The sequence below is a fragment of the Paraburkholderia sp. BR10872 genome (genome assembly GCF_040965835.1).
GTDB classification, from domain to species: domain Bacteria; phylum Pseudomonadota; class Gammaproteobacteria; order Burkholderiales; family Burkholderiaceae; genus Paraburkholderia; species Paraburkholderia nodosa_A.
On sequence record NZ_JBFRCN010000004.1, the window covers coordinates 172,364 to 225,021 of the forward strand.

Genomic DNA, 52,658 nt, shown 5'->3' on the forward strand with positions numbered 1-52,658 from the left:
ATCCAGGCCGACTGGGCGAAGATCGGCGTGAAGGCGAAGATCGTGACGTATGAGTGGGGCGAGTACATCAAGCGCGCTCACGCAGGCGAAGACGATTCGATGCTGATCGGCTGGACGGGCGACAACGGCGACCCGGACAACTGGCTCGGCACGCTGCTCGGCTGCGAAGCCGTGAACGGCAACAACTTCGGCAAGTGGTGCTACAAGCCGTTCGACGACCTGATCCAGAAGGGCCGTCAGACCTCGGACGTGGCGCAGCGCACCAAGTTCTACCAGCAGGCGCAGCAGATTTTCGCGCAGCAACTGCCGTTCTCGCCGATCGCTCACTCGACCGTCTACCAGCCGGTCAGCAAGAAGGTGACCGACATGCGCATCGAGCCGCTTGGCTATGCGCGCTTCGACGGCGTGGGCATGCAGTAAGGATAATCGGGTAAGACTTTCCGCTCGGTCCGCATATCAGCCAGGACCGGCGGAAAATGGTCCGGCGACCGGGGTCACGAGCCCCTGTCGCCGGTTGCGTTTCATTTCAAGCTTTTGGGGGAACACCACATGTTCCGCTTCGTATTGCGCCGCATCGGCATGGTCATACCCACGTTCATCGGGATCACCATCCTTGCGTTCGCACTCATCCACCTGATTCCGGGCGACCCCATCGAAGTGATGATGGGCGAGCGCGGCGTCGATCCGCAAATGCACGCCGAGGCGATGCACCGCCTGGGGCTCGACGAGCCTCTGCCGATGCAGTATGTGCACTACGTCTGGCACGCCGTGCACGGCAATCTCGGCACCTCGATCATCACCAACACGAGCGTGATGGGCGAGTTTCTCGCGCGCTTTCCCGCCACCGTCGAGCTGTCGATCTGCGCGCTCGTTTTCGCGCTCGTGATCGGTTTGCCCGCCGGCGTGTTCGCGGCGCTGCGGCGCGGTACTGCCGTCGATCACGGCGTCATGGGCACCGCGCTCACCGGCTACTCCATGCCGATCTTCTGGTGGGGGCTCATCCTCATCATGGTGTTCTCGTCGAAACTCGGCTGGACGCCGGTGTCCGGTCGCATCGCGGTGGAATTCGACATTCCGCACGTGACCGGCTTCATGCTGATCGATTCGCTGCTGCCCGGCACCGACGAAGGCGCGTTCAGGTCGGTGCTGAGCCACCTGATCCTGCCGGCCATCGTGCTCGGCACGATTCCGCTCGCCGTGGTCGCGCGCATGACGCGCTCGTCCATGCTCGAAGTGCTGCGCGAGGACTACATCCGCACCGCGCGCGCCAAAGGTCTTTCGCCTGTGCGCGTGATCGTCGTGCATGCGCTGCGCAACGCGCTCATTCCGGTGGTGACCGTGATCGGCCTGCAGGTCGGCACGCTGCTCGCGGGCGCGGTGCTTACCGAAACGCTATTTTCCTGGCCCGGCATCGGCAAATGGCTGATCGACGCGATCAGCCGGCGCGACTACCCGGTGGTGCAAGGCGGCATTCTCATGATCGCGACACTCGTGATCGTCGTGAACCTGTTCGTCGATCTGCTGTACGGCGTGCTCAACCCGCGCATTCGACATACGAGGTAAGCGAGCCATGAAAATGCGAACCCCACAACACACCATTCAACACCAGGAGGCATGATGGCTGACATTCAGAACACCGTGCCTCGCGCCGTCACGCCGCCTTCGGGCCGCGCGCTCGTGCTGCGCGAATTCTGGGCGAACTTCTCGCGCAACAGGGGCGCCGTGGGCGCGGGCGTGATCGTGCTCGCGCTGATCGTCATCGCGATCTTCGCGCCGCTGATCGCGCCGCACAGCCCTATCGAGCAATACCGCGACTACGTGAAGATTCCGCCCGCCTGGCTCGACGGCGGCAACTGGAAGTTCATCCTCGGCACCGACGAAGCGGGCCGCGACATCCTCTCGCGTCTCATGTACGGCGCGCGGCTTTCGCTGTGGATCGGCTGCGTCTCGGTCGTGCTCGCGCTGATTCCGGGCATCGTGCTCGGGCTCGTCGCCGCGTTCTTCGAGAAGTGGGCCGATACGCCGATCATGCGTCTCATGGACGTGCTGCTCGCGTTGCCTTCGCTGCTGCTCGCGGTGGCCGTGGTCGCGATCATCGGTCCGGGTCTCACGAACACCATGCTCGCGATCGCGATCGTGGCGCTGCCCGGCTACGTGCGTCTCACGCGCGGTTCGGCTCTCGGCGAACTGCACAAGGAGTACGTGACCAGTTCGCGCGTGGCCGGTGCCGGCACGCTGCGCCTGATGTTCTCGCAGGTGCTGCCCAACTGTACGGCTCCGCTCATCGTGCAGGCGACACTCGGCTTTTCCTCGGCGATTCTCGACGCCGCCGCGCTCGGCTTCCTCGGCCTCGGCGTGCAGCCGCCGCGTGCGGAGTGGGGCGCGATGCTCGCTTCGGCGCGCGACTACATCGACAGCGCATGGTGGATCGTCACGATGCCGGGTCTGTCCATCCTCATTTCGGTCCTCGCGATCAACCTGCTCGGCGACGGGCTGCGCGACGCGCTCGATCCCAAGCTCAAGCGGATGGCCTGACATGAAAACGACCCCCACACTCCCTTCGGTCGTTGCCCCCCGAGGGGGCGTCAGTCCTCTTGGGGCGGCCCGGCGAGGACTGACATGAACAACGAACTTTTGACCATCCGTAATCTGGCGGTGAACTTCAACGGCCTGCCCGCCGTCGACCGCGTCAATCTGTCGGTCGCGCCTGGCGAAGTGCTCGGCATCGTCGGCGAATCGGGCTCGGGCAAGAGCGTGACGATGATGGCGCTGATGGGCCTCATCGACGCCCCCGGCAAGGTGAGCGCGGATTCGATCACCTTCGACGGCCGCGATCTGCTAAACGCCACCGGCAAGGAGCGCCGCCGCATCGTCGGCAAGGACATCGCCATGGTGTTCCAGGACGCGCTCACGAGCCTGAACCCGAGCTACACCGTCGGCTATCAGATCAAGGAAGTGCTCAAGCTGCACGAAGGGCTGCGCGGCTCCGCGCTCAACGCGCGCGCGCTGGAACTGCTCGACCAGGTCGGCATTCCCGACGCGAAGAACCGCATCGACAACTTCCCGCACCAGATGTCGGGCGGCATGAACCAGCGCGTGATGATCGCGATGGCCGTGGCCTGCAACCCGAAGCTGCTGATCGCCGACGAGCCCACCACGGCGCTCGACGTGACGATCCAGGCGCAGATCATGGAACTGCTCGTGCGTCTGCAGAAGGAGCGCGGCATGGCGCTCGTGCTGATCTCGCACGATCTGGCCGTGGTTTCGGAAGTCGCGCAACGCGTGGCCGTGATGTACGCGGGCGAGATCATCGAAACGAACCGCGTGCCGGACATCTTTTCGCGTCCGCATCATCCGTACACGGAAGCGCTGCTCGCCGCGATTCCCGAACACAACAAGGGGGCGATGCGGCTTGCCGCGCTGCCCGGCATGGTGCCCGGCCGCGACGACCGGCCGAGCGGCTGTCTGTTCGCGCCGCGCTGCAAGTATGTGGTGGATGACTGCATGAAGGCGCGGCCCGCGCTCGACGCGGTGACCGATGAAAGCGGCTACGCGCAAGTGCGCTGCATCAAGCCGCTGAACGCGGCGGTGACTCAATCCAGTGGAGGCGCGCGATGAACGCAGTCCAGCAACACGCGGCTCGTCAGGACCATCAGGACGACAAGGTTCTCGTCGCCGACGATCTCAAGAAGCATTACACCGTCAAGCGCGGCATGTTCGGCACGGGCACCGTGAAGGCGCTCAACGGCGTGTCGTTCTCGCTCACGCGCGGGCGCACGCTCGCCGTGGTGGGCGAGTCCGGCTGCGGCAAATCGACGCTCGCGCGCCAGCTCACGATGATCGAGCCGCCCACCGCGGGCAAGCTGACCATCGACGGCGAGGACGTTGCGCACGCAAACGCCGCGAAGATCGCCGCGCTGCGCCGCCGCGTGCAGATGGTGTTCCAGAATCCGTTCGCCTCGCTCAATCCGCGCAAGACCGTGGAGCAGACGCTAGGCGAGCCGCTCGCCATCAACACGCGCCTCACGGCGAACGAGCGCGCGGACCGCATCGCGCACATGATGCGCATCGTCGGCCTGCGCCCCGAGCACGCCAAGCGCTATCCGCACATGTTCTCGGGCGGCCAGCGCCAGCGCGTGGCGATCGCGCGGGCCATGATTCTCGACCCGCAGATCGTCGTGGCCGACGAGCCGGTTTCCGCGCTCGACGTCTCGATCCAGGCGCAGATTCTCAATCTGTTCATGGACTTGCAGGAGCAGTTCCGCACGAGCTACGTGTTCATCTCGCACAACCTGGCCGTGGTCGAGCACATCGCCGACGACGTGATGGTGATGTACCTGGGCGGCGTGGCGGAACTGGGCGACAAGGACACGGTGATCTCGCGGCCGCGCCATCCGTACACGCGCTCGCTGCTTTCGGCCACGCCCGCGATCTTCGAAGCGGACCGCCGCGTGAAGATCAAGCTCGAGGGCGAATTGCCTTCGCCGCTCAACCCGCCGTCTGGTTGCACGTTCCATCAACGTTGTCCATACGCAGTCGAGCGGTGTCGTAAGGAAGTGCCTGTTCTTCGCGAAGTGGACGGCCGTCAGGTATCCTGCCATCGTGCAGAGGAGGTGGGGGAAGAGGATGGGCGGCCCATGCCGGCCTGAAGCGACGGCGGCGCGTCGTTTTATTGCTACGCGCCGCCAGTTGATGGGCGGCCGTCGTGCCGCCTTTTTCACTGGTTTTCCCACCGTTTTCTCCGCCGCTCTTTCAATCGTTCCGGCTGCCGCCGTTATCGTGGCGGCCGGGCTGGGTACGGCTGTTCGGGTGACATTCGGTGTGGCTTTTGGTGTGGCATTCGCGGTGGCGTTGCGTGCGGCGTTGAAGCAGGCGTCGAGCGCTGCGGCGCGCGCGGCGCTCACGCTGGTCCTGGCGATCGGCGTTCTCGCGGGCGCCTCGGGCCCGGTGTTCGCTGGCGGCGCCGTCGCCAACACGCCCGGTGTGCATCCGGCCGTGCCCATGCCGCCCGGCACCTCACGCGGCGCGAACGGCGGCATTCCCGGCTTTCACGCCGCGCCCGCCGTGCCGAGCTACGCATCGGGCACGACGGCTGGCGGCCCGGTGCGCACCCAGCCTGCGCGCATGCCGTTCTATGTCGCCACGCGCGGCAACCTCACGATCTATCTGCTCGGCACGCTCCATGTGGGCGACCCCGCCGACTACCCGCCCGCCCAGCCGTTTCGCCCGCAGATTCTCGCGGCGCTCGCCGCGTCGCCCATTCTCGCGCTCGAGCTTTCCCCCGACGATCTGCTGGTTTCCCAGGACGACGTCTCGAAATACGGGGTGTGCAAACGGCCCTGCCTGCCGGGCCTGTTGCCCGATCCGCTCTGGCAGAAACTCGAGGCGCGCATGCGCGGCAATCCCGAGGCGCTCGCCGAGATCCGCAAGATGCGGCCGTGGCTCGCCTCGCTGCTGGTGGAAACCTACGATTCACTGAGCGCCGGCCTGCAGACCGAGTTCGGCACCGAGGCGCAGTTGCAGAACGTGTTCCTGCGCTGGAAGGGTCGCCGCATCGTCGGCCTGGAGACGCTCGGCGAGCAAATGCGCGCCTTTACGAACCTGAGCCTCGCGCAGCAGCGCGAGATGCTCGCCCAGGACCTCGCGCAGACGCCGGCGCAAAACGTGTCCGACGTGCAGACGCTGCTGCACCTCTGGCGCGTGGGCGACGCCGATGCGATCGCCGCATGGGAATCGGCGCGCACCGAAAAGCTCTCGCACGACGCGCGGGTGGCAGCGTCGGTCGACAACCGCATCGTCTACGAGCGCAACCGGCGCTTCGTTTCGCGCATGCAGCAGTACGTGGCGCCCAACAAGCCGCTCTTCGTCGCCGTCGGCGCGTTGCATCTGGGCGGACCTAAAGGCGTGCTCCAGCTGTTGCGCCAGCGTGGGTTCAACGTCGACCCGGGTTGAGCCAGGCCGGGCCTTTGCGCTCGCATCTTGTGCTCGCGCGCGGCCTGAATGCGGAAAAGCCGGCTTTCGCCGGCTCTTCTTGCGAGCGCATGCGTACGCGGGTCAAAACCCGAACACGTTCAGCAGCACGATATTCGCCGCGAGGATGCCGAGCGCCGTGGGCACCTGCACGCGTATCACCGCGTTCTTGTCGGGCAGTTCCAGCAGCGCGGCGGGCACCATGTTGAAGTTCGCGGCCATCGGCGTCATGAGCGTGCCGCAGTAGCCCGAGAACATGCCGATGGCGGCCATCATCGCCGGATTGACGTGGAACACGCCCACCAGCACCGGCACGCCCACGCCGCCCGTCATCACCGGAAACGCGGCGAAGCCGTTGCCCATGATGATCGTGAAGAGCGCCATGCCCACGCAATAGACCACCACGGCCACGAAGCGCACGTCCATGTTGATGTACGACGTCGTCACGTGCGCGACGGCCTTGCCGACGCCCGCGTCCGAGAACACGAGGCCGAGCATGCCGAGCATCTGCGGCAGGACGGCGGCCCACGAAAGCGCGTCGACGAGGCGGCGCGTTTCCTTCATCGACTGGCCGACGCTGTCGCGCGTGATGATGCAGGCAATCGCGAGCGCGATCACGCAGCCGATGCCGAAGCCAATCAGCGTGACGTTCTTCGGGTCGAAGAGCGGCTTGCCGCCGAAGACGAGATGGCTGGCCGCGAGCGTGAGCACGACGGTAATGACGGGAATGGTGAGTGCGGGCACGAAGAGCTTGTTGCCCAGTCGCTTCGCGCTGGCGATACGCGTTTCGAGCGCGAGCACCTTGGGCTTCGCGGCCGTCACGCCGCCGAGACCCGCGATCAGCGCCATGGCGAGCACGAGCACGCCGACGACTTCGGCGGGCAGCAGGTCGCCGACGAGAAAGATGAGCGCGTAGAGCAGCCAGAAGCCGCCTGCCGTGAAGCGGCGCGGATGCTCGCGGTCCATCACGATCATGCCGCCGACGATCAGCAGCACGACGCCGAGCAGCCAGAAGAGCCAGTTGAGGGTGAGTGTCATGCTTCGTCTCCTTGTGCGCGGTTTGCAGCCTTGGCGTCGCTCGCGTTGCGCATGGCGCCCAGTTCGCGTTCGAGCTTGCGGTCGAGCAGCCAGAGCCGGAAGCCGTGAATCAGGAACGCGCAGATCGCCGTCGGAATGCCCCAGAACGCCACGTGGATCGGCTCGACCGAAACGCCCGCTTCCTTGAGCAGCGTGACCATCAGCACGATCGCGCCGAACGCGACGAAGATGTCCTCGCCAAAGAAGAGGCCCACGTTGTCGGTCGCGGCCGAGTAGGCGCGCAGCTTGTAGCGCACGGCGTCGGAGAGCTTGCCGAAGCGGTTTTCGGTGGCGCCTTCGGCCATCGGCGCGATGAGCGGGCGCACCATCTGCGGATGGCCGCCGAGGCCCGTCAAGCCGACCGCGGCGGTCAGCTCGCGCACGAGCAGATAGACAATGAGCAGACGCCCGGCGGTGGCCGCCTTGATGCTGCCGATCCAGATCTGTGCGCGCTCACGCAGGCCGTGGCGCTCGAGCAGCCCGATCACGGCGAGCGGCAACAGGATGATGAGGGGAATGTTGCGGGTCTTGATGAAGCCGGTGCCGATGGCGGCGAGAATCTTCGCGACCGGAAAACCCCCGGCGAAACCGGTGACGACGGCCGCCGCGGCGACGATCAGCATCGGATTGAAGCGTAGCAAGAAGCCGGCGATGATGACGGCCACGCCGATCAGCGGCCATAAGTTGACGGTGCTCTGCATGTAGATCTCCAAACGTATTGGCTTGTCGTTGATTGCCGCGGATAGCGGCGTTGACTTCACGGCTCTGACGGCCGTTCGCACAACTACGAACCTGCTCGGTACAACTACGCCTGGCAAGCTTGCGCTGCCGGGGGTTTGCCTTGTGAAAACCTTCGGTGATACGTCTCTAGCGGCGCGCGGCGCATGCCGCGCGCTTTGCTGCGTTCGAACGCGCGTGGGTCAAACTTCGCCGGCCCCCGCCGCGCGCACGCCGATGCCTGCGTCGTCCAGCGCCGTGCGGATGCGCCGTGCGAACGCGAGCGCGTGCGGGCCGTCGCCGTGCAGGCAAATGGTCTGCGCGTTCAGCGGCACCCAGGCGCCGTTCACGGCCTGCACGCGCTGCTCGCGGATCATCGCGAGCGTGCGCGCGAGCACAGTGTCTTCGTCGTCGAGCAACGCGCCCGGCTCGCTGCGCGGCACGAGCGAGCCGTCCGCGCGATAGCCGCGGTCGGCGAACACTTCCTCGATCGCGACGAGCCCCGCCTCGCGCGCCGCCGTCACGAGGCCGCTGCCCGCGAGCGCGAACACCGTCACGGACGGATCGAAGTCGTGCACGGCCGAGACGATGGCCTCGGCGATCTGCGGGTCACGCGCGGCCTGGTTGTAGAGGGCGCCGTGCGGCTTCACGTGGGCGATGCGGCCGCCTTCGGCCTGGGCGATGGCGGAGAGGGCGCCGAGCTGATACAGCACGCCCGCGTAGATTTCCTCGGGCGGCAGGTTCATCTCCTTGCGGCCGAAGTTCTCGGGGTCGTTGAAGCTCGGATGCGCGCCGATCGACACGCCTTTCTCCACGGCCCAGCGCACGCATTCGCGCATGGCGTTGGCGCCGCCCGCGTGCCAGCCGCACGCGATGTTGGCGGAGCTCACGAGGTCGAGCAGCGCCTCGTCGGAGCCGCAGCCTTCGCCGAGATCGGCGTTCAGATCGATGGTGGTCATGATGGGTTCCTCTTACTGCCTGTCTTACCGATGGTGCTTGAAAATCACGCGCTCGCGGCCGCGTTCGCGCGGCGGTTCGCAAGGCGTTCGTCGTGCATGGCGATCGCGGTGTCGATCTGCCGCAAATACGCCCGTTCCTCTTCCAGCGCCGCGCGCGCGGCGGCCGGCGTCGCTTCCACGAAACGCACGCCACCGGTGAGCCGCACCTGGGCGAGCTTCCACCAGTCGGCGCGAATCACGGAGCCGATCTTCGGGTAGCCGCCCGTGGTCTGCGCGTCGGCCATCAGAACGATGGGCTGGCCGCTCGGCGGCACCTGGATCGTGCCGGGCAGCACCGCGTGCGACAGCAGATCCACGCCGTTCGCGCGCACGAGCGGCGTGCCCGTGAGCCGAAAGCCCATGCGATTGCTGTTGGGCGTGATCTGCCATTCGTCGGACCAGAGCGCGCGCTGCGCCTCGGGTGTGAAGCTGTCGTACTCGGGGCCGCGCAGCACGCGCACGGGCACGGCCCACGCCATGCCGTCCGGATGGCGTCCGCGCCGGTGATGCGGCTCGTCCGCGAGCGCGAAGTTGCACCACACGGGCGCCTTCACGCCGAAGGCCGGCGCGCCCGGGTCGAGCGCAGCGCGCTCGCGGCCCGGCGCGAACGAGGCGCCCGTGGCGAGACGGTCGCCGTCCTTGAGCGCGCGACCTGCGAGGCCGCCGAAGCCCGCCGCGAGGTCGGTGCTGCGCGAGCCGAGCATGGGCAGCACGTCGACGCCGCCGGCCACGCACACATAGGCGCGCATGCCGCGCTTCGCGCCGTTCAGCACGAGTTCCTCGCCGGCGGCCACGGGCAGGCTCCACCACGACCAGACCGGGCGGCCGCCGAGCGTCGCGCCGAAGTCGGTGCCGGTAATGGCGATGCGGGTGGCGCGCGCGAAGCGCAGCGCGACGGGGCCGAAGGTGATTTCCACGCCGGCGGCGTCGGGCCGGTTGCCGACGAGACGGTTGCCCACTTCGAGCGCGAGCGTATCGAGCGCGCCGCCGGTGGCGACGCCCAGATGCCGGTAGCCGGGGCGGCCGAGATCCTGGACCGTGGTGAGCAGGCCCGCGCGCAATACTTCGATCATGCGTGGAGCTCCGCGATGGTGAAACGCACGCGGTCGCCAGGCATGAGCAGCGAAGGCGGATTGCGCGAAGGGTCGAACAACTTCGCGGCGGTGCGGCCGATCAGTTGCCAGCCGCCTGGCGAGGCGGCCGGATAAATGCCCGTCTGCTCGCCGCCGATGCCCACCGATCCGGCGGGGACGGCCAGGCGCGGCTCGCGGCGGCGCGGCGTGTGCAGCGCGGGTTCGAGACCGCCGAGATAGGCGAAACCGGGCTGAAAGCCGAGGAAGAACACCGTGTAGACACCCGCGGCATGGCGCGCGGCGACGTCGGCGGCGGCGAGCGCGCAATGCTGCGCGACCGCTTCGAGATCGGGGCCGTCTTCGCCGCCGTAGACCACGGGTATCTCGACTTCACGGCCTGCCGCGCTCGCGTCTTCGGCCTCGCGCCATGCGTCGCGCAGCGCGAGCGCGAGCGCCGCGGCGTCGGCCGAGAGCGGATCGAAGGTGATCGTCAGGTTGTTCATGCCGGGCACCACTTCGCGCACCGGCGCCCAGCCGCGCGCGAGCGCGGCGACGGCCCAGACGCGGCGCTGGACCTCGAGCGTGGCGGGCGGCGGCGCTTCGCAGACGAGCGCTTCGTCACCGAGAGGAAAAATGCGAGGGTCAGAATTCGGCATGTTGGATCGATCAGGGGACGGTTCGACCGGTCGGAAATAAGCGCACGAAAGATGCACAGGCGGTGCCGGTGCCATTCCTTCCTAGCGTACATTGTCGATAAATTATCTACAAATTATCAATAAGCGTTTTCGCCAGGCGCACGGCAGTCGCGCTGCAATTACACTCACGCCACGCCGCTTTGCCTTTTCGAACACCGACTACCGGGTTATCTGCCATGTCGCGCCAGCCGACCAAGATCGTTTCGTCCGAACATCTCGTCTCCGAGTCGAGCGCCGAGCTTTCCGAATTCGAGTACGCGCTCATCATGGCGAGCAATGCGTTCAACCGCTGGATGGTGCGCTGCATGTCGGCGGCGGGCGTGAAGGACATGACGCCGATCGAGGTGTCGCTGCTCCATCACGTCGGCCATCGCGAGCGGCGCAAGAAGCTCGCGGATATCTGCTTCGTGCTCAACATCGAGGACACGCACGTGGCCACGTATGCGTTGAAGAAGCTCGTCTCAAGAGGGTATGTAAAAAGCGAAAAGACCGGCAAGGAAGTCTTCTTTTCGGTCACGCCGGAAGGCCAGGCGCTGTGCCTGCGCTATCGCGACGTGCGCGAGAGCTGCCTCATCGCGACGCTCAAGGAAAGCGGCCTCACGAATCAGCAGATCGGCGATGCCGCGCAACTCATACGCAATGCGTCGGGGCTCTATGACACGGCCGCGCGCGCGGCGGCTTCGCTCTGAGCGATCAAGGCGCGTTCAGCGTTCAACGTTCACGTGAACGTTGGCAAAGGTGCGTGGCGGCTTCCGTCACCACGGCGTCGAGCGGCAGGTCGTGCGCCTCGCGCGCAAGCACGCCGTCGTCGATGCGGCATGCTTCATACGCAATGCCAACCGTGACGGGCAACGCAACGCCCGGCCAGGCGGCCAGCGTGCGGTCGTAGTAGCCGCCGCCGTAACCGAGGCGATAGCCGTCGCGATCGAAACCCACGCAGGGCACGAAAAGAAGATCAGGCACGATCACTTCCTGCGATTGCGGCTCAAGGATCCCGTGATGGCCTTCGCACATCGGAGCATCGGGCGTCCAGGCGTGAAAGACGAGTGGCGTATGGCGCTCGGGAATGGCGGGGAGGGCGGCGCGGCGTGACGCATCGGCGGCGAGCCAGGCGGTAATCCAGGCGCGCGCATCGAACTCGCCGCGCAAGGGCCAGTAGAACCCGATCGAACGCGGCGAAAATTGCGCGACGAGCACATCGAGACGAGCCGCGAGTGCCGCACCGATTGCCACGTCGGAAGCCGCCTCAATTCGCCGAGGAAGCAGCCTTGCACGCCAGTCCTTTTTGGATTCCGTGTGAGGGTTGCGTGCTATGCTTGGGTTCACCTCGCGCTCCAGAAATAACGATGTCCAAACGCCTTGTCCGAGTATATCGCGTGGTCGGTCTCGCACTGACTGCCGCGGCACTCGTAGCATGCAGCACGGCGGACGCCGTGCGCCCCGTCGCACTGCCCATAGGCGCAGTCCTTTCCAACGACGATCAGACTTTCATCCAGCTTCGCGAAGCCGCGCGCAACAACGATCCCGCGCGCGCCGCGCAACTCGCTGCGATGATTCCCGACTACCCGGCGCCGTCATACCTCGAATACTTCCAGCTCAAGCCGCAGCTGTTCGATTCGCAGGGCCATGCGCGCATCGACGCGCCCGACGCGCCGGTGCTGTCGTTCCTGCAGCGCTACGACGGTCAGGCGATCGCCGACCGCATGCGCAACGACTATCTGACCGTGCTCGGCGCGCGCCACGACTGGACGAATTTCGACCAGCAATATTCGCGCTTCGTGCTCAACGACGACACGCAGGTGAAGTGCTACGCGCTGGAGTCGCGTGCGGCGCGCGGCGAGAACGTCGCGAACGACGCGCGTGCGCTGCTCACCGAGCCGCGCTATTACGGCGACGGCTGCGTCGATCTCATCACCGCGCTTGCCATCAAAGGCCAGTTCTCGAGCGACGACGTGTGGCAGCAGATCCGCCTCGCCTACGAGCAGAACCAGACCTCGACCGGCGCGAAGCTGCTCGACGGCCTTTCGCAGCGCCCCGACCCGAGCGCGTTCAGCCAGGCCGTGAGCACGCCGCCGCTCACGCTCGCGCAAGGCGTCACCGCCGACCCGCAATCGCACCAGCTCGCGCTGCTCGCCGTCACCGTGATGGCGGCCAACGATCCGGCCATGGCAGCGGCCACCTTCGCCACTGTCGCACCGCAGCTCAGTTCGCCGGAGCGCGCGACAGGCTGGGGCACGATCGGCTATCAAGGGGCGTTGAAGCGCCTGCCCGCTTCGCTCGGCTGGTACCGCCTCTCGGCCAATGCGCCTCTCTCGAACCCGGCTTACGAATGGCGTACGCGCGCCGCGCTGCTGGGCGGCGACTGGACCATGGTGCGCTGGTCGATCGAACAGATGCCGGCCGCGCTGCGCGCGCAGCCGTCGTGGGTGTACTGGCACGCACGCGCGCTCAAACAGGCCGGCGAAACGGGCGCAGCGAACCAGGAATTCGCGTCGATTTCGCAGGGCTATCACTTCTACGGCCAGCTCGCCACCGAAGAACTCGGCCAGAAGATCACCATCCCGCCGAAGACCACGGTGAGCGACGCCGAAATCGCCCAGGCTGCGCAAACGCCGGGCTTCGCGCTCGCGCAGCGCTTCTACGCGCTGAACCTGCGGCTCGAAGGCAATCGCGAATGGAACTGGCCGCTGCGCGGCATGAGCGATCGGCAACTGCTCGCCGTCGCCGAATACGCGAAACGCATCCAGTTGCTCGACCGCACCGTCAACACGGCCGACCGCACGCAAACGGAGCACGACTTCTCGCTGCGCTATCTCGCGCCGTTCCGCGACGTCGTGGAGCGCGACGCGCAAACGAGCGGCCTCGACGTCGAATGGGCCTACGGCCTGATTCGCCAGGAATCGCGTTTCATTCTCAATGCGAAATCGGGCGTGGGCGCGAGCGGCCTCATGCAGATCATGCCGGCCACGGCGCAGATGGTGGCGAAGAAGATCGGCCTCGGGCCCCTGTCGCGCGACCAGCTCAACGATCTCGACACCAATATCCTGCTCGGAACGAATTATTTGTCGATGATCTACAATCAGTTCGACGGCTCCGCCGTGCTCGCCACCGCGGGCTACAACGCCGGGCCGGGCCGCCCGCGCGCATGGCGCCAGACTTTGCAGGGCGGCGTCGAGGGCGCCATCTTCGCGGAAACCATTCCGTTCCAGGAAACCCGCGATTACGTGAAAAACGTGTTGTCGAACACGGTCTACTATGCGGCGCTGTTCGAGGGCCGTCCGCAATCGCTGAAGGCGCGTCTCGGCTATATCTCGCCGTAAGCGCCGGGCCGTTGGACCGCGCCGCTTCCCTTCATACGGAAACGCGCACGGCAGACGGCACGCTGCGTGCTCCGTCTTCTGACTGGCGCGCCGCGGGACGAACCGGACCTCGTACGCGGCGGCGCCGCCTGCCCGAGGAGGTCGAAGATGCGACATCAAGCCATTGCGGTCATCGGCGGTTCGGGATTCATCGGCAGCCATCTCGTCAACGCGCTCGTCGAGGCGGGCAAGGACGTGCGCGTCGCCACCCGACGTCGCTACAACGCCCGCCATCTCACCCTGCTGCCCGTCGACGTGATCGAGGCCGATGTGTCCGATCCGGTCGCGCTCGCGGCGTTCGTCGAAAATGCGGACGCGGTCATCAATCTTGTCGGCACGCTCAACGGCGGGCGCGGCGATCCCTACGGCCCGGGCTTCGCGAAGCTGCACGTCGACTTGCCCACGAAGGTCGTCGCCGCCTGCGAGGGCAAGGGCGTGCATCGCCTGATCCATGTGAGCGCCCTCGGCGCCGACCCGCGCGGGCCGAGCATGTACCTGCGCTCCAAGGGCGACGGCGAGAAAGCCGTGCACGCGGCCCCGGCGCTCGCCACGACCATCTTCCGGCCTTCCGTCGTGTTCGGTCCCGAGGACACCTTCCTCAACCGTTTCGCGCTCCTGCAGCGGCTCTTCCCGATGATTCCGCTCGCTATGCCCGACGCGAAGTTCCAGCCGGTGTTCGTGGGCGATGTGTCGAAGGCGATCGTCAACGTGCTCGATCTCGACGCCGCGAGCGGGCACACTTACGAACTCGGCGGCCCGACGGTCTACACGCTCGAACAGTTGCTGCAGTATTGCGGCGAAGTGGTGGGTCGGCACGCGCGCATCGTGCGGCTGCCCGACGCGTTCGGCCGCCTGCAGGCGCTCTCGTTCGAAATGGCGCCGGGCGTGCCGGTGCTCACGCGCGATAATCTCGATTCGATGAAGGTGGACAGCGTGCTGACCGGTCCGCTCGCCCCCGAGCTCGATATCGAGCCCGCGAGCATCGAGACGATCGCGCCGCTCTATCTCGCCGACGCCTCGCTGCGTTCGCGGCTGAACATCTTTCGCGCCAGTGCCGGCCGATAGCCCAACGCGGACTCTCAGGCGGCGCTTATTCAACTCACAACGGTCATTGGAACAATGAAGCTCGTAATCGGAGACAAGAACTATTCGTCGTGGTCGATGCGTCCGTGGGTGCTGCTCAAGCACTTCGGCATTGCGTTCGAGGAGGTGTTGATCGAGCTCGACGAGCCGGCCACCAGGTCGTCGATCCTCGCGTTCTCGGCCTCGGGCAAGGTGCCGTGCCTCGTTGGCGACGACGGCTTTGCCGTGTGGGATTCGCTCGCGATTGCCGAGACGCTCGCCGAGCGCTTCCCGCAGCACGCGCTGTGGCCGCGCGACGCGAACGCGCGCGCCCGCGCGCGCAGTGTGAGCGCGGAGATGCATTCGGGCTTCGGCGAAGTGCGCAACCACATGCCGATGAACATCCGCAAGGTGAAGCCGGGCGCCGGCGCGACGCCGGGTGCGCTCGCCGACGTCGCGCGCATCGACGCGCTCTGGCGCGAGTGTCTCGCCGCGAGCGGCGGGCCGTTCCTGTTCGGCGAGTTCAGCATTGCCGACGCGATGTACGCGCCGGTCGTCATGCGCTTCAACAGCTACCAGCCGAAGCTCTCGCCCGAAGCGGCGGCGTACGCGCAGCGCGTGAGCGCACTGCCCGCGGTGACCGAGTGGGTCGAGGCGGCGCGCCGCGAAACGCACATCGTCCAGGACGACGAGCGCGACGACGAATGAAGATCTATGTCGTAGGCGGCGCGATCCGCGACGAGATGCTCGGGCTGCCCGTGCGCGACCGCGACTATGTCGTGGTGGGCGCGACGCCCGAGCAGATGGCCGCGCAGGGCTATCGTCCGGTGGGCAAGGACTTCCCGGTCTTTCTGCATCCCGAAACGCACGCGGAGTACGCGCTTGCGCGCACCGAGCGCAAGACGGCGGCCGGCTATCACGGCTTCCAGTTTTTCTACGCGCCTGACGTGACACTCGAGGAAGATCTCGCGCGGCGCGATCTCACCATCAACGCGATGGCGCGCGAAGTGCAGCCGGGCGGCGTGCTCACGGGGGAGGTCGTCGATCCGTTCGGCGGCGCGCGCGATCTCGAGGCGCGCGTGTTCCGCCACGTGAGCGACGCGTTTCTCGAAGACCCCGTGCGCATTCTTCGCATCGCGCGCTTCGCCGCGCGATTCGCCGATTTCACCGTCGCGCCCGAAACGCTCGAACTCATGCGCGAGATGGTCGCATCAGGCGAAGTCGATTCACTCGTGCCCGAGCGCGTGTGGCAGGAAATCGCCCGCGGTCTCATGGAAGCGAAGCCGTCGCGCATGTTCGAGGTGCTGCGCGATTGCGGCGCACTCGCGCGCGTGCTGCCCGAGGTCGACGCGCTGTGGGGCGTACCGCAGCGCGCCGACTATCACCCGGAAATCGACACGGGCGTGCACGTGATGATGGTGATCGACCATGCGGCCGCGCAGGGCTACACGCTGCCGGTGCGCTTCGCGGCGCTCACGCACGATCTCGGCAAGGGCACGACGCCCGAGGACGTGCTGCCGCGTCACATCGGCCACGAAGGGCGCAGCGTCGATCTGCTCAAACCGCTGTGCGACCGTCTGCGCGTGCCCAACGACTGCCGCGAGCTGGCGGTGCTGGTCGCGCGCGAGCACGGCAACGTGCATCGCGTGATGGAGATGGGCGCGGCGGCGCTCGTGCGCATGCTCGAACGTTGCGACGCGCTGCGCAAACCCGCGCGTTTCGCCGAGGCGTTGCAGGCCTGCGAGGCCGATTTGCGCGGGCGGCTGAACTGGGAGAACGCGCCTTATCCGCGGGCGGAGCGCCTGCGGATCGCGCTCGTGGCTGCGCGCGGCGTCGATGCGGGGGCGATTGCGCGCTCGATCGAACGCGGCGGCGCCGAGAAGATCAAGGAAGCGGTGCACGAGGCGCGCGTGGCGGCGGTGGAAGCCGCGCTCGCTACGGCTTGACCGGTCGAGCGCGCTCGTTCAGAGCACGCGCACGAGAAACGAAAGCGCCATCGAAAGCACGAGCGTCGACATGAACGGCAGCGGATATTCGCGGCCGAAAATGCGCAGCGTGATGTCGCCCGGCAGCCGCCCGATGCCGAGCTTTCTGAGCCAGGGCTGGGCGCTCGAGAGAATCGCCACGGCGATGAAAGTGGTGAGAAACCAGCGGATCATGGTCGCGCGGCGTGAGCCTCAGAGTGTGTGGCTGCGGTCGCCGCGCGCAAACGCCGCGATGGTCTCGTCGATGCCGCGCGAAAACGCGATCACCTTGAACAGCTCGCCCATCTCGCTTTCCGATACGAGTTTCTGCACCGCGTTCGCGGCCGGCAGAAAGCGCTGCGCGTCGTGCGGATCGATCTCGCTCAGCACGTCGGTAATGCCCGCGTTCATCAGAAAGCGCGCCTGTGTCGTATAGCCGAGCAGGTCCGCGCCCGCTTCGACGCCCGCTTCGGCAATGCCCGTGAATTCCACGTGCGCGGTGATGTCCTGCAAACCGGGATAGAGGAACGGGTCGCCATGCGCGCGGTGCCGGTAGTGGCACATCAGCGTGCCTTGCGCGCGCTGCGCATGGTAGTACTCGTGGCGCGGAAAGCCATAGTCGATGAAGAACGCCGCGCCGCGCTGGAGCATCGCGCAAACCGTGCGCGTGAAGGCGAGTGCGGCTTCGTGCGTTTCGGTCACGTAGTCTTCGCTGCCTTCCACGCCTGCGAGCGCGCTCTCGGGCCAGTTGGCATCGCGCCCGGAGTTCGCCGGCTGATCGGAAAAGACGAAGGCGCCTTCTGCGTTTGCGCTCACGCCGCGCTCGTGCCAGACGGCGTCCTTGCGCGAGAAGAGGCGCACCGGCATGGCGTCGAGCACCTCGTTGCCGATCACCACGCCTTCGAACTGCGCGGGCAGCGCATCGAGCCACGTCACGCGACTCAGCAGTGCCGGCGCGAGCTGCACGATGGTCTTGCGCTGGCGCTCGCGCAACTCGCCCGACAGATCGACGATGGCGTAGGAGTCGAACGCCACGCCTGCTGCGTCGAGTGCGAGCATCAGACCCGCCGCGAGGCGGCCCGTGCCCGCACCGAATTCCATCAGACGGTGCGTGCCGCTGGCGGCGAGCGCTTCGCCCACGGCGCGCGCGAGCGTCGCGGCAAAGAGCGGCGAAAGCTCGGGCGCGGTCACGAAGTCGCTGCCGTCGTCGGCAAAGAGGCCGAATTTGCGTGCGCCGCCGCCGTAGTAGCCGAGTCCCGGCGCATAGAGTGCGCGCTCCATGTAGCGGTCGAACGGGAGCCACCCGCCCGCCGCGGCGATCTCGGCGCGCAACGTGGCCGCGAGCGCCTCGGACTGCGCGAGCGCGATCGGCTCGGGAACAGGTAAACTATCGGGTTCGTGAGCTTTCGGATTCATCCCGGCATTGTAAATGAGCGCAACTCCCGGCATCCGCCCGGCTGACGCCGACAGGAGTGCATCCGACAACGGATCGCGCCCCGATTTTGGCGTAGCGGCGCCCGTCGTGCTGGTCACGGGCGGAGCACGCCGTATTGGCCGCGAGTTCTCGCTCGGCTTTGCGCAGCGCGGCTGGGACGTCGCGGTTCATTACGGCGAGTCGCGCGAGGCCGCCGACGAAGTCGTCGCGCAGATCGCGGCGCTGGGCCGCCGGGCTGTGGCGCTGCACGCCGACCTCGGCGACGAAGCCCAGGTGGCCCGGCTCGTGCCGGATTGTGTCGCGGCGCTCGGTCGTCCGGCGTGCGTGCTCAACAATGCCTCGCGCTTCGACGAGGACACCGCGCAGGATGTGGGCTACGCGAAGCTGCTGCAGCTGATGGCGATCAACGTGGGCGCGCCGCTCGTGCTCTCGCGCATGCTGTACGAGGCAACGCCCGAAGCGGCGGCGGACGACGAGACGCTGCGCCCGTGTGTGATCAACGTGCTCGACCAGAAGCTGTACAACATGAATCCCGACTATCTGTCGTACACGCTGACGAAGGCCGCGCTGCAGAACGCCACCGTCGCGCTCGCTCAGGCGCTCGCGCCGAAGGTGAGGGTGGTCGGGCTCGCGCCCGGCCTCACGCTGCAGTCGGGCGACCAGACGCCGGCGAGCTTTGCCGCCGCGCACCAGGTTACGCCGCTCAAGCGCGCGTCGCGGCCCGCCGATCTCGTGGAAGCCGCGCTGTATCTGGCGCGGGCAACCGGCGTGACCGGCACGACGCTCGTCGTGGACGGCGGCCAGCATCTCCTGCCGCTGCCCCGCGACGTGATGTTTTTGACGGGCGGCTGACGCCCGAACGTGGATTGCATTTATTTTTGCAACTAAATGCACAGCCCGCTGCCAGCAGAACGGCGAGCCAGCGGTGCTGACGAAGACAAAGGAATGCAAGCCGCCGCGCACGAGCGGTTTTGCAGACCGGCTGAACGACCCGCCGGGCGCGCCGCGCCGGCATACGTGCGAGAGAACGCACGCTTTTATCGACTGGAACCCGTATGTCCACCGTTTTGCTTCACCCCCGGCTCGCCGATTGCCGCCGGCTCTTCCTGCGCGACTACGAAGTGCACATCAACATCGGCGTGCATGAGTTCGAGAAGCGCGGCGAACAGCGCGTCATCATCAATGTCGACCTGTTCGTGCCGCTTGCTTCGACCACGCCGCAAGAGGACAAGCTGCGCGAAGTCGTCGACTACGACTTCATGCGCTCGACCGTCGCCGAACGCGTGGGCAAAGGCCATATCCATCTGCAGGAGACGCTCTGCGACGATCTCGCCGCGGCGCTGCTTTCGCACGAACTCGTGCGCGCGGTGCGCGTTTCGACCGAGAAGCCCGACGTTTATCCGGACTGCGACGCGGTGGGCGTCGAGGTCTTTCGCATCAAAGAGGACTGATTCATGAACGCCCCCGAAACGCTACCCGTTGGCGAGGACGCCGCGACCGAAGAGACGGGCCGCCAGGTGCTCACGCGCCGCGAGCAGAAGGAAGCCTACGAGAACAACAAGCTGTTCAAGCGCATCGTGCGTCAGGTCGGCCAGGCGATCGGCGACTACAACATGATCGAGAACGGCGACAAGGTCATGGTTTGCCTGTCGGGCGGCAAGGACAGTTACGCGATGCTCGACGTGCTGCTGCGCCTGCGCGAGCGCGCGCCGATCGACTTCGACATCGTGGCCGTGAACCTCGACCAGAAGCAACCGGGCTTTCCGGAGCACGTGCTGCCCGAATATCTCGACCGCGTGGGCGTGCCGTATCACATCGAGAACCAGGACACGTACAGCATCGTCAAGCGCCTCGTACCCGAGGGCAAGACGACCTGCTCGCTGTGCTCGCGCCTGCGCCGGGGCATTCTGTACCGCGTGGCGGGCGAACTGGGCGCGACCAAGATCGCGCTCGGCCATCATCGCGATGACATTCTCCAGACGCTGCTGCTGAACCTGTTCTACGGCGGCAAGCTCAAGGGCATGCCGCCCAAGCTGCAGTCCGACGACGGCAAGAACGTCGTGATCCGGCCGCTTGCCTATGTGAAGGAAACCGATCTCGAGAAGTACGCGGTGCTGCGCGAATTCCCGATCATTCCATGCAACCTGTGCGGCAGTCAGCCGAACCTGAAGCGCGCGGAGATGAAGGCGCTGATCCGCGAGTGGGACAAGCGCTTCCCGGGCCGCGTGGAGAACATGTTCAACGCGCTAGGCAACGTCGTGCCTTCGCACCTCATGGACGCGAACCTGTTCAACTTCGCGGACCTGCGCGCGACGGGCGTGGCCGATCCGGCCGGCGACATCGCGTTCGACGAAGAGCCGTGTTCCACCGACCCGGTGCCAGCGGAAGGCACGGCGATCAAGTTCACGCCGTTCGACGATCTTTGAGCCTTACCTCAGATCGTCTCTGTGGTTCTGAAACGCTCCGACCCCGCATCGGAGCGTTTTTACTTCCGCCTGTCGATCCGAAGAAAAGCAGTTGTAAAACAATGTTTTTCGGGGCACGAGAGCCCGGCCGGCCGGCGTGTCGGGGATATCCCGCATGCTAAAATCGGCCGCTTCATCCTCATTCAGTCACTGATGCAATGAACATCGTGATCCTCGCGGCAGGCATGGGCAAACGCATGCACTCCGCGCTGCCGAAAGTGCTCCATCCGCTCGCCGGCAAGCCGCTCCTCTCGCACGTCATCGATACTGCCCGCACGCTGTCGCCCACGCGCCTCGTCGTCGTGGTCGGCCATGGCGGCGAAGCCGTGCGCGAAGCCGTCGGCGCGCCCGACGTCCAGTTCGCGCTGCAGGCGCAGCAGCTCGGCACGGGCCACGCGCTCGCGCAGGCGCTGCCGCTGCTCGACGCGAACGTGCCCACGCTCGTGCTCTACGGCGACGTGCCGCTCACGCGCGCTTCCACGCTCAAGCGTCTCGTCGACACCGCTGGCGAGAACGGCTACGGCATCCTCACCGTCACGCTCGACGACCCGACCGGTTACGGCCGCATCGTGCGCGACGCGGCAGGCAAGGTCGAGCGCATCGTCGAGCAGAAGGACGCGAACGAGGCGCAGCGCAAGATTGCCGAGATCAACACGGGCATCGTCGTGACGCCGACCGCGCCGCTCGCGGGCTGGCTCGCCGCGCTGAAGAACGACAACGCGCAGGGCGAGTACTACCTCACCGACGTCGTGGAAGCCGCGATCGCCGCCGGTCACCCGGCCGTGACCGCGCAGCCCCACGACGAATGGGAAACGCTCGGCGTGAACAGCAAGCAGCAGCTCGCCGAACTCGAGCGCGTGCATCAGCGCAACGTGGCCGAGGCGCTGCTCGTGGCGGGCGTGACGCTCGCGGACCCGGCGCGCATCGACGTGCGCGGCTCGCTTCGCTGCGGGCGCGACGTGTTCATCGACGTGAACTGCGTATTCGAAGGCGAGGTGACGCTGGCGGACAACGTGAGCGTGGGCCCGAACTGCGTGATTCGCAGCGCGTCGATCGGCGCGGGCACGCGCGTGGACGCCTACACGCATATCGAAAACGCGGCTGTCGGCGCGAACGCGGTGCTCGGGCCGTATGCGCGTCTGCGTCCCGGCGCGAAGCTCGCCGATGAAGTTCACGTGGGCAACTTCGTCGAGGTGAAGAACGCGAACATCGGCGTGGGCTCGAAGGCGAATCACCTGAGCTACGTGGGCGACGCCGATGTCGGCGCGGGCGTGAACATCGGCGCGGGCACCATCACCTGCAATTACGACGGCGCGAACAAGCACCGCACGATCATCGAGGACAACGTGTTCGTGGGCTCGGATACGCAGCTCGTCGCGCCCGTGCGCGTGGGCCGCGGCGTAACGATCGCGGCGGGCACGACGGTGTGGAAGGACGTGCCGGAAGCCACGCTCGTGCTCAACGAAAAAACGCAGATCGCGAAAACCGGGTACGTTCGGCCGGTGAAGAAAAAGAACTGAACGGTTGAAACCCGGCGCCGCTGTGCGAAGACGCGCGGCGCCCACGCCTCTCATTGCAAAGGATCGAATCCATGTGCGGCATCGTCGGCGCGGTTGCGCTTCGTAACATCGTTCCCGTCCTGATCGAAGGACTGCGGCGGCTCGAATATCGCGGCTACGACTCGTGCGGCGTGGCCGTCGTGACGGCCGACGGCCCGCAGCGCGTGCGCAGCGTGGCGCGCGTGGCCGAGCTCGACGAGCAGGTGCGCGAGTCGCACTTCGAAGGCGTGACCGGTATCGCGCACACGCGCTGGGCCACCCACGGTGCGCCCACGGTGAACAATGCGCACCCGATCTTCTCGCGCGACACGCTCGCGATCGTGCACAACGGCATCATCGAGAACTACGAGTCGCTGCGCGAAATGCTGCGCGCGAAGGGCTACGAATTCGTTTCGCAGACCGACACCGAAGTCATCGCGCATCTGATCCACAGCCTGTATCAGGGCGACCTGTTCGCTGCCGTGCGCGCGGCCGTGCAGCAACTCGCGGGCGCGTATGCGATCGGCGTGGTGCACAAGAGCCAGCCGCATACGGTGGTCGGCGCGCGCGCCGGGTCGCCGCTCGTGGTGGGCTATGGCAAGGGCGAGAATTTCATCGCGTCGGACGGGCTCGCCATCGCGGGCAGCGCCGAGCACATCAGCTATCTGGAAGAGGGCGATGTGTGCGAGATCACGCTGGAAGGCGTGCGCATCGCCGATCGCGCGGGCAATATCGTGACGCGCGAAGTGCGCGACGTGCAGGCCTATGGCGCGTATGGCGGCGCGGTCGATCTCGGCCCGTATCGCCACTACATGCAGAAGGAAATCTTCGAGCAGCCGCGTGCGATCTCCGACACCATTCCCGCCACCGACGCCTTCACGCCCGAACTCTTCGGCGAGAACGCGGGCGAGGTGTTCAAGGGCATCGACAGCATTCTGATTCTCGCGTGCGGCACGAGCTATTACGCGGGCCTCACGGCGAAGTACTGGCTCGAGTCGATCGCGAAGATCCGCACCGATGTCGAGATCGCGAGCGAATACCGCTATCGCGAGTCGGTGCCGAATCCGCGCGCGCTCGTCGTGACGATCTCGCAGTCGGGCGAAACCGCGGACACGCTCGCCGCGCTCAAGCACGCGCAGTCGCTCGGCATGGCGCACACGCTCGCGGTTTGCAACGTGGCGACGAGCGCGATGGTGCGACTCACCGCGCTCAAGTTCCTCACGCACGCAGGGCGCGAGATCGGCGTTGCGTCGACGAAGGCGTTCACCACGCAGCTCGTCGGCCTCTTCATTCTCGCCGTCACGCTCGGCAAGCTGCGCGGCCATGTGAATGCCGAACAGGAAAGCGCGCACCTGAAACTGCTGCGCCATCTGCCGGCCGCGCTCAACGGCGTGCTCGCGCTGGAGCCGCAGATCATCGCGTGGTCCGAAGAATTCGCGCGCAAGGAAAACGCGTTGTTCCTCGGGCGCGGGCTGCATTACCCGATCGCGCTCGAAGGCGCGCTCAAGCTCAAGGAAATCTCGTACATCCACGCCGAGGCGTATCCGGCCGGCGAGCTCAAGCACGGGCCGCTTGCGCTCGTGACCGAGGCGATGCCCGTGGTGACCGTGGCGCCCAACGACGCGCTGCTCGAGAAGCTCAAGTCGAACATGCAGGAAGTGCGTGCTCGCGGCGGCCAGCTGTACGTGTTCGCCGACGCCGATACGCACATCACGAGCGAAGACGGCATCCACGTGATCCGCATGCCGGAGCACTACGGGCTGCTGTCACCGATCCTGCACGTCGTGCCGCTGCAACTGCTCGCGTATCACACGGCGTGCGTGCGCGGCACCGATGTGGACAAGCCGCGTAACCTCGCGAAGTCGGTGACGGTGGAGTGAGGTTGTTCGCGCACTGATCGCGCCTGTTGAAAAAAGGGATGCCATAGCGGCATCCCTTTTTTATTGGCCGATCGCGGCAGAAGGCGTTGAGAGGCCTCTCAAGCGGCTGCCGCGACCCGGCGCGTGGTCAGGGGTGATCAGACGCCCTGCGCCGGTTCTGGGGGCGCACAGCGCGCTCGTCGGGACCATGCGCCTGTCCGCCATGGCGAACCTCTGCCGAAACGCCGCTGGACGGTCATAATGTCGCCGTTCGATCAAGGAGGCGAAAGTGGCAAACGTGGCGCAATCCCGGCAACCGGGGCAGTCCGGCAGACTCCCCCGCCTGTTCGTGTTTTCCGGTGCGGGACTGTCTGCGGAAAGCGGCATTTCGACGTTCCGCACCGGCGACGGCATCTGGTCCCATGCGAGCATCGACGAGGTCTGCAATTACCTCACGTGGCGCCGCAACCGGCCCGCGGTGTTCCGTTTCTACAACCAGCGCATCGCCGAATGCGGCGACGCGCGCCCGAACGCCGCCCACGAACGGCTCGCGAAGTGGCAGGACGCCTGGGGCACGGAGCGCGTGCATCTCGTCACGCAGAACATCGACGACATGCTCGAACAGGCCGGCGCGCGCCAGGTGACGCATCTGCACGGCGACATGATTTCGCTGCTGTGCACCGATTGCGACTATCGGTTTCCCGTGTCCGGCCGCGCGCTCGATCCGCAAGCGGCCTGTCCGTCCTGCGGGCAGGTGGAGGGCGTGAAGCCCGGTGTAGTGTTTTTCAACGAGGCCGCGCCCGAGTACGAGACGCTCTGGCGCATTCAGAGCGACATGACGCCGGACGATCTCTTCATCGCCGTGGGGACGGCGTTCGAGGTGATCCCGCCCGAGCGGCTTCTGCCGCCTGCGCGTTGCGGGCATTACGCGCGCAATTTCCTCGTCGATCCGGCGCCACAGCGCACGGAATGCTTTGGCGTCGTCGAGGCCAAGCCCGCGACCATCGGTTTGCTCGACCTCGAGCCGACGATCGAGCGGATGATGGCGGGCGTTTAGCCCCAAGGTGTTCCTCACGCGATGCATTCAGCAAGGGCGTGCCTCCTCGGGGCACGCCTTTTTTCATTGCGCATGCGTGGGACACTTGAACACAGCGTGGAATGACTTTGCGCGAATGCGCAGCACGCGAGCGCAGCGAGCGTCGCGTATATCGCCATAGTCTTTTCAGTATTTATATTTATAAGTAGTAGCAGTTAACAAGTCCTGGCATTAACTGTGGACAACACGAAAATTGCCTGTCGGCTCATACCGATGCAAAACGGATAGCCATGCGGACAAAGCTTGTACGCGTTGCGAGCTGCTGGGATAACTTTTCAGGCCGCAACGCCAGGCGCGTGGTTATCAAGAAGTGGTCCACAGGTCGTTCGCCAGGTCGTCCCCAGGTTGTCCAGAGGTGGGCGTGGATAACCTGGTTCGGCGCGACGCAATTACGCGTTATCCACACGAAAAAAATGGCGCCACTCGAAAGCGACGCCATTTGTCGAAATAGTGCGGAGCGCGAGATCAACGCCAGAAAATCATGGCGCGTTTTTACGCCGTTTCGGCAGGTTGCGCAGCGGCGCGCTGCTTCGCGAGCATGCGCGCTTGCCAGGCCGGCAGGAGCTGGCAGGCGAGCAGGCCGGCGAGCATGAGCGCGCAGCCGGCGAGTGCGCGCGGCGTGAGCGTTTCGCCGAGTGCGGCCCAGCCCGCGAGCGCGGCGAACACGCCTTCCATGCTGAAGATCACGGCGGCGTGCGCGGGCGCGGCGTCGCGCTGCGCGACGACCTGCAGCGTATAACCGATGCCCACCGAAAGCGCGCCGCCATAGAGGATGGTGGGCGCGGCGCGCACGATGTCGGCCGCGCGCAGCGGTTCGCACGCGAGCCCGATCGCGAGGCACACCACGCCGCAGGCGACGAACTGCACGATCGAAAGCGCGAGCGGATCGTGGCGCGGCGCGTAGTGGCCCACGAGCATGACCTGGATCGAGATCACGAGCGCGCAGCCGAGCTGGTACCAGTCGCCGTACATCACGGAGAAGTGCTCGTTGATGCTGAGGAAGTAGAGCCCAACCGCGGCGAGCGCGGCGCCGAGCCATGTGCCGACGCCGGTGCGGTGGCGCAGCAGCACGCCGAGCATCGGCACGATCACGACATAGAGCGAACTGATGAAGCCGGCGTTGGCGATCTTCGTGTAGCCGAGTCCGATCTGCTGAAGCGAGATGGCGACGGCCAGCACGAGGCCGAGCACGGTGCCCGAGCGCAGCAGCGCGCCGTTGAACAGCGCCGGCGCCGCCGTGTTGCCGCGTTCCGCAGCGCCGCGCCCGCTGGTGCGGCGGCGTGCGAGCAGAAAGACCGAAACGACGCCGGCGCCCAGCAGGAAGCGCAGGCCGGTGAACAGGAACGGGCCGATGGCGTCGAGGCTCAGGCGCTGGGCGACGAACGCCGAGCCCCAGATCAGGGCGGCGGTCAGCATCAGGAGATTGGCGCGCAGGTGGCGGCGGGAGGCGGATTGCAAGCGGAGATCTCTTTTCGCGGGGAACTGTCAATGTGGCCCGAATTCACTTGGAGCAGGCCAATTCAGCGTATTACGTGAAAAAACAACGAACATCCGGAAAACGGACGCGTAAAGGCCGATCGTATCCGAATTGAAAGGGAATTGTCTCCCGGAAAATACACCCGGCCATTAGCGGATGACAAACGCCCTACGCTGCGTAATACTGCTTCGCGCGAAACGCCCGCCCAGATCGGCAAGCGGATCGTTTTGCGGTTTCACGCTGTTCTAATTCACAACGTGCCGGTCATTATTTGTCAGGTTTTGGGGAACAACAGATGAAAAAGATTCTCGCCTCGCTCATCGCAGCATCGTTCGCACTGGTCACGGCTTCGGCATTCGCACAAGACGCTTCGGCTCCCGCTGCGACCGCACCGGCAGCCAGCGCGCCCGCAAAGGCCAAGAAGCAGCACAAGCAACTCAAGCACCACGGCAAGCGTGCCGCTGTGTCGGAAGGCGCATCGGCCGCCGGTACGGCAGACAAGGGCCAGGCAAACTAAAGCGCCCTTCAGTCGTAAAAAAGCCAGAGCAACTGCTCTGGCTTTTTTTTGCGCGTTCGCCGCGGGTGCGAACTCAGGACGCTTCGCGTGCGAGCCCGGCCTCCAGCAATTCCGTCAGCAGGCCGTTCACGCCGCCGGGATGACCCTCGGCGCGCGCCTTCAGCTTCTCGACGAGATCGGCGTTGAGCTTGCACGCGAAGGGCACGAGCCCTTGCGCCTGGTCCAGCTTGCGCTGTTCGCGGCGGTCCAGCGCCGGTTGCGCCGCACCCTTGCCGAAGCGGTCGGGCCCGCTCTTGTGCGTCGCTTGCATCAGTTTCAGCGCCTTGTTCTTCTCAAGGTCGGTTTTCTTCATGGCCATATGTCGTGCTCCGGTGTTGGGCGGTGGCGCGCATTGTACGCAAACGCCCGCGTGCGTCCATCGCGGCGACTGGTCTCGTGAGCGCCATTCAGCCGCATCGAGTACCCGTGAATACCACTACGCGTCGCCACCGCGATCCGGTCCCTCATGGCCGTTGTGGCGCTCGAGCCGGTCATGTGCCGCGTGCGCCTCGTTCACGGGGCGCGTGAGGCCGTCGATCAGCGTGCGCATGCGCTGCCAGTGCGAGCCTTCCCAGAACACCCGCCGGCAGACGTCGCAGGTCACGAAGCGCGTCTGCCGGTCGTAGACGCCGGCGGGCACGCGCTCGCGCACCGCGGCTCGCTCGATCGGCCGCAGCGGCGAGTTGCACATGAGGCAGAGGCGGAACGGCCGCGCGCTCGCGGCGAGGTCGAGCCGCTCGAAAATCTCGTGGACCTGGGCGCGCGGCTTGAGCGCGCGCACGTAGCAGCCGTGCGTGATGCTGCGCCGCTTGAGCAGCTCGCGGTCGCGCGTGAGGACGATGCGGTGTTCGGCGGCGGCGAGCGCCTCGATCTCGTCGTCGGGGAAGTGGTTATCGTAGAGCGTATCGAAACCGGCCAGCCGCAGCAGTTGCGCGAGGCCGCCCAGATGCGCGTCGGCGACGAAGCGCAGTTCGCGCAGCGGCGCGTCGCGCACGCGCAGCAGCGGCCGGATGTCCAGCGCCTCGAACTTCGGGTAGACGGCCACGCGGTCGCCGTCCGCGAGCGCATGGTCGAAACCCACCGATTCGCCGTTCACGAGGATCAGTTCGACCTCCGTGTGCGGCACGCCGAGCGCTTCGATCATGTGTTTCGCCGTCGCGTTGCGCGCGCAGGCGCAACTGAACGCACGCCGGCGCAGCGGCCGCGCAAGAAAGTCGTTCAGCTCCTCGTAAAAACGGAAGGTGGCGGTGACCATGCCAAGCAGTATCGCACCGCCTGCCACAGCGCGCGTGCGTTCGCGCGGCGTGAGGGTCCGCCTGCAGCGTGGCCCGTCTTGTGCTGTACTGCACCTTTCCTCCGGGTTTCCCCTCGTTTTTCATGGAAGGAGCAGGCGATGGACATCGGATTTATCGGTCTTGGCGAAATGGGCGGTGCGATGGTCGGCAATCTGCTGAAGGCGGGCCACACGGTGCGCGTGTGGAACCGCACGGCCGCGAAGGCGCAGGCGCTTGCCGACGCGGGCGCGCGCATCGTCGGCACGCCGGGCGAGGCCTTCGCCGGCGACGCCGTGTTCTCGATGCTCGCCGACGACGCCGCGCTACGCGAGGTCATCGACGCGACGCTGCTCGACCATGCGCCACAAGGGCTCGTGCACGTGAACATGGCGACCATCTCTGTCGCACTGGCCGAAGCGCTAGCACAGGCCCATGCCGGGCGTGGCCTGCACTACGTGGCGGCGCCGGTGCTCGGGCGCCCGGACGCCGCGCAGGCGGCGAAGCTCACGATCATGGCGGCAGGCGCGACCGAGGCGATCGACCGCGTGCAGCCGCTGTTCGACGTGATCGGCCAGAAAACGTGGCGCGTGGGTGCTGTGCCGCAGCAGGCGAACGTGATGAAACTCGCCGCGAACTTCATGCTGGCTGCGGCAGTCGAGTCGCTCGGGGAGGCCGCGGCGCTGCTCGACGGCTACGGCGTCGCCATGCGCGACTTCCTCGACGTCGTGACGGGCGGCCCGTTCCCGGGCCCGGTGTATGCGGGCTACGGCGGCATGATCGCCCAGCGGCGCTACGAGCCCGCACTCTTCAAGGCGCGCCTCGGCCTGAAGGACGTGCGGCTCGCGCTGGCCGCGGCCGACGCCACCGCAACGCCGATGCCGCTCGCGAGCGTGCTGCGCGACAGCCTGCTCGAAGCCGTGGCGCACGGCGACGGCGACGCCGATTTCGCCGTGCTCGGCAAGGTGGCCGCGCGGCGCGCGGGCCGCGGCTAACGAGTCTGCTTGAAATGAAGGGCGCAATGAGGCGCGGCGAACGTCCGGGGGTGGTTTGCGATCAAAATCTTCAGACGACCGCGCGGTGACGCACAAAGACCCGGCGTGCGGCTGAGCACAATGTGACGCATCTCGATGGATGGCGACCGGTTTGACGGCGCCGCCCGCGATGTGGGGACGGGGAACCGATGACGACGACAGGGCACGCACCGGATCCAGCGGGAGATGCGGCTGCGAGGCCATTTTCAGGGTAGGAGAACGGCGGATGGAGACGCGCATCCTGATCGCCGATAACGACGAGAAGTCGCTGGGCGGGCTCAGCACCTTGCTGACCGATCTCGGCTACGGCGTATCTGTGGCACGCACGCTCGACGAGGCGCTCGACCTGGCTGCGCGCGGCGCGCCCGACGTGGCGATCGTGGCGCTTTCGCTCGCGCAGGACGAGCCCGGCGCGATCGTGCGGGCTTTGCGCGCGATCAGCGGCGAGCGCGTACCGCTGATGATCGCGCTCGCCGGCTGGGGCGAATCGCGCCACCGCGACGAGGCGCTTGCGGCGGGCTTCGACGTGCATCTGGTGCGGCCGGTGGGGCTCGATCAGCTGATGTTTATTTTGTCGATGACAGGACAATGATGGCTGTGTTGTTTTGAAGCAACATTCAGGGTGCGCACTACTTTACATGTTGCATCGCATCACGCTAGTCGATATACTGCTTCTTGTCTCCTCCATGTCTCCTCTGATATGGATTCAGCCCGCCAACCATTGGCGGGCTTTTTTTCGTCTGCAGGTTTTGCCTTGGCGCAAGACGAGGGCGTGGGGCAAAAAAAACCGGCTCAGCGAGCCGGTTTTTTGTTTGCGCTGCGAGTCCCGCTGCTTCAGGCATGCAGGCCGGTATTTTCAGCCGCGCCAATTGCGAGATTCATGCACTGGATCGCTGCGCCCGAAGCGCCCTTGCCCAGGTTGTCGAGGCGGGCAACGGTGACGAATTGCTCGTCGTTGCCGAACACGAACAGGTCGACACGGTTCGTGTCGTTGTTCGCCTGAACGTCGAACATGCCGGCGTCGAGGTTCTCATCGGCGTTGAACGGCGCCACGCGCACGAACGGCTCGCCTGCGTAGTACTCGGCGAACAGCGCCTGCACGTCCTGCGGCTTGGCGCCGCGCGTGAGCTGCTTCGGCGAAAAATAGGTGGTGACCGAGAGGCCCTTGTAGAACGGCCCGACGATCGGCGTGAACACCGGTGCCGACTTCAGGCCGCCGTGCACCGCCATTTCCGGCAAATGCTTGTGCGTGAGGCCGAGCGCGTACGGGCGCGGGCTCGCGAGCTTCGCGTTGCCGCCTGCTTCGTACTCCGCAATCATCTTCTTGCCGCCGCCGCTGTAGCCGGTGAGCGAGTAGCTGTGCGCGGCGAAATCCGGCGCAACGAGGCCGGCTTCGACGAGCGGACGCATGGCGAGAATGAACGCCGAAGCGTGGCAACCGGGCACGGCGATGCGCTTCGATTTGCGCACCTTGTCGCGTTGGGCTTTGGTCAGCTCGGGCAGGCCGTAGGCCCAGTCGGCCTGGGTGCGGAACGCCGTGCTCGCGTCGATCAGCACGGTGCGATCGTTTTCGACGAGCGAGGCCGACTCGCGCGAGGCGACGTCGGGCAGGCACAGGAACGTCACGTCCGAAGCGTTGATGAGACGGCGGCGTTCTTCGACATCCTTGCGCTTCGCATCGTCGATACGCAGGATCTCGACGTCGGCGCGCGGCGACAGGTATTCAAAAATCTTCAGGCCGGTCGTGCCTTCCTGTCCGTCGACAAAAACTTTCGTGCTCATCTCAGTCTCTCTGAACGCGGGGATTGGGGGTGCCATCACCCAGGGCGATGCTGGAACGGTATTTTAAGACGTCATGCGGACGCGCGTGTGAACGCGTCCGGAAAAAATCGGGGCTTACCCGTAAGCGCTCAGACGCTCGCCGCGCGCAACCGCCCCCGCTCAGCGGCCGTACGTGACGGTGATTTGTGCGCTTCCGAGCGTCGAGCCACTGATCTCGCGATCGAACAGCGCTGCCGGGCGGCCTTGTGCGAGCGGCAGCGCTTCGACGTTCAGCGCATAGACGGTGACGACGTAGCGGTGGGGATTGCCCGGCGGCGGGCACGGTCCACCATAGCCGTCGATGTTGAAATCGTTGCGCGCCTCGATCGCACCAAGCTTGCGCAACGCGCCCGTGGCGCTGGCGTTCTCCGGCAGGCTCGTTACGCGCGCCGGAATATTCGCGACGGCCCAGTGCCACCAGCCGCGTCCTGGCGCGTCGCGATCGAAGATCGTGATGGCAAAGCTCCGTGTGGCTGCGGGAGCATTGCGCCAGGTCAAACTGGGTGACTCGTTGGGTCCGTTGCAGCCCGCATCGTTGAAGACCTGGCGCGGGCCGATTTTTCCGCCGTCGCTGAAATCGGCGCTCGATACTGTGAATGTTTCGCCTGCATAGGCTAAATTGGCTGTCGCCACAACGCTCGCCATCGCGAGCCACGCGCATAGGCGCGCACGGCGCGCGCAACCTGGCTGAAAGTCATATGGAGTACGCATCAGCGAGCTCTCCTGCATGTTTGTGAAATTCCGGCCACGTTTTTCTGAAGGAAACATTTGAATTGTTCGATGGTCCGAATCTGATCCAATATAGCGGTATAAGCGAGCGAGCTTTCGCTTGCGCGCGTACCAGGTGCGCGGGAGGATTTCGTTATAGTCGTATATTCTCCCGCTTAGGCACGTGGAGCTGTCGGACGCCGGAACAACAAGCGAAATGTGGACTGGCCGAGCGCCAAAGCAACAAGCAGGTTTGCCTACACGGAGGGCTAATGCAGCAACCAATCAGGGTCGTAGTCGCCGACGATCATCCGGTGATCTTGTTTGGTGCGGAACATGCACTGCTCAACTTTCCCGGCATCAAGGTCGTAGGGCGCGCCCGTCAGTCCACCGAACTCGTCAAGGCGTTGCAAGCCGGTCCCTGCGACGTGCTGGTGACCGACCTTGCCATGCCGGGCGGCCAGTACGGCGACGGTTTGCCGCTCATCGGCTACCTGCGGCGCAACTTCCCGAACGTTCCCATCGTCGTCCTCACGATGCTCGAAAATCCCGCGCTGCTCAAACGCCTCGGTGAACTCGGCGTGTTCGCGGTGGTGCACAAATCCGACGACCTGAGCCACATCGGCCTCGCGGTGCAGCATGTGAGCCGCAATCTCGAATACATGAGCCCACAGGTCAAGACCGCGCTCGATCAACTGCGCATCAACAGCGGCGGGAAAACCGATGAAGTGATTCTCTCAAAGCGAGAACTCGAGGTCGTGCGACTCTTTGTTTCGGGCATGACGATTAAAGAAATATCCGAGAAGCTGAACCGCAGTATTAAGACTATTAGTACTCAAAAGAACACGGCGATGCGCAAGCTCGGACTCGATCGAGACTCCGAACTGTTCCAGTACGCACAGAGCAATGGCTTGCTCAATCTCTCCTCGTACGCGCCCAATGTGCCCGAAGCGGGCGGCGAGGCAGAAACGGCGCATTGATCCTGCCGCGCGACCCCCGCTCGACGTTCGCATTACACCGCTGCACCAGCCAGAAAAAAGGCCATCTGCCCAGAGGCAGATGGCCCTTTTGCCACGCGCTCACGCTTGTGCGAGCGCGATTCGAGCGCTTACTGCGGCGCCGACGTCGCGCCGCCGTGCGCAGCCGACCACTCGGCCGGTGCGTGCAGGAATTTCTCGACTTCGTCGAGCGTCTTCGTTTCGAAGTAGCCCGACTCCTTGGCGACGCGCAGCACGTCCCACCACGTGGCGAGCGCGTGCAGGTCGACGTCGATGTCCTTCAGGACCGAGACGCTTTCCTTGAAGATGTTGTAGTGGAACAGCACGAAGCAGTGGTTCACCTGCGCGCCGGCCGTGCGCAGCGCGTTGATGAAGTTGATCTTGCTGCGGCTGTCGGTGGTCAGGTCTTCGACGAGCAGCACGCGCTGGCCTTCGGTGAGCAGACCCTCGATCTGCGCGTTGCGGCCGAAACCCTTCGGCTTCTTGCGCACGTACTGCATGGGCACCATCAGGCGGTCGGAGAGCCAGGCCGCGAACGGAATGCCCGCAGTTTCGCCGCCGGCCACGGCGTCGATCTGTTCGTAGCCGACGTCGCGCAGGATCGTGGCTTCGGCCATTTCCATCAGGCCGCGGCGCACGCGCGGATACGAGATCAGCTTGCGGCAGTCGATGTAGACCGGGCTCGCCCAGCCGGAAGTGAAGATGAAGGGCTTTTCGGCGTTGAAGTGCACGGCCTTCACTTCGAGCAGCATTTTCGCGGTTGCGTCCGAGATCGTCTGGCGATCGTAGCCTGTCATGGGCGAATCCTTGGATATGAGTGCGAGAGGAGGGTGGGCGCGTGGCCCGGTGGCGCTGGCACGGCGGGCGCGAAGCGTGGCTTCGGCGTCTGCGGTGCGCGGCCCGGGGGCGTGGATCGCCTGACCTTTTTCACTGCATGGGGTCAAGGCGACTCGCCCGGTCCGGACGGCTTCTCTTGCGCGCGTAGGCCGGTATTTTACCCGACTTGACGACTGCCGACGAGTCGCGCGGGCAAGCGCCGGCAGCGATGTGGGGCGCGAACGCCGGCGGCGCTGTGCTATGTGCGCCTGGCGTCGCGGTTGTGACGGCCCGGCCACGCCTTTACACTCACGCCGGTTTGCGCTCCCCGTGCACGTACGTTTCTCAGGATTGCCCACATGACCGCCGTTTCTACCAACCCTGCCGCCGCCACGCGCAGCCACGCCCTGCGTGCGCTGGTCGCCGCCGTGCTCGGCTACGCCATGGACGGCTTCGATCTGCTGATGCTCGGCTTCATGCTGCCGGCGATCAGCGTCGATTTGCATCTGTCCGGCGCGCAGGCGGGCGCGCTCGTCACCTGGACGCTCGTCGGCGCGGTGATGGGCGGTATCGTGTTCGGGCTGTTGAGCGACCGCTACGGCCGCGTGCGCGTGCTCACGTGGACCATTCTGCTGTTCGCCGTCTTCACCGGCATGTGCGCGCTGGCGCGCGGCTACGGCGACTTGCTCGTCTACCGCACGATCGCGGGCATCGGGCTGGGTGGCGAGTTCGGCATTGGCATGGCGCTCGTCGCCGAGGCATGGCCCGCGCAACTGCGCGCGCGGGCGTCGTCGTATGTCGGGCTCGGCTGGCAGCTGGGCGTGCTTGCCGCGGCGCTGCTCACGCCGCTGCTGCTCCCGCTGATCGGCTGGCGCGGCATGTTCGCCATCGGGCTGCTGCCGGCGGTCGTCTCGTTCGTGGTGCGGCGGCGCGTGGAGGAGCCGAGCTTTTCATCGCACATGCGCAGCGCATGGCCGCTGCCGCCAGGGCCGAGCGCCCCCGCGCCCTGCGCATGCTCGTGGCCGATGCGCGCACCGCGCGCGCGAGCCTCGGGGTAGCCGTGCTCTGTTCGGTGCAGAACTTCGGCTACTACGGGCTCATGATCTGGTTGCCCGCGTACCTTTCGAAGTCTTTCGGCTATTCGCTCACGAAGTCGGGGTTGTGGACCGCCGCGACGGTTGCCGGCATGGCGCTCGGCATCTGGCTTTTCGGCATCGCCGCCGACCGGTTCGGGCGCCGGCCCGCGTTCCTGTTCTATCAGGCGGGCGCCGTGGTCATGGTATTCGTCTATGCGCAGCTTTCCACGCCGTTCGCGCTGCTGATCGGCGGCGCAGCAATGGGCGTGTTCGTCAACGGCATGATCGGCGGCTATGGCGCGCTCATCTCCGAGTTGTATCCGACCGCCGCACGCGCCACCGCGCAAAACGTGCTGTTCAACATCGGCCGCGCCGTAGGCGGCTTCGGGCCGCTCGCCGTGGGCGCGCTGGCCGCGCGCTATTCCTTCACGGCGGCGCTCGGCATGCTCGCCGCCATCTACGTGCTCGACATCCTCGCCACCCTCTTCCTGATTCCCGAACGCCGCGGCGCCATGCTCGAATGAGCAGCGCGCAACCGTAAGACAAAAGCGCGGAAGTATCCCGCAATATCGGCCGCGCGAATTCCCGGTATCAGTCTTTGACCCACGTGGACGCGAACGGCGCCAGGTGTACACTATTCGGCCCTGCTGGAACGCTCGTGCCGTGCGGGCCGGCGGGCCTACGACCATAAAAGATTCTCTCTCACGTCTCTCACCTCTCACGTCCAGGCAGGCCTGAAAATGGATGAACAACTGAAGCAAAGCGCGCTCGCGTATCACCAGAATCCGAGGCCAGGCAAGATCTCGGTCACACCGACCAAACCGCTCTCGAACCAGCTCGATCTTTCGCTTGCTTATTCGCCCGGCGTTGCGGCCGCGTGCATGGCGATTCACGAAGAACCGCTCGATGCGCAGAAATACACCTCGCGCGCCAACCTCGTCGGCGTCGTGACGAACGGCACGGCCGTGCTCGGCCTCGGCAATATCGGCCCGCTCGCGGCCAAGCCGGTGATGGAAGGCAAGGGCTGCCTTTTCAAGAAGTTCGCCGGCATCGACGTGTTCGACATCGAACTCGACGAAACCGACCCGGACAAGCTCGTCGAAGCCATCGCGATGCTCGAGCCCACGCTCGGCGGCATCAACCTCGAAGACATCAAGGCGCCCGAGTGCTTCTACATCGAGAAGAAGCTGCGCGAGCGCATGAAGATACCGGTCTTCCACGATGATCAGCACGGCACGGCCATCATCGCTTCGGCGGCGATTCTCAACGGCCTGAAAGTGGTCGAGAAGAAACTCGATGAAGTGAAGCTCGTGTGCTCGGGCGCGGGCGCAGCGGCGATCGCGTGTCTGGACCTGCTCGTGAATCTCGGTCTGAAGAAAGAGAACATTCTCGTCACCGACTCGAAGGGTGTGATCTACGAAGGCCGCGGCAATCTCGATCCGTCGAAGGCGCGTTACGCCGCCAACACCGAAGCGCGCACGCTCGGCGACGCAATCAAGGCCGCCGACGTGTTCCTCGGCTGCTCGAGCGCAGGCGTGCTCAAGCCCGAGATGGTCAAGGAGATGGGCGACAAACCGCTGATCCTCGCACTCGCGAACCCGGAGCCGGAAATTCGCCCGGAAGACGCGAAGAAGGTGCGCCCGGACGCGATCATCGCCACGGGCCGTTCGGACTATCCGAACCAGGTCAACAACGTGCTGTGCTTCCCGTTCATCTTCCGTGGCGCGCTGGACGTGGGCGCGACGACCATCACCGAAGAGATGAAGCTCGCGTGCGTGCGCGCGATCGCGGAACTCGCCGAGGAAACCGATCAGGGCGACGAAGTGGCGAAGGCCTATGAAGGCCACACGCTCGAGTTCGGCCCGGAATACCTGATTCCGAAGCCTTTCGACCCGCGCCTCATCATCAAGATCGCGCCGGCCGTGGCGCAGGCCGCGATGGATTCGGGCGTGGCCACGCGCCCGATCCAGGACATGGAAGCCTACCGCGAGCAACTGGGCGCGACCGTGTATCGCTCGGGCATGGTGATGCGTCCGGTGTTCGCGGCGGCGAAGGCCAACTGCGCGCGCATCGTGTTCGCCGAAGGTGAGGACGAGCGCGTGCTGCGTGCCGCGCAGTTCGTGCTCAACGAGAAGATCGCCAGGCCCATCATCGTGGGCCGTCCGTCGGTCGTGGAAATGCGCCTGAAGAAGATGGGCTCGAAGCTGCGTCCGGGCGCCGACTTCGAGATCGTCGATCCCGAAGACGATCCGCGCTTCCAGAAGAGCTGGCAGGCGTACCACGAACTCGGTGCGCGTCAGGGCATCACGCCTGAAGTAGCGAAGGCTTCGGTGCGCAAGTTCAACACGCTGATCGGCGCGATTCTCGTGCACCTCGGCGACGCCGACGGCATGGTCTGCGGCCTGCTCAACAGCTTCGACTATCACCTCAAGTTCATCGATCAGGTGTTCGGCAAGGCGAAGGAAGCCGAGAACTACGCCGCGATGAACCTGCTGATGCTGCCGGGCCGCAACATCTTCATCAGCGACACCTACGTGAACGAAGTGCCGAGCGCCGAGCAGCTCGCCGACATGACGATCCTCGCCGCGCGCGAAATCGAGAAGTTCGGCATCACGCCGAAGGTCGCGCTGCTTTCGTCGTCGAACTTCGGCAGCGTGCGTTCGTCGACCGCGCAGCGCATGCAGGCCGCACGCGAGCTGATCGCCGCGCGCGATCCGCAGCTCGAAGTGGACGGCGAAATGCACGGCGACGCGGCGCTCTCCGAGCTGATCCGCAAGCAGTCGTTCCCGGGCACGACGCTCACGGGCGAAGCGAACCTGCTGATCATGCCGAACGTGGAAGCGGCCAACATCGCCTACAACCTGCTGAAGGTGATCGGCGGCGAAGGCGTGACGGTCGGCCCGTTCCTGCTGGGCGCGTCGAAGCCGGTGCACATCCTCACGCCGGCGGCCACCGTGCGACGCATCATCAACATGACGGCGGTGGCTTCGGCGAACGCGAGCGTGGCGAAGGCTGCAGCGAAGTAAATCGCTTTGGCGTGAATCGCCTGATGTGAAAAGGGCGCTCCGTATTGCACGGAGCGCCCTTTGCTTTTACCGCCTCGAATCAGGTGAGCGTCAAGCCGCGTGCCGCGCCGCGCCGTTTTCCGGCGAGCGCCATTTCGCGAGCAACGTGGCCCACTTCGCGCGCGCGGCCTTGAGGTTGTTCTCCTTGATATGGCCGTAACCGCGAATCGCGTCGGGCAGGTTCGCGAGTTCCAGCGCGAGCGGCAGATTCGCCTCGCTCAGACCGCCGATCACTTCGCGCATCAGCGTTTCGTACTCGCCGATCAATGCGCGTTCGTGACGGCGTTCCTCAGTGCGGCCGAATGGGTCGAGCGCCGTGCCGCGCAGGAACCTGAACTTCGCGAGCACGCGCATGGCCGTGAGCATGCGCGGGCCATACTGCTTCTTCACGAGCTGGCCTTTGTCGTCATGCTTCGCGAGCGAGGGCGGCGCGAGATGGAAATTCACCTTCCAGTCGCCTTCGAAGCTCGCCTTGATCTTCTCGATGAACGCCGGGTCCGCGTAGAGGCGCGCGACTTCGTACTCGTCCTTGTACGCCATCAGCTTGTGCAGGTTCTTCGCTACAGCCTCGGTGAGCGGAGACTGGCCGTCGACGTGCTCGAGCTTCGCTTCGGCCTCGCGCACGCTTTCGACGAACGCGCGATAGCGCCGCGCGTATGCCGCGCTCTGATACGCGGCGAGATACTGCGCGCGCTTTTCGATGAGCGTGTCGAGCGCCTTTGGCGTGTGCAGCGAGACGATCTTCGCGCCGGCCGCTTCGGCGTTCTGCTCGGCCATCGGCTTCTTCACGAGCTGATCCACGGCGGCGCGATCGTGCGCCACGCGGCGGCCCCATTCGAACGCCGCGAGATTCTTCTCGACCTGCACCGCGTTCAACTCGATCGCGCGCACGAGCGACTCGTGCGTGAGCGGCAGCCAGCCCTTTTGCCACGCGTAGCCGAGCACGAACGGGTTCGTGTAGATCGCGTCACCGAGCAGCGCGAGCGCGTAGCGGTTCGCATCGACGGTCGCGACGTGGTCCGTGCCCGCCGCGGCGCGCACGTCGGCTTCGGTGTTGGAGCCCGGGAACTGCCACTGCGGATTCTTGATGAACTCGGCGGTCGGCGTGGGCGCGCTGTTGAGCACCACGTGCGTCATGCCTTCCTGCATGCGCGAGACGCAGTCGTCGCCGGCCGTCACGATGGCGTCGCAGCCGATCACGAGGTTCGCCTCGCCCATGGCGATGCGCGTCGCGTGGATGTCGCCGGGGCGGTTGGCGATCTGCACGTGGCTCATCACCGCGCCGCCCTTTTGCGCGAGGCCGGTCACGTCGAGCACGGTCACGCCCTTGGATTCGAGGTGCGCGGCCATGCCGAGCAACGCCCCAATCGTCACCACGCCGGTGCCGCCCACGCCCGTCACGAGCACGCCGTAGGGGCGGTCGATAGCGGGCACGTCGGGCGTCGGGACGGTCGGCATCGCTTCGTTCGCGACGCTGCTCGTCTTCGGCTTGCGCAGCTGGCCGCCTTCCACCGTCACGAAGCTCGGGCAGAAGCCCTTCAGGCACGAGAAGTCCTTGTTGCAGGTGGACTGGTTGATCTGGCGCTTCGTGCCGTATTCCGTATCGAGCGGCTCGACGCTCAGGCAATTCGACTGCACCGAGCAATCGCCGCAGCCTTCGCACACGGCCTCGTTGATGACCACGCGCTTCGCCGGGTCCGGATACGTGCCGCGCTTGCGGCGGCGGCGCTTTTCGGTGGCGCAGGTCTGGTCGTAGATCAGGATCGTCGTGCCGGGAACCTCGCGCAGTTCGCGCTGGATCGCATCGAGCTGGTCGCGGTGGTGGATCGTCACCCCCGGCGCGAGCTTCGTGGCGGGTTCGCCTTCGTACTTTTCGGGTTCGTCGGTGACGATCACGATCTTTGCTGCACCTTCGGCGGCGACCTGATGCGTGATCTGCGGCACCGTGAGCGTGCCGTCGACCGGCTGGCCGCCCGTCATCGCGACCGCATCGTTATAGAGGATCTTGTAGGTGATGTTCGCCTTCGAGGCGATCGCGGCGCGGATGGCGAGCAGGCCCGAGTGGAAGTAGGTGCCATCGCCCAGATTGGCGAACACGTGCTTGTCGTTCGTGAAAGGCGCCTGACCGACCCACGCCACGCCTTCGCCGCCCATCTGGCTGAAGGTGCTCGTACCGCGGTCCATCCACACCGTCATGTAGTGGCAGCCGATGCCGGCCATCGCGCGCGAGCCCTCGGGCACGTTCGTCGATGTGTTGTGCGGGCAGCCCGAGCAGAACCACGGCTTGCGCTCCGCCTGGACGCGCGGCTTCGCGAGCGCCTTTTCCTTGGCCTCGATCACGCTCATGCGCGCCGCGATACGCGCGCGCACGTCCGAGGGCAATTCGAACTTGTCGAGCCGCGTGGAGATCGCTTTGGCGATGATCGCCGGCGACAGCTCGTAGTGCGCGGGCAGGAGCCAGTTGCCCATCGGCACCGACCATTCGCCACCCGCACCGTCCTTTTCGTCGAACTTGCCGTACACGCGCGGACGCTGGGCGTCGGGCCAGTTGTACAGCTCTTCCTTGATCGCGTATTCGAGAATCTGGCGCTTTTCCTCGACCACGAGAATCTCTTCGAGGCCGCGCGCGAAGGCGTGCGCGCCCTGCGCTTCGAGCGGCCACACGCAGCCGACCTTGTAGAGCCGGATACCGATGCGCGAGCAGGTTTCGTCGTCGAGGCCGAGGTCGGTGAGCGCCTGGCGCACATCCAGATACGCCTTGCCGCCCGTGATGATGCCGAAGCGCGCGTGCGGCGAATCGATCTCGATGCGGTCGAGCTTGTTGGCGCGCACATAGGCGAGGCCCGCGTACCACTTGTAGTCGAGCAGACGCGCTTCCTGTACGAGCGGAGGATCGGGCCAGCGGATGTTAAGGCCGCCCTCGGGCATCGCGAAGTCTTCGGGGAGGATGATGTTCGTGCGATGCGGATCGAGCTCGACCGACGCCGACGATTCCACCACGTCGGTCACGCATTTCATTGCGACCCAGAGGCCCGAGTAGCGGCTCATCGCCCAGCCATGCAGGCCGAAGTCGAGATATTCCTGCACGTTCGAGGGGAACAGCACAGGCAGGCCGCAGGCCTTGAAGACGTGCTCCGACTGGTGCGCGAGCGTGGACGATTTGGCCGCATGGTCGTCGCCGGCGAGCACGAGCACACCGCCGTGCGGCGACGAGCCGGCGGAGTTGCCGTGCTTGAACACATCGCCGCTGCGGTCGACGCCCGGGCCCTTGCCGTACCACATCGAAAACACGCCGTCGTATTTCGCGGACGGGTACAGGTTCACCTGCTGCGAGCCCCACACGGCGGTCGCGGCGAGGTCTTCGTTCACGCCTGGCTGAAAGACGATCTGATGCGCGGCGAGGTGCTGCTTCGCCTTCCAGAGGGACTGATCGAGACCGCCGAGTGGCGAACCGCGATAGCCTGAGATGAACCCCGCGGTATTGAGACCGGCGGCCTTGTCGCGCTCCTGCTGCAGCATCGGCAGGCGGACCAGCGCCTGGATGCCGCTCATGTACGCGCGGCCGCGTTCGAGGGTGTATTTATCGTCGAGCGTGACGGAAGCGAGTGCGGCTTCGAGCGAAGCGCGCTGACCTGCGTCTAGCGGGGCATTCATTATGTGTCTTCCTCCATCCAACCAATCCGTTGTGGGATCGCCAGAACTTCAGGGCCTCGGCATCTTGTGAATGCTCTGGCCGGGGTCGCCATATTGGCTTCTTTCTTTCGATAGTAGCACTCGGATAAACCCGCCGCTTCGAGCCTCGGAGCGAAGCGCCGCACTCCGCTGCATGTTTCGGGCCCGCGGCGCCTTGTCGCGCAAGCGGCCTGAAACCCCTGTGTAATAACGGATGTATCGAATTCCTCAGAGGAGTAACAACGTGTAAAACTTGCACTACCTGGGAACCGGACTTGAATATCCTGTCTAACTCCCTCACCTGTGCGAACCGCGCAGCTTCCCTGGCTGTTAACAGTTATTAAAAGGGGCACTACTGCAACAGGCAGTCTAAAAAAGGAGTCCAGCATGAATAATCGACATATCCAGACCTTCCTGACGGTCTCGGCTGCGTTCTTTGCCATGAGCGCGCCGCTGCATTCGAACGCCAGCACAAAGAGCGGCGAGAATGCGACGACCCGATGCGCCCAGTACACGCTGAGCATGAAGGCTGATACGAACGCCATGCCGGCCGCGAAGGCTGAACGAAAATCCTGATGCCGCGCTGATCCGCGCAGTATTCCATTCACCCGAATCCGGCGCCGGGGTGTGCGGCGACGGATTCAAAAGTCAAAAAGGGCGAAGATCGTGCGATCTTTCGCCCTTTTTGTTTGGCTTTGGCCGAAATTACTGATGCGAATGCGTCATGCCTTGTCCTGCACCACGCCCCGGCGGATCTGATCGAGTTCGATCGATTCGAACAGCGCCTTGAAGTTGCCCTCGCCGAAGCCCTGGTTGCCCTTGCGCTGGATGATCTCGAAGAAGATCGGTCCGATCTGGTTTTCCGTGAAGATCTGCAGCAGCAAGTCTTCGGGCATGCCGTCGATCAGGATCTTGCGCTTCTTGAGTTCTTCGAGCGGCTCGGCGTGGCCCGGAATGCGGCGGTTTACGAGCTCGTAGTACGTGTCGATCGTGTCGAGCAGCGCGATTTCGCTGGCGCGCAGGCCGTCCACGGTGCGGTAGATGTCGTTCGTGCCGAGCGCGATGTGCTGGATGCCTTCGCCGTGATAGGCGTCGAGATATTCCTGGATCTGGCCTGCCGTCTCGCCGCCTTCCTCGTTGATCGGGATGCGGATCTTGCCGCAGGGCGAGGTCATCGCCTTCGACTTCACGCCGGTGACCTTGCCTTCGATGTCGAAGTAGCGGATTTCGCGGAAGTTGAAGAGGCGCTCGTAGAACTCGGCCCATTCGTTCATGCGGCCGCGATGGACGTTGTGCGTGAGGTGGTCGATATAGGTGAGGCCGTGGCCGACCGGGTTCTGCTCGGCGCCCGCGATCGGCTCGAAGTCGACGTCATAGATGCTGATGTCGCCAATGCTGCCCGGCGCCGCGCCGTTCTTGCCGCGCCAGCGGTCGACGAAATAGATCAGCGAGTCGCCAATGCCCTTGATGGCCGGAATGTTCAGCTCCATCGGGCCGGTCTTGTTGTCGAAGCCCCACGCGCCAAGTTCGAGCGCGTGCTTGTAGGCCTTGGCGGCGTCCTGCACGCGGAAGGCGATCGCGCAGATCGACGGGCCGTGCAAACGCGCAAAGCGCTGGGCGAACGAGTCGGGTTCGCCGTTGACGATGAAGTTGATATCGCCCTGACGATAGAGCGTCACGTCCTTGTGGCGATGGCGCGCGATGGCCGTGAAACCCATGCGTTCGAACAGTTTGCCGAGCGCCTTGGGGTCCGGCGCGGTGTATTCGATGAATTCGAAGCCGTCGGTGCCGACGGGGTTCTCCCAGTTGGGGACCTGCATGGTTGTCTCCTGGCTGATGTAGATCAGATTTCGTGCTGCACAGTGTAGTCCGCCGTATTGGGAGAAAACTTGCGAGTTGGGTCGCATTGCTATCGATCTACGCTATAAACTGCCTTAAATGAGTGTTGAGAAGGCAGAAAATGGCAAGTATCGAATTGGACGCGATCGACAGGCGCATTCTGGCAATCCTTCAGGAGAATGGCCGTCTCTCGAACCAGGAGATCGCCGAGCGCGTGAATCTCTCGCCCAGCCCGTGTTTGCGGCGCATCCGGCGGCTGGAGGAAAGCGGCGTGATCCGCAGCTACGTGGCGCTGCTCGATGCGCAGAAGCTGGGGCTCGACCTGCTCGCCTACGTGAACGTGCGGCTGGAAAAGCGCGGGCCGACGGCGGCGGGGCGCGAAGGCGTGACGCACGCCGAGCTGTTTCGTGCGGCGGTGCAGACCTGGCCGGAGGTGGTGGCCTGCCACGCGATGACGGGCGACATGGATTTTCTGCTGCGCGTGCAGGTGGAGGATATGGCGCACTTCTCGCGCTTCGTGCAGGACCAGTTGCTGCACCATCCTTCGGTGATCGACGTGAAGTCCAGCTTTTCGCTCGACACGTTCAAGGAAACGACGGCTTTGCCGATCCGCTGACTGCGCGGTGCCGTGCAGCAGACGCAAAAAAAGCGGCCGAGGCCGCTTTTTCAATGCATCAGTCTGTCCCGAAGGGCAGGAGTCACGCGGCGACAGCCTGCGGCAGGATCGTTTCCATCAGCTTGCTGGCCTGGCGCGCCTGACGCTTGAGCGCGTAGTCGAACACGGCGGCTTGTTCCTGGAGCATTTCGGCGATGATGCTGCTCTGGTCGGCCGGTTCGAGCGAGAGATAAGCGTCGGCTTCGCCATACGCGTACTCGATCTTCATGCCCGACTTCTTCGCGATGTGCATCATCGTCGAGTTGCGCGACAGGCAGTGCATGTAGAGCGTGGTGACGTGCGTGTTGCGGCTGCGGATGGCGGCGCGCTCGAACAGCTTCGAGCCGATGCCCTGGCCGCGCGCGCTTTCCTGCACGGACACGCCGAACTCGGCCGTGCGGCCGTTGCCGTCCGCCGGCAGGTAGGCCAGATGGCCGACGCCAACGAGTTGCAACTGGTGGTCGAACACGCCGAACACGGTGTCGCGCGTGAAATCCATCGAGCGCACGTACTTTTCGATCACGTGGTCCGGCGCGGCCTGGCCGAAGCGCAGCAGGCGGTCGTCGCTGTCGAGCGAGAGAAAGTGCGCGAGCAGGCGTTCGCGGTCTGCCGAGGTGAGCACTCGCACCATGACGGGCGCATGACCGGACGTCAGCGGACGAGCGGACGACATGATCGGCACGTTGGCGTGGGTCGAAAGCGGGTTCATGATGGGTTCTCCTTGGAATGCATGCCGCATGATGCAGCGCAAAACGCATTCTAGCGGAAACCCTGGGTGCGCTCTAGGGAAAACCCGGAGTGCAAATTTGAGTGTTGCGCCTAATTAATAAAAATATGAGCGCAAGCGACTGATTATTAACGTTTATTCTGAATGAGTCGTTTGACTGGTCAACTGTTGTCCTGACGCATCATGTCGCGTTGCAGCAATCTGGCCCGAAAAGTTCTATCGCCCGGAGCACCGTCCCAAGCCACCTTCAGGCGCCCTTCAGACCGTGATCGACCATGGCGATCACCTGCTCGGCGAAGTCGCGATATCCCATGCGGCCGCCGGGTTTGAGCCACGTAAACGTCCAGTTGATCATGCCGAACACCATCATCGTCAGCGCAGTCTGGTTTTCGATCGTGACGTGGCCCGGATACGCGCGCGCGAGTTGGCGCGTAAATGCGGCGACCACGTCGCGCTGGCGGTTCAGGATGATCTCGCGCTGGGCGTCCACGAGGTATTTGACGTCGTTCAGGAGCGCCACGTGGCGGCTGTGCGAGGTTTCGTACTCGGCGAGAAACGCGCGAATCAGCTCCGCGAAGCTCTCGCGCTCGTCGTGACCGCGCCGCTGGCTCGCGCCTTCGACCTCCGCGATGATCAGCATGAGCCGCTTGGTGTAGCGATCGAGCAGGTCGAAGAGGATCGCTTCCTTGCTCTCGTAATAGTGATAGAGCCGCGCCTTCGAGGTGCCGCTGGCGGCCGCGAGATCCGACATCGAGGTGCTCGGGTAGCTCGTCTGCGCAAATTTGGCGGCGGCGAGCTCGAGGATCTGGTCGCGTTGGGTTTCGTGGTCGGGCGCTCGGGTGCGTGCCATGGGAATTCAGCGGGGGAGGGAAAGGTGCGCGGCGGTTTGCGGCAGCGGCGGACGCGCGGCGCGCGCGGCAGCGGCGAGCGGGGCGCAGGCGGCGCACATATCGTCGCGCAGGCGCAGTTCTTCGGCCGCGCACAACTCGCGCAGGCGCCACAGCACGACGGGCTCGCCAACCGTGAAGCCGGCGCCGCCACGCGTGAGCGCTGCGCCGAGCACGTCGCTGGCGAGCCAGGAAGCGTCCGCCGGACGGTCTTCCAGGGCGTCGAGCACGTCGAGGATCATGGCGTCGAGGTCGCTCCACGTGCCGCTCGTAAAGGTGTTGTCGCGCCAGCGGCGCGTCTCGCCATTGGCGAACTTGGCTTCCTGCCACTCCAGCGCGAGACGCGTGATGCGCAGGACCGAGATCGGCGCGGCGTCCGGCAAGCGCGCCTCGATGCGGGCTGCGGCGTTCGGGCCCGAAATTTCGTCGGCAGTCAGACGCACTTCATTCAGGCGCTGCGGGACGTCGCGCAAGCGGTAGCAGACCCGCCGCAACGCGAGCTGGTGGGCGGCGTCGTGCGTGTGCCAGAACACCACGTGGGAATCGTCGGCTTCGAGCTCACCCAGCGCCGCACAGTCGTCGTGGGCGAGGGTTGGCGGCGCATCGCTCAGGCGCTCCCAGAAGGCGGCGCGTTGCGCGACGCCTGGGTCGCCCGCCACGTCGATGTCGCGCAACGGACCGACCGTCAGGTCGTCGCGCAGGGCGATCACGCGGTCCGGACGGCCTGCCGCTTCGAGAGCCTGTCGTAGCGCCGTCACGGCCGGCTCGCCGTAAATGAGGTGAATCGTGGTCATCGACAACTCGTTGCGTTCACGCTGAACGCCCTGTAAGCCCGAAAGCACGCAAATAACAAAAGGAGCCGCCCGCGGGTGTTGCAGCGCTGCGCTGCAACACCCGCGGGCGGCCCCTAGTGTAAGCGGATCGCCTGCGGGCCGAAAGCGTGCTGTTGCTCTAACGCCTTAACGTTCGTCGAAACTCACGACCACACGCTCGCTCACCGGATGGCACTGGCAGGTGAGCACGAAGCCGTCCTTCACCTCCTGCTCCTCGAGCGTGTAGTTCTTGTCCATCTTCACTTCGCCTTCGAGCACCTTGGCGCGGCAGGTGCAGCACACGCCGCCCTTGCACGCGTAAGGCAGCGCCAGACCCGCCTTCAGGCCGACGTCGAGCAGGCTTACGCCCTCGTATGGCAGGCGCATCTTGCGCTTCTTGCCGTCGATGACGATTTCGAGGTCGGCCGCCGGCGTGTTTTCGGTGATCTCGACGTTCGGCACGCCCGCCTGCGGCAGCGGCGAGCCGAAGCGCTCCACGTGCACCTTCTGCGGCGGTACGCCCGCGTCCTTGAACGCGGCTTCGGCGGCGTCCATCATCGGGCCGGGGCCGCAGATGAAGGCTTCGTCGATCTCGTCGGCGGGCAAGAGCGTTTCGAGGAACGCCGCGCACTTGGCCTGATCGAGCACGCCGTTGAAGAGCTCGACGTCCTGCAGGTCGTCCGAGAGCACGTGATAGAGGCGGAAGCGGCTCATGAAGCGGTTCTTCAGGTCTTCCAGTTCCTCGGCGAACATGATCGAGTCGACGCTGCGGTTGCCGTACACGAGCGTGAACGCGCTGCGCGGCTCCGTTTCTAGCGTCGTCTTGATGATCGCGAGCACGGGCGTGATGCCCGAACCGCCCGAGAACGCCACGTAGTGCTTGCCGTGCTCGGCATTCAGGTGCGTGAAAAAGCGGCCATCGGGCGTCATCACGTCGATCTCGTGGCCGGGCGCGAGCTGATCGAACGCGAAGTTCGAAAAACGCCCGCCGCGCACGCGCTTGATGCCGATGCGCAGCTCCCCATCGCGGTCGTAGTCGGTGACGCCCACGCAGATCGAGTACGAACGACGCGTTTCTTCGCCATCGATGTGCGTCTTGAGCGTCACGAACTGCCCCTGGGTGAAGCGAAACGCCTCGCGCAGCTCGGGCGGGACTTCGAAAGCGACAGAGACCGCGTCCGCGGTTTCGGGCCGCACTTCGCGGATGCGCAGCGAATGGAATTGCGGAGTGGCCATATCAGTACGGTTTGAAGTAGTCGAAGGGTTCGCGGCAGTCGATGCAGCGGTAGAGCGCCTTGCACGCAGTCGAGCCGAACTGCGCGAGGCGTTCGGTGTGCTGCGAGCCGCAGTGCGGGCAGGCGGGCGCGGGCAACGGCTTCGGTTTCGCGATGAAGGTGATCGGCTGTTCGGCCGATCGAGGCGCGGAGCCGCAGTTGCCCGTGGGCGGCGCGATGCCATAGGCGCGCAGCTTCTCGCGCGCTTCGTCGGTGATCCAGTCGGTGGTCCACGCGGGCGTGAGGGTCATCGCGATGCGGTAGGGCGCGAGCGCGGCGGCGTCGAGCGCGTGCGCGACGTCCTCCGCGATCTGCGACATCGCCGGGCAGCCGGAGTAGGTGGGCGTGATGACCACTTCGATCTGGCCGTCGTCGGCGCGGCGCACGTCGCGCAGAATGCCCAGTTCGCGGATCGACACGACCGGAATCTCCGGATCGGGCACCGATTCCAGCACTTCCCAGGCGCGTTCGAGCGCGTGATCTGCCGTTGCTTGCATCGTGACTTCCTCTGTTCCTGCGGGGGTGCTTACCAGCGCGCGTCGGGGTGCTGGCGCGCGAGGCTCTGCATCTCGGCCAGCACGAAACCCATGTGCTCCGAGTGCTCGCCGTGCTTGCCGGTCGTGACGTGCAACACCGGCGCGGGCATGGCGAGCGTGGCTTCTTCGAGCGCGGCTTCCACGTCGGTGCGCCACGCCGCTTCGAACTGTGCGGCGAGCGGCGCGATGCCGGCTTCGGCCACGGCCGTTTCCACGGCATCGGTGCTGAAGAATTCCCGCGTGTACGGCATCAGCCAGTCGATGGCGGCCTGGGCGCGGCGGTGCGATTCGTCGGTGCCGTCGCCGAAACGGATCAGCCACTCGCGCGCATGGTGCACGTGGTAGCGCGTTTCCTTGATCGAGCGCTCGGCGATCGCGGCCAGTTGCGGGTCGGCGGAGCGCAGCAGCGCGGTCCACAGATGCCCCATCAGCGTGGCGTAGAGGAAATTGCGCACGATCGTCACGGCGTAGTCGTTGGCCGAATGCGTCGTGCCGGCGAGCGGGCCGAAGTGCGGCAGTTCTGCGAGCGTGTAGTTCGCGAACTCGCGCTCGGCGCGGAAGTAGGCGTAGTCGTCCTCCGTGCGCTCGCGGCCGGTGAGGGCCTTTTCGAGCGTGGCGGCATGCGTGTAGAGCAGGCGCGCCTGACCGATCAGGTCGAGGCTCATGTTGGCGAGCGCGATGTCTTCTTCGAGGATCGGGCCGTGGCCGCACCATTCCGTGTTGCGCTGACCGAGGATCAGCGCTGTATCGGCGAGGCGCAGCACGTACGCGAGTTGTTCAGGCGTGGGCGTCGTCATGTTGCGCTCTTACATGTGGTTGACTTCGTCGGGCAGCGTGTAGAACGTCGGGTGGCGATAGATCTTGTCGCCGGCCGGCTCGAAGAGCTCGGCCTTTTCGTTCGGATCCGATGCCGTAATTGCCGACGACGGCACCACCCAGATGCTCACGCCTTCCTGGCGGCGCGTGTAGACGTCGCGCGCCATGCGCAGCGCCATCGAGGCGTCGGAGGCGTGCAGGCTGCCACAGTGCTTGTGGTCGAGGCCCTGCTTGCTACGCACGAACACTTCCCAGATCGGCCATTCCTTGTTCATCGTGGATCTCCTTCCTTCCTGATTCATGTATGAGGTGTGCTCAAGCTGCGTGCTTTTCGGCGCGCTGACGTTGCTTTTCGGCGTGGGCGAGGGCGGCTTCGCGCACCCAAGCGCCTTCGTTGTGTGCCTTCACGCGCGTGCCGAGACGCTCGCGGTTGCACGGGCCGTCGCCGTTCACGACGCGCCAGAATTCTTCCCAGTCGATCGTGCCGTAGTCGTAGTGGCCGCGCGCTTCGTTCCATTTCAGATCGGGATCGGGCAGCGTGACGCCCAGCACCTTGGCCTGCTCGACCGTCGCATCGACGAACTTCTGGCGCAGATCGTCGTTCGAAATGCGCTTGATACCCCATTTGGCGGACTGGTTGCTGTGGACCGAGTCGGCGTCGCTCGGGCCGAACATCATCAGCACCGGCCACCACCAGCGGTTCACGGACTGCTGAACGAGTTCGCGCTGCGCTTCGGTGCCGCTCATCATGGCGAGCAGCGCATCGAAGCCCTGACGCTGGTGGAACGACTCTTCCTTGCAGATGCGGATCATGGCGCGCGCGTACGGGCCATACGTGCAGCGGCACAGCGGGATCTGGTTCATGATCGCCGCGCCGTCCACGAGCCAGCCGATCACGCCGACATCGGCCCACGTGGGCGTCGGGTAATTGAAAATGCTCGAATACTTGGCCTTGCCGGCGTGCAGGGCGTCGACGAGCTGGTCGCGCGAAACGCCGAGCGTTTCCGCCGCGCTATACAGATAGAGGCCGTGGCCTGCTTCGTCCTGCACCTTGGCGAGCAGGATCGCCTTGCGCTTGAGGCTAGGCGCGCGCGAGATCCAGTTGCCTTCCGGCAGCATGCCGACGACTTCCGAGTGCGCATGCTGCGAGATCTGGCGCACGAGCGTCTTGCGATAGGCTTCGGGCATCCAGTTCTGCGGCTCGATCTTGCCGTCGGCGGCCATGATGGCGTCGAACTGCGCCTGCTCCGGCGAGGTTGCGTCCGCGTCGAGCAGAGCAACGTTGCCGGGGATGTCGAGGGATTGCGTGTACATGGAGACGCTCTCGTCGAAGTTGGGTATGTCGCGCAGTATAAACCAACCGACCGGTCGGTAAATGAATTTTTTGAGGTAGGGCAAAGAAATTCAGGCCTACCGCTGAGTTTTAGTGGGGTAGCAGCAGGAATGCCTGGGATTTGTTGGTGCGGGCGGCTTGTGCATGGGTTTTCGCGTGGTTTCGTGCGCTGGATTGTCAGGTGGATGGAAGGCTGCGCAACGGGCCATGGGGCACAATGGCCCTTTGCCTGCGCACTCGTTCACGGATGAAGATTTCTTTTGCTCCCCTCGCGGCCGCGGCCGCTTTGTTCATTTCGCTGGGCGCCACGTCTCCGGCATTCGCGGATCAAGCCCCGAGCCCCTGGGTCACGAGCTGGGCGACGGCGCTGCAGTCGATTCCCGAGCGCGACGCGCTCCCTGCGCTGTACCGTGCGCCCGAGGTGGCCGGACGTACCGTTCGCCAGATCGTGTATCCGACGCTGGGCGGCACGGTCGCGCGGGTGCATGTGAGCAACCTCTATGGGCGCACGCCGCTCGTGATCGAGGCGATGGCGATTGCACCGTCGGCCGGCGGCGCGGCGGCGAGCGAGGCGGGCACGGTGCACGTGACCTTCGGCGGGCGGGCGTCGGTGTCGGTGCCGCCCGGGGCGGCGCTCGATAGCGATCCGGTCCAGATCGATCTGAAGGCGCACGCGCCATACGCGATCAGCTCCTATATGGGAGCCGAGCAAAAGATGGTTGCGTGGCACCGCGTGGCGAGCCAGGTGAATTACGTCTCTCGTCCGGGCAATCACGTCGCCGATCCGTCGATTGGCGCGTTCACCCAGCGCTTTACGCAGTACGCGTGGGTGACGGGGCTGGCGGTCGAGGCGCCGGGGGCGTCGACAGTCGCGGCGATCGGCGATTCCATTACCGATGGCATGCGTTCCTCGCTCAACCAGAACCGTCGCTGGCCGGACGCGTTGGCGCGCCGCATCGCCCAGTCGCAGCGCACGGATCTCGCCGTGATCGATCTCGGGATCAGCGGCAACCGGCTGCTGAGCGATTCGCCTTGCTATGGCGAGGCGCTCGAGCGGCGCTTTGGCCGCGACGCGCTCGGCCATCCGGGCGTGAAGACCGTGGTGCTGCTCATCGGCATCAACGACATCAACTTCCAGGCGATGCCGGCGCGATCGGGCCTCGACTGCGACTTTCCTCATACGCACGTGGACGCGAACGACCTGATCGCGGGCTACCGCCGCGTGATCGCGCAGGCACATGGGCGCGGCGTGCGCATTTTCGGCGCGACGCTCACGCCGGCTTCACTGCCGCCGGAGCGCGAGGCGATCCGCACGGCGGCGAACCAGTGGATTCGGACGAGCGGGGCGTTCGACGGCGTGGTCGACTTCGATGCCGCGCTGCGGGACCCGGCAGATCCGGCGCGACTGCGTTACGGCTATGACAGTGGCGACCACATCCACCCAAGCGATGCGGGCTACGCGGCGATGGCGAATGCGGTGCCGCTGGAGGTCCTTACCCGGAAGTGAGGAATATTTTCGCCACCCCCTTGCACAGTGCCGGCGGGGGCGATAAGATTCGCCCCCTTCGCAGTTCGATGTCTCCGACGTCAGGGCAGCGAAGGCCGCCGCGGAAACCGGCGGACGCAGGAGTCAGCAAGCTTTTTCAAGCGGTGAGCGAAAAAAAGGGGTTGACGAAGCGGAAAAGATTCTTCATAATCTCGTTTCTCTGCTGCTGACGCAGCAACGCAGAAAGAAGCCGGTAGTTGAGCAGTTTTAACGGCGCTTTCGCGATCGATCTTTAAAAATTTACAGCCGATAAGTGTGGGCGCTTGATGCGGTGGCGACCCGATAGTGTTCTTCGGAGCGGTATCGGGAGCAGCAAAAGTATCAAGAGTCTCACACTAAAGTAAGTCAGGTTTTTGAATTTATTCAGAACCTGTCAGCTTTGAGTGAGCGACCGGTCTCGAGAGAGACCGAAAACAGTAACAGGTATTGAA

At 65.4% G+C, this 52,658-nt stretch carries 49 protein-coding genes and 1 pseudogene (1 of these 50 cut by a window edge); 26 read left to right on the top strand and 24 right to left on the bottom strand.

The window, feature by feature from the left end; all coding sequences use genetic code 11:
* From AB4Y43_RS05450 to AB4Y43_RS05475, 6 genes are all read left to right on the top strand, one after another.
* A protein-coding gene (locus AB4Y43_RS05450; RefSeq protein ID WP_368727178.1) for an ABC transporter substrate-binding protein crosses the window boundary here: on the top strand, positions 1-420 show its 3' portion. Its footprint begins 1,215 nt before the window's first position; the window shows 420 of its 1,635 coding nt (coding positions 1,216-1,635); its start codon lies beyond the left edge, outside the window; it ends in the stop codon at positions 418-420.
* Between the two features lie 129 nt (positions 421-549).
* On the top strand, positions 550-1,563 hold the full coding sequence (locus AB4Y43_RS05455) for an ABC transporter permease subunit (RefSeq protein ID WP_069264287.1): 1,014 nt from the start codon (positions 550-552) through the stop codon (positions 1,561-1,563).
* A gap of 54 nt (positions 1,564-1,617) precedes the next feature.
* Positions 1,618-2,535: an ABC transporter permease subunit gene (locus tag AB4Y43_RS05460; RefSeq protein ID WP_368727179.1), complete on the top strand. Its 918-nt coding sequence runs from the start codon at positions 1,618-1,620 to the stop codon at positions 2,533-2,535.
* Positions 2,536-2,619: 84 nt separating this feature from the next.
* Positions 2,620-3,618, top strand: a complete 999-nt coding sequence (locus AB4Y43_RS05465; protein WP_069264283.1) for an ABC transporter ATP-binding protein — start codon at positions 2,620-2,622, stop codon at positions 3,616-3,618.
* Positions 3,615-4,649, top strand: coding sequence for a peptide ABC transporter ATP-binding protein (locus AB4Y43_RS05470; protein WP_069264281.1), 1,035 nt, complete (start codon positions 3,615-3,617; stop codon positions 4,647-4,649). The genes AB4Y43_RS05465 and AB4Y43_RS05470 overlap by 4 nt, the downstream gene beginning before the upstream one ends.
* 184 nt (positions 4,650-4,833) lie before the next feature.
* Positions 4,834-5,952: a TraB/GumN family protein gene (locus AB4Y43_RS05475; RefSeq protein WP_368606144.1), complete on the top strand. Its 1,119-nt coding sequence runs from the start codon at positions 4,834-4,836 to the stop codon at positions 5,950-5,952.
* Between the two features lie 102 nt (positions 5,953-6,054).
* Here the strand turns inward: AB4Y43_RS05475 and AB4Y43_RS05480 are convergent, their stop codons facing one another.
* The 5 genes from AB4Y43_RS05480 to pxpB form a co-directional block, all read right to left on the bottom strand.
* Positions 6,055-7,008, bottom strand: a complete 954-nt coding sequence (locus AB4Y43_RS05480) for a DUF979 domain-containing protein (protein WP_368682611.1) — start codon at positions 7,006-7,008, stop codon at positions 6,055-6,057.
* Positions 7,005-7,748, bottom strand: coding sequence for a DUF969 domain-containing protein (locus AB4Y43_RS05485; RefSeq protein WP_069264274.1), 744 nt, complete (start codon positions 7,746-7,748; stop codon positions 7,005-7,007). Before AB4Y43_RS05485 ends, AB4Y43_RS05480 begins: the two co-directional genes overlap by 4 nt.
* Before the next feature lie 219 nt (positions 7,749-7,967).
* Positions 7,968-8,723 carry a 5-oxoprolinase subunit PxpA gene (gene pxpA, locus AB4Y43_RS05490; RefSeq protein ID WP_069264272.1) on the bottom strand — a complete coding sequence of 252 codons (756 nt, stop codon included), beginning with the start codon at positions 8,721-8,723 and terminating at the stop codon, positions 7,968-7,970.
* Positions 8,724-8,767: 44 nt separating this feature from the next.
* Positions 8,768-9,835 carry a biotin-dependent carboxyltransferase family protein gene (locus tag AB4Y43_RS05495; RefSeq protein WP_069264270.1) on the bottom strand — a complete coding sequence of 356 codons (1,068 nt, stop codon included), beginning with the start codon at positions 9,833-9,835 and terminating at the stop codon, positions 8,768-8,770.
* Complete coding sequence (pxpB, locus tag AB4Y43_RS05500) at positions 9,832-10,491, bottom strand: 5-oxoprolinase subunit PxpB (RefSeq protein ID WP_069264268.1); 660 nt, start codon at positions 10,489-10,491, stop codon at positions 9,832-9,834. Before pxpB ends, AB4Y43_RS05495 begins: the two co-directional genes overlap by 4 nt.
* 215 nt (positions 10,492-10,706) lie before the next feature.
* Between pxpB and AB4Y43_RS05505 the strand changes: the two genes are divergently transcribed.
* Complete coding sequence (locus tag AB4Y43_RS05505) at positions 10,707-11,219, top strand: winged helix DNA-binding protein (RefSeq protein WP_368727180.1); 513 nt, start codon at positions 10,707-10,709, stop codon at positions 11,217-11,219.
* Positions 11,220-11,241: 22 nt separating this feature from the next.
* On the opposite strand, the gene AB4Y43_RS05510 is transcribed toward AB4Y43_RS05505, so the two are convergent.
* On the bottom strand, positions 11,242-11,868 hold the full coding sequence (locus tag AB4Y43_RS05510) for a 5-formyltetrahydrofolate cyclo-ligase (RefSeq protein WP_083245248.1): 627 nt from the start codon (positions 11,866-11,868) through the stop codon (positions 11,242-11,244).
* 8 nt (positions 11,869-11,876) lie between these two features.
* Between AB4Y43_RS05510 and AB4Y43_RS05515 the strand changes: the two genes are divergently transcribed.
* The 4 genes from AB4Y43_RS05515 (at position 11,877) to AB4Y43_RS05530 (ending at position 16,897) form a co-directional block, all read left to right on the top strand.
* A complete protein-coding gene (locus AB4Y43_RS05515) occupies positions 11,877-13,850 on the top strand; it encodes a lytic transglycosylase domain-containing protein (RefSeq protein ID WP_069264266.1) in 1,974 nt (657 codons plus the stop codon).
* 147 nt (positions 13,851-13,997) lie between these two features.
* The gene (locus AB4Y43_RS05520; protein WP_069264264.1) at positions 13,998-14,954 is read left to right on the top strand and encodes a complex I NDUFA9 subunit family protein; all 957 of its coding nucleotides are present in this window, start codon (positions 13,998-14,000) and stop codon (positions 14,952-14,954) included.
* 54 nt (positions 14,955-15,008) lie between these two features.
* Complete coding sequence (locus AB4Y43_RS05525; RefSeq protein ID WP_069264262.1) at positions 15,009-15,659, top strand: glutathione S-transferase family protein; 651 nt, start codon at positions 15,009-15,011, stop codon at positions 15,657-15,659.
* Positions 15,656-16,897, top strand: a complete 1,242-nt coding sequence (locus tag AB4Y43_RS05530; protein ID WP_368727181.1) for a multifunctional CCA addition/repair protein — start codon at positions 15,656-15,658, stop codon at positions 16,895-16,897. Before AB4Y43_RS05525 ends, AB4Y43_RS05530 begins: the two co-directional genes overlap by 4 nt.
* An 18-nt stretch (positions 16,898-16,915) precedes the next feature.
* On the opposite strand, the gene AB4Y43_RS05535 is transcribed toward AB4Y43_RS05530, so the two are convergent.
* Positions 16,916-17,110 (bottom strand): DUF2905 domain-containing protein, encoded by a 195-nt coding sequence (locus AB4Y43_RS05535; RefSeq protein WP_158758829.1) that lies wholly within the window; start codon positions 17,108-17,110, stop codon positions 16,916-16,918.
* Positions 17,111-17,128: 18 nt separating this feature from the next.
* Positions 17,129-18,331: a class I SAM-dependent methyltransferase gene (locus AB4Y43_RS05540; protein WP_368682608.1), complete on the bottom strand. Its 1,203-nt coding sequence runs from the start codon at positions 18,329-18,331 to the stop codon at positions 17,129-17,131.
* A 13-nt stretch (positions 18,332-18,344) separates the two neighbouring features.
* Here AB4Y43_RS05540 and AB4Y43_RS05545 point away from each other — a divergent pair, with 13 nt between their 5' ends.
* From AB4Y43_RS05545 to AB4Y43_RS05570, 6 genes are all read left to right on the top strand, one after another.
* Complete coding sequence (locus AB4Y43_RS05545; protein WP_368727182.1) at positions 18,345-19,202, top strand: SDR family oxidoreductase; 858 nt, start codon at positions 18,345-18,347, stop codon at positions 19,200-19,202.
* A 203-nt stretch (positions 19,203-19,405) separates the two neighbouring features.
* The gene (locus AB4Y43_RS05550) at positions 19,406-19,801 is read left to right on the top strand and encodes a dihydroneopterin aldolase (RefSeq protein ID WP_069264253.1); all 396 of its coding nucleotides are present in this window, start codon (positions 19,406-19,408) and stop codon (positions 19,799-19,801) included.
* Positions 19,802-19,804: 3 nt separating this feature from the next.
* Positions 19,805-20,776 (top strand): tRNA 2-thiocytidine(32) synthetase TtcA, encoded by a 972-nt coding sequence (gene ttcA / locus AB4Y43_RS05555; protein WP_368727183.1) that lies wholly within the window; start codon positions 19,805-19,807, stop codon positions 20,774-20,776.
* 197 nt (positions 20,777-20,973) lie between these two features.
* Positions 20,974-22,335: a bifunctional UDP-N-acetylglucosamine diphosphorylase/glucosamine-1-phosphate N-acetyltransferase GlmU gene (glmU, locus tag AB4Y43_RS05560; protein ID WP_368727184.1), complete on the top strand. Its 1,362-nt coding sequence runs from the start codon at positions 20,974-20,976 to the stop codon at positions 22,333-22,335.
* A 71-nt stretch (positions 22,336-22,406) separates the two neighbouring features.
* Positions 22,407-24,233, top strand: a complete 1,827-nt coding sequence (glmS, locus tag AB4Y43_RS05565; RefSeq protein ID WP_368727185.1) for a glutamine--fructose-6-phosphate transaminase (isomerizing) — start codon at positions 22,407-22,409, stop codon at positions 24,231-24,233.
* A 268-nt stretch (positions 24,234-24,501) separates the two neighbouring features.
* Positions 24,502-25,269, top strand: a complete 768-nt coding sequence (locus AB4Y43_RS05570) for a Sir2 family NAD-dependent protein deacetylase (RefSeq protein WP_342949232.1) — start codon at positions 24,502-24,504, stop codon at positions 25,267-25,269.
* A gap of 531 nt (positions 25,270-25,800) precedes the next feature.
* Here AB4Y43_RS05570 and AB4Y43_RS05575 read toward each other — a convergent pair.
* A complete protein-coding gene (locus AB4Y43_RS05575) occupies positions 25,801-26,766 on the bottom strand; it encodes a DMT family transporter (RefSeq protein WP_141710658.1) in 966 nt (321 codons plus the stop codon).
* 314 nt (positions 26,767-27,080) lie between these two features.
* Between AB4Y43_RS05575 and AB4Y43_RS05580 the strand changes: the two genes are divergently transcribed.
* Positions 27,081-27,302 carry a hypothetical protein gene (locus AB4Y43_RS05580; RefSeq protein WP_028203426.1) on the top strand — a complete coding sequence of 74 codons (222 nt, stop codon included), beginning with the start codon at positions 27,081-27,083 and terminating at the stop codon, positions 27,300-27,302.
* A 73-nt stretch (positions 27,303-27,375) separates the two neighbouring features.
* On the opposite strand, the gene AB4Y43_RS05585 is transcribed toward AB4Y43_RS05580, so the two are convergent.
* Both AB4Y43_RS05585 and AB4Y43_RS05590 read right to left on the bottom strand, forming a co-directional pair.
* Positions 27,376-27,660: a hypothetical protein gene (locus AB4Y43_RS05585; protein ID WP_069264245.1), complete on the bottom strand. Its 285-nt coding sequence runs from the start codon at positions 27,658-27,660 to the stop codon at positions 27,376-27,378.
* Between the two features lie 117 nt (positions 27,661-27,777).
* Positions 27,778-28,596 (bottom strand): Mut7-C RNAse domain-containing protein, encoded by an 819-nt coding sequence (locus AB4Y43_RS05590; RefSeq protein WP_069264244.1) that lies wholly within the window; start codon positions 28,594-28,596, stop codon positions 27,778-27,780.
* A 138-nt stretch (positions 28,597-28,734) separates the two neighbouring features.
* On the opposite strand from AB4Y43_RS05590, the gene AB4Y43_RS05595 reads away from it, so the two are divergent.
* Positions 28,735-29,607: an NAD(P)-dependent oxidoreductase gene (locus tag AB4Y43_RS05595; protein ID WP_368727186.1), complete on the top strand. Its 873-nt coding sequence runs from the start codon at positions 28,735-28,737 to the stop codon at positions 29,605-29,607.
* 265 nt (positions 29,608-29,872) lie between these two features.
* The gene (locus AB4Y43_RS05600) at positions 29,873-30,238 is read left to right on the top strand and encodes a response regulator (RefSeq protein WP_368727187.1); all 366 of its coding nucleotides are present in this window, start codon (positions 29,873-29,875) and stop codon (positions 30,236-30,238) included.
* Positions 30,239-30,480: 242 nt separating this feature from the next.
* On the opposite strand, the gene argC is transcribed toward AB4Y43_RS05600, so the two are convergent.
* Entirely contained in the window at positions 30,481-31,428 is a 948-nt protein-coding gene (argC, locus tag AB4Y43_RS05605) for an N-acetyl-gamma-glutamyl-phosphate reductase (RefSeq protein ID WP_069264239.1), read from the bottom strand.
* Between the two features lie 159 nt (positions 31,429-31,587).
* Positions 31,588-32,112, bottom strand: a complete 525-nt coding sequence (locus AB4Y43_RS05610; protein WP_256094709.1) for a YbhB/YbcL family Raf kinase inhibitor-like protein — start codon at positions 32,110-32,112, stop codon at positions 31,588-31,590.
* 335 nt (positions 32,113-32,447) lie between these two features.
* On the opposite strand from AB4Y43_RS05610, the gene AB4Y43_RS05615 reads away from it, so the two are divergent.
* Positions 32,448-33,155 carry a response regulator gene (locus AB4Y43_RS05615; RefSeq protein ID WP_069264237.1) on the top strand — a complete coding sequence of 236 codons (708 nt, stop codon included), beginning with the start codon at positions 32,448-32,450 and terminating at the stop codon, positions 33,153-33,155.
* Between the two features lie 128 nt (positions 33,156-33,283).
* On the opposite strand, the gene AB4Y43_RS05620 is transcribed toward AB4Y43_RS05615, so the two are convergent.
* A complete protein-coding gene (locus AB4Y43_RS05620) occupies positions 33,284-33,970 on the bottom strand; it encodes an orotate phosphoribosyltransferase (protein WP_028203433.1) in 687 nt (228 codons plus the stop codon).
* Positions 33,971-34,348: 378 nt separating this feature from the next.
* Between AB4Y43_RS05620 and AB4Y43_RS05625 the strand changes: the two are divergent.
* Both AB4Y43_RS05625 and AB4Y43_RS05630 read left to right on the top strand, forming a co-directional pair.
* A pseudogene (locus AB4Y43_RS05625) lies at positions 34,349-35,589 on the top strand (MFS transporter).
* A 216-nt stretch (positions 35,590-35,805) separates the two neighbouring features.
* On the top strand, positions 35,806-38,091 hold the full coding sequence (locus AB4Y43_RS05630) for an NADP-dependent malic enzyme (RefSeq protein WP_368727188.1): 2,286 nt from the start codon (positions 35,806-35,808) through the stop codon (positions 38,089-38,091).
* Between the two features lie 90 nt (positions 38,092-38,181).
* On the opposite strand, the gene AB4Y43_RS05635 is transcribed toward AB4Y43_RS05630, so the two are convergent.
* Complete coding sequence (locus AB4Y43_RS05635; RefSeq protein ID WP_368727189.1) at positions 38,182-41,784, bottom strand: indolepyruvate ferredoxin oxidoreductase family protein; 3,603 nt, start codon at positions 41,782-41,784, stop codon at positions 38,182-38,184.
* A gap of 405 nt (positions 41,785-42,189) precedes the next feature.
* Here AB4Y43_RS05635 and AB4Y43_RS05640 point away from each other — a divergent pair, with 405 nt between their 5' ends.
* Positions 42,190-42,378, top strand: a complete 189-nt coding sequence (locus tag AB4Y43_RS05640; protein ID WP_028203437.1) for a hypothetical protein — start codon at positions 42,190-42,192, stop codon at positions 42,376-42,378.
* Between the two features lie 146 nt (positions 42,379-42,524).
* Here AB4Y43_RS05640 and hppD read toward each other — a convergent pair whose 3' ends face one another.
* On the bottom strand, positions 42,525-43,622 hold the full coding sequence (gene hppD, locus AB4Y43_RS05645) for a 4-hydroxyphenylpyruvate dioxygenase (RefSeq protein WP_368727190.1): 1,098 nt from the start codon (positions 43,620-43,622) through the stop codon (positions 42,525-42,527).
* Positions 43,623-43,762: 140 nt separating this feature from the next.
* Between hppD and AB4Y43_RS05650 the strand changes: the two genes are divergently transcribed.
* On the top strand, positions 43,763-44,257 hold the full coding sequence (locus AB4Y43_RS05650; RefSeq protein ID WP_028203439.1) for an Lrp/AsnC family transcriptional regulator: 495 nt from the start codon (positions 43,763-43,765) through the stop codon (positions 44,255-44,257).
* A gap of 82 nt (positions 44,258-44,339) precedes the next feature.
* Here AB4Y43_RS05650 and AB4Y43_RS05655 read toward each other — a convergent pair whose 3' ends face one another.
* From AB4Y43_RS05655 to paaA, 8 genes are all read right to left on the bottom strand, one after another.
* Complete coding sequence (locus AB4Y43_RS05655) at positions 44,340-45,005, bottom strand: GNAT family N-acetyltransferase (RefSeq protein WP_342949239.1); 666 nt, start codon at positions 45,003-45,005, stop codon at positions 44,340-44,342.
* A gap of 265 nt (positions 45,006-45,270) precedes the next feature.
* Positions 45,271-45,873: a TetR/AcrR family transcriptional regulator gene (locus tag AB4Y43_RS05660; protein WP_342949240.1), complete on the bottom strand. Its 603-nt coding sequence runs from the start codon at positions 45,871-45,873 to the stop codon at positions 45,271-45,273.
* A 6-nt stretch (positions 45,874-45,879) separates the two neighbouring features.
* The gene (locus AB4Y43_RS05665) at positions 45,880-46,704 is read right to left on the bottom strand and encodes a DUF1835 domain-containing protein (RefSeq protein ID WP_368727191.1); all 825 of its coding nucleotides are present in this window, start codon (positions 46,702-46,704) and stop codon (positions 45,880-45,882) included.
* A 165-nt stretch (positions 46,705-46,869) separates the two neighbouring features.
* A complete protein-coding gene (paaE, locus tag AB4Y43_RS05670; protein ID WP_069264219.1) occupies positions 46,870-47,958 on the bottom strand; it encodes a 1,2-phenylacetyl-CoA epoxidase subunit PaaE in 1,089 nt (362 codons plus the stop codon).
* A gap of 1 nt (position 47,959) precedes the next feature.
* Entirely contained in the window at positions 47,960-48,493 is a 534-nt protein-coding gene (gene paaD / locus AB4Y43_RS05675) for a 1,2-phenylacetyl-CoA epoxidase subunit PaaD (RefSeq protein WP_368727192.1), read from the bottom strand.
* Positions 48,494-48,522: 29 nt separating this feature from the next.
* A complete protein-coding gene (paaC, locus tag AB4Y43_RS05680; RefSeq protein WP_069264213.1) occupies positions 48,523-49,329 on the bottom strand; it encodes a 1,2-phenylacetyl-CoA epoxidase subunit PaaC in 807 nt (268 codons plus the stop codon).
* Between the two features lie 9 nt (positions 49,330-49,338).
* Positions 49,339-49,623: a 1,2-phenylacetyl-CoA epoxidase subunit PaaB gene (gene paaB / locus AB4Y43_RS05685; protein ID WP_028203445.1), complete on the bottom strand. Its 285-nt coding sequence runs from the start codon at positions 49,621-49,623 to the stop codon at positions 49,339-49,341.
* A gap of 40 nt (positions 49,624-49,663) precedes the next feature.
* Positions 49,664-50,662 (bottom strand): 1,2-phenylacetyl-CoA epoxidase subunit PaaA, encoded by a 999-nt coding sequence (gene paaA, locus AB4Y43_RS05690; RefSeq protein WP_368727193.1) that lies wholly within the window; start codon positions 50,660-50,662, stop codon positions 49,664-49,666.
* Between the two features lie 266 nt (positions 50,663-50,928).
* Here paaA and AB4Y43_RS05695 point away from each other — a divergent pair, with 266 nt between their 5' ends.
* Complete coding sequence (locus tag AB4Y43_RS05695) at positions 50,929-52,188, top strand: SGNH/GDSL hydrolase family protein (protein ID WP_368727194.1); 1,260 nt, start codon at positions 50,929-50,931, stop codon at positions 52,186-52,188.
* Positions 52,189-52,658: the final 470 nt, after the last annotated feature.

Excerpts from the sequence above, each read along its gene's own strand:
- paaB (WP_028203445.1), bottom strand. The coding sequence starts at position 49,623 with ATGAACAAGGAATGGCCGATCTGGGAAGTGTTCGTGCGTAGCAAGCAG.
- AB4Y43_RS05600 (WP_368727187.1), top strand. The coding sequence starts at position 29,873 with ATGGAGACGCGCATCCTGATCGCCGATAACGACGAGAAGTCGCTGGGC.
- AB4Y43_RS05545 (WP_368727182.1), top strand. The coding sequence starts at position 18,345 with ATGAGCGCAACTCCCGGCATCCGCCCGGCTGACGCCGACAGGAGTGCA.
- AB4Y43_RS05640 (WP_028203437.1), top strand. The coding sequence starts at position 42,190 with ATGAATAATCGACATATCCAGACCTTCCTGACGGTCTCGGCTGCGTTC.
- AB4Y43_RS05520 (WP_069264264.1), top strand. The coding sequence starts at position 13,998 with ATGCGACATCAAGCCATTGCGGTCATCGGCGGTTCGGGATTCATCGGC.
- glmU (WP_368727184.1), top strand. The coding sequence starts at position 20,974 with ATGAACATCGTGATCCTCGCGGCAGGCATGGGCAAACGCATGCACTCC.
- paaC (WP_069264213.1), bottom strand. The coding sequence starts at position 49,329 with ATGACGACGCCCACGCCTGAACAACTCGCGTACGTGCTGCGCCTCGCC.
- AB4Y43_RS05630 (WP_368727188.1), top strand. The coding sequence starts at position 35,806 with ATGGATGAACAACTGAAGCAAAGCGCGCTCGCGTATCACCAGAATCCG.
- AB4Y43_RS05695 (WP_368727194.1), top strand. The coding sequence starts at position 50,929 with ATGAAGATTTCTTTTGCTCCCCTCGCGGCCGCGGCCGCTTTGTTCATT.
- AB4Y43_RS05635 (WP_368727189.1), bottom strand. The coding sequence starts at position 41,784 with ATGAATGCCCCGCTAGACGCAGGTCAGCGCGCTTCGCTCGAAGCCGCA.
- AB4Y43_RS05585 (WP_069264245.1), bottom strand. The coding sequence starts at position 27,660 with ATGGCCATGAAGAAAACCGACCTTGAGAAGAACAAGGCGCTGAAACTG.
- argC (WP_069264239.1), bottom strand. The coding sequence starts at position 31,428 with ATGAGCACGAAAGTTTTTGTCGACGGACAGGAAGGCACGACCGGCCTG.
- AB4Y43_RS05495 (WP_069264270.1), bottom strand. The coding sequence starts at position 9,835 with ATGATCGAAGTATTGCGCGCGGGCCTGCTCACCACGGTCCAGGATCTC.
- hppD (WP_368727190.1), bottom strand. The coding sequence starts at position 43,622 with ATGCAGGTCCCCAACTGGGAGAACCCCGTCGGCACCGACGGCTTCGAA.
- AB4Y43_RS05535 (WP_158758829.1), bottom strand. The coding sequence starts at position 17,110 with ATGATCCGCTGGTTTCTCACCACTTTCATCGCCGTGGCGATTCTCTCG.
- AB4Y43_RS05615 (WP_069264237.1), top strand. The coding sequence starts at position 32,448 with ATGCAGCAACCAATCAGGGTCGTAGTCGCCGACGATCATCCGGTGATC.
- AB4Y43_RS05665 (WP_368727191.1), bottom strand. The coding sequence starts at position 46,704 with ATGACCACGATTCACCTCATTTACGGCGAGCCGGCCGTGACGGCGCTA.
- ttcA (WP_368727183.1), top strand. The coding sequence starts at position 19,805 with ATGAACGCCCCCGAAACGCTACCCGTTGGCGAGGACGCCGCGACCGAA.
- paaE (WP_069264219.1), bottom strand. The coding sequence starts at position 47,958 with ATGGCCACTCCGCAATTCCATTCGCTGCGCATCCGCGAAGTGCGGCCC.
- AB4Y43_RS05470 (WP_069264281.1), top strand. The coding sequence starts at position 3,615 with ATGAACGCAGTCCAGCAACACGCGGCTCGTCAGGACCATCAGGACGAC.
- AB4Y43_RS05620 (WP_028203433.1), bottom strand. The coding sequence starts at position 33,970 with ATGACAGGCTACGATCGCCAGACGATCTCGGACGCAACCGCGAAAATG.
- pxpA (WP_069264272.1), bottom strand. The coding sequence starts at position 8,723 with ATGACCACCATCGATCTGAACGCCGATCTCGGCGAAGGCTGCGGCTCC.
- glmS (WP_368727185.1), top strand. The coding sequence starts at position 22,407 with ATGTGCGGCATCGTCGGCGCGGTTGCGCTTCGTAACATCGTTCCCGTC.
- AB4Y43_RS05505 (WP_368727180.1), top strand. The coding sequence starts at position 10,707 with ATGTCGCGCCAGCCGACCAAGATCGTTTCGTCCGAACATCTCGTCTCC.
- AB4Y43_RS05525 (WP_069264262.1), top strand. The coding sequence starts at position 15,009 with ATGAAGCTCGTAATCGGAGACAAGAACTATTCGTCGTGGTCGATGCGT.
- AB4Y43_RS05530 (WP_368727181.1), top strand. The coding sequence starts at position 15,656 with ATGAAGATCTATGTCGTAGGCGGCGCGATCCGCGACGAGATGCTCGGG.
- AB4Y43_RS05655 (WP_342949239.1), bottom strand. The coding sequence starts at position 45,005 with ATGAACCCGCTTTCGACCCACGCCAACGTGCCGATCATGTCGTCCGCT.
- paaD (WP_368727192.1), bottom strand. The coding sequence starts at position 48,493 with ATGCAAGCAACGGCAGATCACGCGCTCGAACGCGCCTGGGAAGTGCTG.
- AB4Y43_RS05465 (WP_069264283.1), top strand. The coding sequence starts at position 2,620 with ATGAACAACGAACTTTTGACCATCCGTAATCTGGCGGTGAACTTCAAC.
- AB4Y43_RS05610 (WP_256094709.1), bottom strand. The coding sequence starts at position 32,112 with ATGGCGAGCGTTGTGGCGACAGCCAATTTAGCCTATGCAGGCGAAACA.
- AB4Y43_RS05485 (WP_069264274.1), bottom strand. The coding sequence starts at position 7,748 with ATGCAGAGCACCGTCAACTTATGGCCGCTGATCGGCGTGGCCGTCATC.
- AB4Y43_RS05595 (WP_368727186.1), top strand. The coding sequence starts at position 28,735 with ATGGACATCGGATTTATCGGTCTTGGCGAAATGGGCGGTGCGATGGTC.
- AB4Y43_RS05650 (WP_028203439.1), top strand. The coding sequence starts at position 43,763 with ATGGCAAGTATCGAATTGGACGCGATCGACAGGCGCATTCTGGCAATC.
- pxpB (WP_069264268.1), bottom strand. The coding sequence starts at position 10,491 with ATGCCGAATTCTGACCCTCGCATTTTTCCTCTCGGTGACGAAGCGCTC.
- AB4Y43_RS05580 (WP_028203426.1), top strand. The coding sequence starts at position 27,081 with ATGAAAAAGATTCTCGCCTCGCTCATCGCAGCATCGTTCGCACTGGTC.
- AB4Y43_RS05455 (WP_069264287.1), top strand. The coding sequence starts at position 550 with ATGTTCCGCTTCGTATTGCGCCGCATCGGCATGGTCATACCCACGTTC.
- paaA (WP_368727193.1), bottom strand. The coding sequence starts at position 50,662 with ATGTACACGCAATCCCTCGACATCCCCGGCAACGTTGCTCTGCTCGAC.
- AB4Y43_RS05550 (WP_069264253.1), top strand. The coding sequence starts at position 19,406 with ATGTCCACCGTTTTGCTTCACCCCCGGCTCGCCGATTGCCGCCGGCTC.
- AB4Y43_RS05540 (WP_368682608.1), bottom strand. The coding sequence starts at position 18,331 with ATGAATCCGAAAGCTCACGAACCCGATAGTTTACCTGTTCCCGAGCCG.
- AB4Y43_RS05590 (WP_069264244.1), bottom strand. The coding sequence starts at position 28,596 with ATGGTCACCGCCACCTTCCGTTTTTACGAGGAGCTGAACGACTTTCTT.
- AB4Y43_RS05515 (WP_069264266.1), top strand. The coding sequence starts at position 11,877 with ATGTCCAAACGCCTTGTCCGAGTATATCGCGTGGTCGGTCTCGCACTG.
- AB4Y43_RS05480 (WP_368682611.1), bottom strand. The coding sequence starts at position 7,008 with ATGACACTCACCCTCAACTGGCTCTTCTGGCTGCTCGGCGTCGTGCTG.
- AB4Y43_RS05660 (WP_342949240.1), bottom strand. The coding sequence starts at position 45,873 with ATGGCACGCACCCGAGCGCCCGACCACGAAACCCAACGCGACCAGATC.
- AB4Y43_RS05460 (WP_368727179.1), top strand. The coding sequence starts at position 1,618 with ATGGCTGACATTCAGAACACCGTGCCTCGCGCCGTCACGCCGCCTTCG.